The organism is Streptomyces sp. NPDC046977 (genome assembly GCF_040644455.1).
In the GTDB taxonomy this organism is placed as follows: domain Bacteria; phylum Actinomycetota; class Actinomycetes; order Streptomycetales; family Streptomycetaceae; genus Actinacidiphila.
In genome coordinates this window covers 57,013-114,683 of the sequence record NZ_JBEYWO010000006.1, presented here as the reverse complement: position 1 = coordinate 114,683, position 57,671 = coordinate 57,013, and the positions used below count along the sequence as shown (strand labels likewise).

At 73.0% G+C, this 57,671-nt stretch carries 45 protein-coding genes, 1 tRNA gene and 1 pseudogene (2 of these 47 only partly in view); 23 read left to right on the top strand and 24 right to left on the bottom strand.

Features of this window, described 5'->3' with window-relative positions; genetic code table 11:
- From ABZ883_RS11665 to ABZ883_RS11650, 4 genes are all read right to left on the bottom strand, one after another.
- Positions 1–374, bottom strand: partial view of a glycoside hydrolase N-terminal domain-containing protein gene (locus ABZ883_RS11665; RefSeq protein ID WP_360905341.1) — the 5' portion only. 2,050 nt of this gene lie to the left of the window's left edge; 374 of the gene's 2,424 nt are visible here — the first part of the coding sequence; the start codon lies at positions 372–374; its stop codon lies beyond the left edge, outside the window.
- A gap of 29 nt (positions 375–403) precedes the next feature.
- On the bottom strand, positions 404–1,330 hold the full coding sequence (locus ABZ883_RS11660; protein ID WP_360905339.1) for a carbohydrate ABC transporter permease: 927 nt from the start codon (positions 1,328–1,330) through the stop codon (positions 404–406).
- An 11-nt stretch (positions 1,331–1,341) separates the two neighbouring features.
- On the bottom strand, positions 1,342–2,388 hold the full coding sequence (locus ABZ883_RS11655; protein ID WP_360905337.1) for a sugar ABC transporter permease: 1,047 nt from the start codon (positions 2,386–2,388) through the stop codon (positions 1,342–1,344).
- A 98-nt stretch (positions 2,389–2,486) separates the two neighbouring features.
- Positions 2,487–4,556, bottom strand: a complete 2,070-nt coding sequence (locus ABZ883_RS11650; protein WP_360905335.1) for a CBM35 domain-containing protein — start codon at positions 4,554–4,556, stop codon at positions 2,487–2,489.
- Between the two features lie 499 nt (positions 4,557–5,055).
- On the opposite strand from ABZ883_RS11650, the gene ABZ883_RS11645 reads away from it, so the two are divergent.
- On the top strand, positions 5,056–6,210 hold the full coding sequence (locus tag ABZ883_RS11645; protein WP_360905333.1) for an ROK family transcriptional regulator: 1,155 nt from the start codon (positions 5,056–5,058) through the stop codon (positions 6,208–6,210).
- Between the two features lie 37 nt (positions 6,211–6,247).
- Positions 6,248–7,336, top strand: coding sequence for a mandelate racemase/muconate lactonizing enzyme family protein (locus ABZ883_RS11640; RefSeq protein ID WP_360905331.1), 1,089 nt, complete (start codon positions 6,248–6,250; stop codon positions 7,334–7,336).
- Here the strand turns inward: ABZ883_RS11640 and ABZ883_RS11635 are convergent.
- Both ABZ883_RS11635 and ABZ883_RS11630 read right to left on the bottom strand, forming a co-directional pair.
- Entirely contained in the window at positions 7,333–8,229 is an 897-nt protein-coding gene (locus ABZ883_RS11635) for a bifunctional helix-turn-helix transcriptional regulator/GNAT family N-acetyltransferase (protein ID WP_360905329.1), read from the bottom strand. The two genes, ABZ883_RS11640 and ABZ883_RS11635, sit on opposite strands and share 4 nt — an antisense overlap.
- A 63-nt stretch (positions 8,230–8,292) precedes the next feature.
- Positions 8,293–9,405 (bottom strand): SpoIIE family protein phosphatase, encoded by a 1,113-nt coding sequence (locus tag ABZ883_RS11630; protein WP_360905327.1) that lies wholly within the window; start codon positions 9,403–9,405, stop codon positions 8,293–8,295.
- 295 nt (positions 9,406–9,700) lie between these two features.
- On the opposite strand from ABZ883_RS11630, the gene ABZ883_RS11625 reads away from it, so the two are divergent.
- Both ABZ883_RS11625 and ABZ883_RS11620 read left to right on the top strand, forming a co-directional pair.
- A complete protein-coding gene (locus tag ABZ883_RS11625) occupies positions 9,701–10,381 on the top strand; it encodes an NAD(P)-binding domain-containing protein (protein ID WP_360905325.1) in 681 nt (226 codons plus the stop codon).
- 147 nt (positions 10,382–10,528) lie between these two features.
- On the top strand, positions 10,529–12,619 hold the full coding sequence (locus tag ABZ883_RS11620; RefSeq protein WP_360905323.1) for a PhoX family phosphatase: 2,091 nt from the start codon (positions 10,529–10,531) through the stop codon (positions 12,617–12,619).
- A 111-nt stretch (positions 12,620–12,730) separates the two neighbouring features.
- On the opposite strand, the gene ABZ883_RS11615 is transcribed toward ABZ883_RS11620, so the two are convergent.
- The gene (locus tag ABZ883_RS11615; RefSeq protein ID WP_360905321.1) at positions 12,731–13,525 is read right to left on the bottom strand and encodes an SGNH/GDSL hydrolase family protein; all 795 of its coding nucleotides are present in this window, start codon (positions 13,523–13,525) and stop codon (positions 12,731–12,733) included.
- 590 nt (positions 13,526–14,115) lie between these two features.
- On the opposite strand from ABZ883_RS11615, the gene ABZ883_RS11610 reads away from it, so the two are divergent.
- Positions 14,116–14,967: a GNAT family N-acetyltransferase gene (locus tag ABZ883_RS11610; RefSeq protein WP_360905318.1), complete on the top strand. Its 852-nt coding sequence runs from the start codon at positions 14,116–14,118 to the stop codon at positions 14,965–14,967.
- A 58-nt stretch (positions 14,968–15,025) separates the two neighbouring features.
- On the opposite strand, the gene ABZ883_RS11605 is transcribed toward ABZ883_RS11610, so the two are convergent.
- The gene (locus ABZ883_RS11605; RefSeq protein ID WP_360905316.1) at positions 15,026–17,383 is read right to left on the bottom strand and encodes an alpha-L-fucosidase; all 2,358 of its coding nucleotides are present in this window, start codon (positions 17,381–17,383) and stop codon (positions 15,026–15,028) included.
- Between the two features lie 209 nt (positions 17,384–17,592).
- Here ABZ883_RS11605 and ABZ883_RS11600 point away from each other — a divergent pair, with 209 nt between their 5' ends.
- On the top strand, positions 17,593–18,813 hold the full coding sequence (locus tag ABZ883_RS11600) for a threonine synthase (protein WP_360905314.1): 1,221 nt from the start codon (positions 17,593–17,595) through the stop codon (positions 18,811–18,813).
- Between the two features lie 39 nt (positions 18,814–18,852).
- Here the strand turns inward: ABZ883_RS11600 and ABZ883_RS11595 are convergent, their stop codons facing one another.
- The 6 genes from ABZ883_RS11595 to ABZ883_RS11570 form a co-directional block, all read right to left on the bottom strand.
- Complete coding sequence (locus tag ABZ883_RS11595; protein WP_360905312.1) at positions 18,853–20,310, bottom strand: aminotransferase class V-fold PLP-dependent enzyme; 1,458 nt, start codon at positions 20,308–20,310, stop codon at positions 18,853–18,855.
- A 330-nt stretch (positions 20,311–20,640) separates the two neighbouring features.
- On the bottom strand, positions 20,641–21,231 hold the full coding sequence (locus ABZ883_RS11590) for a TetR/AcrR family transcriptional regulator (protein ID WP_360905309.1): 591 nt from the start codon (positions 21,229–21,231) through the stop codon (positions 20,641–20,643).
- A gap of 279 nt (positions 21,232–21,510) precedes the next feature.
- Positions 21,511–22,329, bottom strand: a complete 819-nt coding sequence (locus ABZ883_RS11585; protein WP_360905307.1) for an SAM-dependent methyltransferase — start codon at positions 22,327–22,329, stop codon at positions 21,511–21,513.
- Between the two features lie 86 nt (positions 22,330–22,415).
- The gene (locus ABZ883_RS11580; protein ID WP_360905305.1) at positions 22,416–23,324 is read right to left on the bottom strand and encodes a helix-turn-helix transcriptional regulator; all 909 of its coding nucleotides are present in this window, start codon (positions 23,322–23,324) and stop codon (positions 22,416–22,418) included.
- Between the two features lie 110 nt (positions 23,325–23,434).
- Positions 23,435–24,100 carry a response regulator transcription factor gene (locus ABZ883_RS11575; RefSeq protein WP_360905303.1) on the bottom strand — a complete coding sequence of 222 codons (666 nt, stop codon included), beginning with the start codon at positions 24,098–24,100 and terminating at the stop codon, positions 23,435–23,437.
- On the bottom strand, positions 24,097–25,275 hold the full coding sequence (locus ABZ883_RS11570; RefSeq protein WP_360905301.1) for a histidine kinase: 1,179 nt from the start codon (positions 25,273–25,275) through the stop codon (positions 24,097–24,099). The genes ABZ883_RS11575 and ABZ883_RS11570 overlap by 4 nt, the downstream gene beginning before the upstream one ends.
- Positions 25,276–25,444: 169 nt before the next feature.
- Here ABZ883_RS11570 and ABZ883_RS11565 point away from each other — a divergent pair, with 169 nt between their 5' ends.
- Complete coding sequence (locus ABZ883_RS11565; protein WP_360905299.1) at positions 25,445–25,705, top strand: hypothetical protein; 261 nt, start codon at positions 25,445–25,447, stop codon at positions 25,703–25,705.
- Entirely contained in the window at positions 25,702–26,475 is a 774-nt protein-coding gene (locus ABZ883_RS11560; protein WP_360905297.1) for a polysaccharide deacetylase family protein, read from the top strand. Before ABZ883_RS11565 ends, ABZ883_RS11560 begins: the two co-directional genes overlap by 4 nt.
- Before the next feature lie 72 nt (positions 26,476–26,547).
- Here ABZ883_RS11560 and ABZ883_RS11555 read toward each other — a convergent pair whose 3' ends face one another.
- Positions 26,548–27,372, bottom strand: coding sequence for a helix-turn-helix transcriptional regulator (locus ABZ883_RS11555; RefSeq protein WP_360905295.1), 825 nt, complete (start codon positions 27,370–27,372; stop codon positions 26,548–26,550).
- 195 nt (positions 27,373–27,567) lie between these two features.
- On the opposite strand from ABZ883_RS11555, the gene ABZ883_RS11550 reads away from it, so the two are divergent.
- From ABZ883_RS11550 to ABZ883_RS11535, 4 genes are all read left to right on the top strand, one after another.
- On the top strand, positions 27,568–28,416 hold the full coding sequence (locus tag ABZ883_RS11550) for a DUF1684 domain-containing protein (protein ID WP_360905293.1): 849 nt from the start codon (positions 27,568–27,570) through the stop codon (positions 28,414–28,416).
- A gap of 75 nt (positions 28,417–28,491) precedes the next feature.
- On the top strand, positions 28,492–29,052 hold the full coding sequence (locus ABZ883_RS11545) for a GNAT family protein (RefSeq protein WP_360905291.1): 561 nt from the start codon (positions 28,492–28,494) through the stop codon (positions 29,050–29,052).
- Positions 29,052–29,543 (top strand): amino acid transporter, encoded by a 492-nt coding sequence (locus ABZ883_RS11540; RefSeq protein WP_360905612.1) that lies wholly within the window; start codon positions 29,052–29,054, stop codon positions 29,541–29,543. The genes ABZ883_RS11545 and ABZ883_RS11540 overlap by 1 nt, the downstream gene beginning before the upstream one ends.
- 327 nt (positions 29,544–29,870) lie before the next feature.
- Positions 29,871–30,338, top strand: coding sequence for a hypothetical protein (locus tag ABZ883_RS11535; protein WP_360905289.1), 468 nt, complete (start codon positions 29,871–29,873; stop codon positions 30,336–30,338).
- 24 nt (positions 30,339–30,362) lie between these two features.
- On the opposite strand, the gene ABZ883_RS11530 is transcribed toward ABZ883_RS11535, so the two are convergent.
- The 3 genes from ABZ883_RS11530 to ABZ883_RS11520 all read right to left on the bottom strand — a co-directional run bounded on the left by ABZ883_RS11530 (position 30,363) and on the right by ABZ883_RS11520 (position 36,587).
- Complete coding sequence (locus tag ABZ883_RS11530) at positions 30,363–31,718, bottom strand: mycothione reductase (RefSeq protein WP_360905287.1); 1,356 nt, start codon at positions 31,716–31,718, stop codon at positions 30,363–30,365.
- Positions 31,719–31,880: 162 nt separating this feature from the next.
- The gene (locus ABZ883_RS11525) at positions 31,881–34,877 is read right to left on the bottom strand and encodes a carboxypeptidase regulatory-like domain-containing protein (RefSeq protein ID WP_360905285.1); all 2,997 of its coding nucleotides are present in this window, start codon (positions 34,875–34,877) and stop codon (positions 31,881–31,883) included.
- A gap of 507 nt (positions 34,878–35,384) precedes the next feature.
- Positions 35,385–36,587 carry a cytochrome P450 gene (locus tag ABZ883_RS11520; RefSeq protein WP_360905283.1) on the bottom strand — a complete coding sequence of 401 codons (1,203 nt, stop codon included), beginning with the start codon at positions 36,585–36,587 and terminating at the stop codon, positions 35,385–35,387.
- A gap of 180 nt (positions 36,588–36,767) precedes the next feature.
- Between ABZ883_RS11520 and ABZ883_RS11515 the strand changes: the two genes are divergently transcribed.
- From ABZ883_RS11515 to ABZ883_RS11505, 3 genes and pseudogenes are all read left to right on the top strand, one after another.
- Positions 36,768–37,658 carry an alpha/beta hydrolase gene (locus ABZ883_RS11515; RefSeq protein WP_360905281.1) on the top strand — a complete coding sequence of 297 codons (891 nt, stop codon included), beginning with the start codon at positions 36,768–36,770 and terminating at the stop codon, positions 37,656–37,658.
- Between the two features lie 112 nt (positions 37,659–37,770).
- Positions 37,771–38,815, top strand: a pseudogene (gene mgrA, locus ABZ883_RS11510) (L-glyceraldehyde 3-phosphate reductase).
- Between the two features lie 263 nt (positions 38,816–39,078).
- Positions 39,079–39,816, top strand: a complete 738-nt coding sequence (locus ABZ883_RS11505) for a hypothetical protein (RefSeq protein WP_360905279.1) — start codon at positions 39,079–39,081, stop codon at positions 39,814–39,816.
- 1 nt (position 39,817) lies between these two features.
- Here the strand turns inward: ABZ883_RS11505 and ABZ883_RS11500 are convergent, their stop codons facing one another.
- Entirely contained in the window at positions 39,818–40,402 is a 585-nt protein-coding gene (locus tag ABZ883_RS11500) for a hypothetical protein (RefSeq protein WP_360905277.1), read from the bottom strand.
- Between the two features lie 71 nt (positions 40,403–40,473).
- Between ABZ883_RS11500 and ABZ883_RS11495 the strand changes: the two genes are divergently transcribed.
- The 6 genes from ABZ883_RS11495 to selB all read left to right on the top strand — a co-directional run bounded on the left by ABZ883_RS11495 (position 40,474) and on the right by selB (position 50,872).
- Positions 40,474–41,658 carry a cysteine desulfurase family protein gene (locus tag ABZ883_RS11495; protein WP_360905274.1) on the top strand — a complete coding sequence of 395 codons (1,185 nt, stop codon included), beginning with the start codon at positions 40,474–40,476 and terminating at the stop codon, positions 41,656–41,658.
- Positions 41,659–41,742: 84 nt separating this feature from the next.
- A complete protein-coding gene (fdh, locus tag ABZ883_RS11490; RefSeq protein ID WP_360905272.1) occupies positions 41,743–45,036 on the top strand; it encodes a formate dehydrogenase in 3,294 nt (1,097 codons plus the stop codon).
- A complete protein-coding gene (locus ABZ883_RS11485; protein WP_360905270.1) occupies positions 45,033–46,052 on the top strand; it encodes a 4Fe-4S dicluster domain-containing protein in 1,020 nt (339 codons plus the stop codon). The genes fdh and ABZ883_RS11485 overlap by 4 nt, the downstream gene beginning before the upstream one ends.
- A complete protein-coding gene (gene nrfD / locus ABZ883_RS11480) occupies positions 46,049–47,077 on the top strand; it encodes an NrfD/PsrC family molybdoenzyme membrane anchor subunit (protein ID WP_360905268.1) in 1,029 nt (342 codons plus the stop codon). The genes ABZ883_RS11485 and nrfD overlap by 4 nt, the downstream gene beginning before the upstream one ends.
- A gap of 652 nt (positions 47,078–47,729) precedes the next feature.
- Positions 47,730–49,067, top strand: a complete 1,338-nt coding sequence (gene selA / locus ABZ883_RS11475; protein ID WP_360905266.1) for an L-seryl-tRNA(Sec) selenium transferase — start codon at positions 47,730–47,732, stop codon at positions 49,065–49,067.
- Between the two features lie 2 nt (positions 49,068–49,069).
- On the top strand, positions 49,070–50,872 hold the full coding sequence (gene selB / locus ABZ883_RS11470) for a selenocysteine-specific translation elongation factor (RefSeq protein WP_360905263.1): 1,803 nt from the start codon (positions 49,070–49,072) through the stop codon (positions 50,870–50,872).
- A gap of 23 nt (positions 50,873–50,895) precedes the next feature.
- Here selB and ABZ883_RS11465 read toward each other — a convergent pair.
- Positions 50,896–50,988, bottom strand: a tRNA-Sec gene (locus tag ABZ883_RS11465).
- A 99-nt stretch (positions 50,989–51,087) separates the two neighbouring features.
- On the opposite strand from ABZ883_RS11465, the gene selD reads away from it, so the two are divergent.
- Complete coding sequence (gene selD, locus ABZ883_RS11460; RefSeq protein WP_360905261.1) at positions 51,088–52,119, top strand: selenide, water dikinase SelD; 1,032 nt, start codon at positions 51,088–51,090, stop codon at positions 52,117–52,119.
- Positions 52,120–52,133: 14 nt separating this feature from the next.
- On the opposite strand, the gene ABZ883_RS11455 is transcribed toward selD, so the two are convergent.
- The 3 genes from ABZ883_RS11455 to ABZ883_RS11445 all read right to left on the bottom strand — a co-directional run bounded on the left by ABZ883_RS11455 (position 52,134) and on the right by ABZ883_RS11445 (position 55,020).
- On the bottom strand, positions 52,134–52,502 hold the full coding sequence (locus ABZ883_RS11455) for a hypothetical protein (RefSeq protein WP_360905259.1): 369 nt from the start codon (positions 52,500–52,502) through the stop codon (positions 52,134–52,136).
- A gap of 148 nt (positions 52,503–52,650) precedes the next feature.
- Positions 52,651–53,847 (bottom strand): amidohydrolase family protein, encoded by a 1,197-nt coding sequence (locus ABZ883_RS11450; RefSeq protein WP_360905257.1) that lies wholly within the window; start codon positions 53,845–53,847, stop codon positions 52,651–52,653.
- 612 nt (positions 53,848–54,459) lie between these two features.
- Positions 54,460–55,020 carry a hypothetical protein gene (locus ABZ883_RS11445; protein ID WP_360905611.1) on the bottom strand — a complete coding sequence of 187 codons (561 nt, stop codon included), beginning with the start codon at positions 55,018–55,020 and terminating at the stop codon, positions 54,460–54,462.
- Between the two features lie 700 nt (positions 55,021–55,720).
- Here ABZ883_RS11445 and ABZ883_RS11440 point away from each other — a divergent pair.
- A complete protein-coding gene (locus ABZ883_RS11440; protein ID WP_360905255.1) occupies positions 55,721–57,361 on the top strand; it encodes a phosphodiester glycosidase family protein in 1,641 nt (546 codons plus the stop codon).
- A 53-nt stretch (positions 57,362–57,414) separates the two neighbouring features.
- Here the strand turns inward: ABZ883_RS11440 and ABZ883_RS11435 are convergent, their stop codons facing one another.
- A protein-coding gene (locus ABZ883_RS11435; protein WP_360905253.1) for a PaaI family thioesterase crosses the window boundary here: on the bottom strand, positions 57,415–57,671 show its 3' portion. The gene runs 238 nt beyond the window's last position; 257 of the gene's 495 nt are visible here — the last part of the coding sequence; the start codon falls outside the window, past its right edge — the gene reads right to left on this strand; its stop codon occupies positions 57,415–57,417.

Sequence of the window (57,671 nt, the reverse complement as noted above, 5' to 3'; positions counted from 1 at the left end):
GTCCGCCCCCGGTACGTGGCCCGCTCTCCCCCGGACACGGTCAGCCACAGGTCGGCCCAGGGCAGGTACTCCTGGCTGTACGGCCCCTCGAAGGCCATCAGCAGTTCCTCGGCGCGGTGCGGGTCCCCGGCGCGCAGGGCGGCGCGGACCTCGGCCAGCCGCTCCGGGCCGGCACCGGCCGCGACCACGTCGGCCAGGGCCTTCGCCGGTCCCGCGGGGGTGCCGGACCACACGGTGGAGTCGTTGATCTGGATGCGGGAGCGGTGCGCGCCGCCGAAGACCATCGCGCCGAGCCGGCCGTTGCCGACCGGGGCGGCCTCGTTCCAGGTACTCGCGGGCGCGGGCCAGCGGAGCAGGAGATCAGAGGTGTTCATGAGGGTGCCGTCCAGGTGCGCGTACGCGGTTACTTGAGGCCGGAGAAGCCGATGGAGTTGACGATCCGCTTGCCGAAGGCGACGAAGAGCAGCAGCATCGGCAGCGCCGCGATGAGGGCGGCGGCCATCAGCCCGGCCCAGTCCGGGGCGGCCTGCGGCGAGGACTGCTTGAACACGCCCAGGGCGAGGGTCAGCGGCTGCACGCTCGCGTCGTTGGTGACCAGCAGCGGCCACATGTAGTCGTTCCAGGCGTTGACGAACATCAGCAGCGACACGGTGGCGATCGGCGCCGCCGACATCGGCAGCACGATCCGCACCAGGATCCGCAGCGGTCCGGCGCCGTCGATGATGGCCGCCTCCTCGATCTCGCTGCTGAGGCCGAGCATGAACTGCCGCAGGAAGAACAGCGTGAAGGCCTGGAACAGCCCGCCGGGCAGGATGAGCCCCGCGAAGGTGTTGGTGAGGCCGAGATCCTTGATGAGGACGAAGTTCGGCAGCAGGGTGAAGACGCTCGGCACCATCAGCGCGCTGATGAGGATCGAGAACACCAGGTTCCGGCCGCGCCAGTGCAGCCGGGAGAACGCGTAGGCCGCGCAGGCGGAGAACAGCACGATGAGCGCGGTCTGCACGGAGGCGTAGATCAGGGAGTTGCGCAGGTAGAGCGCGATGTCCAGGGACGCGCCGGAGCCGCCCTGGGCCTGGGCCTCGGCGAGGGAGGCCAGCCCGAGCGCCCGCTTGAACGCGCCGAGGGTGAAGCCGACGGGCAGCGGCGAGGAGGGGTCGGTGGCCAGCTGGTAGTTGTTGGACAGCGCGGTGCGCAGGATCCAGTAGAAGGGGAAGACCGTGGCCAGGGAGACGATCCCGAGGTAGGTCCAGGCCAGGATCCGGCCGGGGCCGGCCTTGCGGGTGCGGGGGCGCCGTACGGACTTCGTGCGGGGCGCGAGGGCGAGCGTCATCAGGGCCTCCGTCAGCTCAGGTCGGATTCGTCGGCCCTGGCGAGCCGCAACTGGGTGAAGGTGACGGTGATGAGCAGGACGAACAGCGCCAGGGACATCGTCGCCGCGTAGCCGAAGTCGAACTGCCGGAAGGCCTTGTCGTAGATGTACATCTGGAGCACGTTCGAGGCGTTGGCCGGTCCGCCCTTGGTGGTGACCGCGACGATGTCGAAGACCTGGAAGGCGTTGATCACCGTCAGCACGACCACCATCACCAGGATCGGCCGCAGCAGCGGCACGGTCAGGCGCCGGAACATCTGGAACTCGCTCGCGCCGTCGACCCGGCCGGCCTCGTAGATGGTGGGCGGGATGGTCTGGAGTCCCGCGAAGATCAGCAGCGAGTAGTACCCCATCCACTTCCACACGCTGATCGCGGCGAGGGACGGGATGGCCCACGGGCCGCTGCCGAGGAAGAGGATCGAGTGGCCGATGACGTGGTCGAGCACGATGTTGATGACGCCGAGGTGCGGGTCGAGCATCCACTGCCACACCAGCGCGGCGATCACGTTGGAGATCAGGAACGGCATGAGGATCACGCCGCGCAGCGCCGAGGAACGGGTGACGCGGTGCAGGATCACCGCCGTCACCAGGGATATCAGCGTGCCGGCGACGACCGACAGCACGACGAAGTACACGGTGACGAGGAGCGAGTGCCAGAAGACGTCGTCGCCGAACATCTCGCGGAAGTTGGCCAGTCCGACCCAGTTCGGCGGGGTGAGGACGTGGAAGTCGGTGAAGCCGAGGTAGATGCCGCGGAGGGTCGGATAGGCGTAGAAGACCGCGAAGCCGAGGACCGAGGGCAGGATGAGCAGCAGGGCGACCGGCAGGTCCCTGCGCCGGGCCGCCACCGACCTGGTGGCGGCCGGGCGCTTGGTCCTGCCCGTGTTCTTCCCCTTGGTGATGGCGGGGTTCCCGCTGGATGAGGCGGCCGTGGTGGCCTCCGCGCCGGCTGCGCCGACTGCGCCGCCAGGCGGTGGTGTCACCGGCGTCGTGTGGTTGCCCTGCGATGTGACCACCACGGCACTCTCCTTCTCTTATCGGTCGAACACGTGGTTCTGTGGTGCTTCCGCCCAGCGGTTCAGCGGCTCAGCGGGTTCGGTGCGGGTTCCGCCGCGGGTCAGAGGGTGATGCGGTCGATGTCGGACACGTAGTCGGACGGGTTGCCGAAGCCGATCGTGTTGGCGCCGGCCTTGAGTTCGACGGGCACGGTGACGGTCCGCGGCCGGCCCCACTCGTTGTCGTTGCCGCCGGGCAGCGGGAGCTGGAACGCGGTCCCGTTGACGGTGACGACGACCGTGCGGCCCGAGGAGCCGTCGGTGTAGTCGAGCTTCATCAGGTAGGTGCCGTCCTTCGGCGCCGCGACGTTGTTGACCGCCACCGAGCCGTTGCCGCCGCCGAGGTTGCCGACCTTCTTGCCGCCGGAGCAGGCCGAGCAGTCGTTGACGCTCGCGTTGCCGGTGAGGGTGTTGCCGGACGCCTCGGCCTCGTACGCGACGGGTCCGCCGGCGGCCGGGGTGGTGACCGGGACGGCCTTGCCCGCCGCCGACTGGCGGCCGCGGGAGTCGTGGGCGACGACGGTGAACGCGTAGCCGGTGGCGGCCTGGAGGCCGGTCACGGTGGCGGAGGTGCCGGTCGCGGTCGCGACCTTGGTGCCGTTCGCGTAGACGTCGTAACCGGTGGTGGCGGTACCGGTGTTCACCGGCTGCCAGGCCAGCGAGACGCTGGTGGCGGTGGAGGCGGTGGCGTGCACGGCCAGCGGCACGCCCGGCTTGCCGGTGACGGCGTCGGGGGTGACGCGCAGCAGGCGCGAGCCGTGCGGCGGCAGGTTGTCGGTGAAGCCGCCGGCGCTCTTGCCGAGGTTCTTGTGGCTCCACAGGTCGCGGACCGCGGGCTTGCCGCTGATGCCCAGGTCGCTCCAGTCGGCGGTGACGTCGGCGTAGCCCTTGCCGAGGTTGAACAGCGCCACGGTGTAGCTGCCGTCGGCGTTGCGGGCGTACCAGACCTGCTCGGGGGTCTTCTGGCTGACGGGCCGGGCCGGGTTGCCGGCCTGGTCGACCGCGATGACCTCGTCGTTGGTGAGCAGCGACAGGCCGTAGGGGTCGAGGTGGGTGAGGTCGTCGCCGATGTACAGCGGGGCGCTCTCGATGGCCCACAGCGTCATGTGGCTCTGCCGCTCGACCTCGTTGAGGCCGTCCAGAGGACCGGCGCCGACGTCGAGGGAGTCGAGGTTGTTCCAGTGGCCGGGACCGGCGTCGTCGATCCACGGGACGACGTCGTTCCACCGCTGCTTGACGGAGTTGTTCCAGGTCACCAGGGTGTCGCAGTAGCACTCGACGTCGGTGTCGATGCGCCAGCCGTTGGAGTTCTGCTTCCAGACGTCGGCCTTGTCGTGGCTGAGCGACCAGGACAGGATGAACTGGATGGGGCGGCCGGTCTTCTCCAGCGCGCTGTGCCAGGCCTGGATGTCGGGCACGTTGTTGTGCGCCTCGTCGCCCTGGTTGGAGCCCGGGCCGACACCGTCGATCTTGAGGAAGTCCACGCCCCAGTCGGCGTACTCCTGCGCGATGGAGTCGATGTACTTGGTGGTGCACGGGCTGGCGAAGTTCAGCTGGTAGGACACGTTGTCCCAGCCGCTGGTCTTGCGCAGGTCGGGGTAGACGATGTCCTTGGTGGTGCAGCCCGGCGCGTCCAGGATGGGGCTCTTGCCGTCGTTGTACGCGTCGATGTAGAGGCCGACGGCCATGTAGATACCGAACTTCAGTCCCTTGGCGTGCAGTTTGTCGCCGAGGTACTTCATGCCGTGCGGGAACTTGACGGGGTCCGCGGCCGGGCGGGCGTACTCGTCGACCACGTTCTTCTGCGTGTTCGGGTTGACGTTCCAGCCGGCGTCCACATTGACGTACTCGTAGCCGTGCGACTTCAGCTTCGAGGCCAGGATGTCCGCCTGCTGGAGGACGTGCGACTCGGTGAGCCAGGAGCCGCCGTAGCCGGGGAAGTTGGTGGACTCCAGGCTCCAGCTGCTCCAGCCCATGTAGGGCTTGGCGGCGAGCACCGGGGCGGTCCTCGTTCCGGCGGTCTGCGCGACGGCCGTGGCGGGGGCGGTGGCCGGGGCGGCGACGGCCGGCACGACGAGGGGCGCCGCGAGGGCGCCCACCGCGAGGGCGGGGAGGAAGAAGGCCCTGCGCATGCCGCTGCGCGTCCGGGGCCTGAGCCGTCTCAGACGTGCGCGTACAGCTGAACGAGCCATGGGGGTACTCCATTTCGGCGCGACGGGGTACGGCAGGACGCGGCGGCGCGCGACCGGGGCCGGCGCTGGGGCGTCCGCTGGGGTATCGACGGTGGTGCGGTCGGGGCACGGCAGGGAGGCAGCCGTGCCCCGGAGCCTTCCTCGGCGGCGGTCGTCCCGGAACGCCACCGAGGCCGGAAGTGCTGCGACCGGGGCCCGATCGCACTCCTCCCCCATGAGGACTGTCTCGTCCGCACCGACGAGGAGTGCGGCGAATGTAGCCAGGGTTTCCTTCCAGCGTCAACATATTCGTGCGGAGAAATCCGATGTCTTGACCCGCCGGGACCGGCGATCAGCCGAACTTGCCGGGCAACTCCCCAGTAGGTCATGGAAAAGATGGGATCACTGAGGTGCGTCGCACCTCTTTCTTACTTTCCGTTGGAAAGGTATGGTCCCGGCCATGAGCCTCGCCGACCAGCCCCCCGCCGCTGTCCTGGTCTTCCAGACACTCCTCGCGTACGGCCCCCTCACCCGGGCCGAGATCGGACGGCGCACGGGGCTGTCGGGCGGGGCGGTCACCAAGGCCGCCACTCCCCTGCTGGCCGACGGCTGGATCACCGAACTCGGCCGGCCGTCCGGGGAGCGGGCCAACGGCCGCCCGCCGACGCTGATCGCCGTCCACGCCGAACGCGCCCGCTTCGTCGGCGTCAAGGTGACCGGCGACGAACTCATCGGCGTGGTCACCGACCTGACCGCCCAGCCGCTGGCCTCGCGGCGCGCGAGCCTCGACTCCCGCGACGTCGGCACCGTGGTGCTGGCGATCGCCCGGCTCATCACCCAGCTCCGCAGCGCCGCGGGAGCGGAGGAGGACGGTGCCATCCACAGCGTCGGGGTCACCATCTCCGGGGACGTGGACGGGCAGACCGGCATCGTGCACTTCTCCCCGTTCCTCAACTGGCGCCGCGTCCCGCTGGCGCAGCTCGTGGAGAGCGCCACCGGCATCCCCACGGTGATCGAGAACGACGTACGGGCCCTGACCGTCGCCGAGCAGTGGTTCGGCGCCGGTGTCGGGCTGTCGTCCTTCGCCCTGGTCACGGTCGGCGCCGGCATCGGCTGCGGGCTGTCCATCGGCGGCCGGGTCGTCTCGGGGGCGCACGGGGTGTCCGGCGAGGTCGGGCACCTGCCCGTGGGCGGCACCGACCGCACGTGCACCTGTGGCAACACCGGCTGCGTGGAGACCGTCGCCTCGACGCACGCCATCACCGAGCAGGCCCGCCGGGCCACCGGCAACCCCGCGCTGACCATGGAGGAGGCGGTCCGCCTCGCCCACGCGGACGACACCGCGGTCCGCGCCGTGTTCTCCCGCGCCGGGCAGGTGATGGGCCTGGCCATGGCGTCGGTCGCCAACCTCATCGGCCCGGAGCGCATCATCATCTCCGGTGAGGGCGTGGCCTCGTACGACCTGTTCGCCGACCAGCTCCGGCAGACCTTCGCCGCCCACGCGTTCGGCGCCGCCGCCGACTGCGCCATCGAGGTCCGCCCGCTGCCCTTCGAGGAATGGGCCCGCGGGGGTGCGGCGGTCGCCGCGCAACGGGTGTTCGCCCCCTCGAAGTGACCCCCTCCGCGAACCCGAAAGGCACGTGGCCGTCACCATGACCAGGATCAGACACGTCGAGTGCAGGATGGTCTTCCTCGAACCGGAGGTCCTGCGCACCGACGCCCTGCAGACCTTCGTCCGCCAGGAGACGATCCTGGTCTCCCTCACCACGGACGACGGCCTGACCGGCACCGGCTACGCCTACACCATCGGCACGGGCGGCAGTTCGGTGCTCGCCCTGCTCCGCGACCACCTGGCCGGACCGCTCATCGGCGCCGACGCCCGCAATGTCGAGGCGCTGTGGCAGCGGCTGCTGTCGGTCACCCGGGCCACCTCGGTCGGCGCGATCACCTCGCTCGCCCTGGCCGCCCTGGACACCGCCTTGTGGGACCTGCGCTGCCTGCGCGCCGGCGAACCCCTGTGGCGGCTCGCGGGCGGCGCGCACGAGCGGCTGCCGCTGTACGACACCGAGGGCGGCTGGCTCCACCTGACCCCGGACGAACTGGCGGGCGCCGCCCTGCGGGCCAAGGAGCGCGGGCTGCGCGGGGCCAAGGTCAAGGTCGGCAAGCCCACCGCCGGTGAGGACGCGGAACGACTGGCCGCGGTCCGCGCGGCCGTCGGGCCCGACTGGGTGCTGATGGTGGACGCCAACCAGTCGATGACGGGCGCCGAGGCCGTCCGCCGGGCCCGCGCGTACGAGCCGTACGACATCGCCTGGTTCGAGGAGCCCCTCCCAGCCGACGACCTGGCCGGCCATGTCCGCCTCGCGGCCTCGACGTCGATCCCCGTCGCCGTCGGCGAGTCCCTCTACAGCGTCGGCCGCTTCGCGGAGTACCTGTCAGCGGGCGCCGCGGGCATCGTCCAGGTCGACGTCGCCCGCGTCGGCGGCATCACCCCGTGGCTGAAGACCGCGCACACCGCCGAGGCGTTCAACGTCCAGGTCGCCCCGCACTTCCTGATGGAACTGCACGCCGGCCTGGCGTGCGCGGTGCCCGCGGGGAGGTGGGTCGAGCACATCCCGCAGCTCGACGCGATCACGCGCACGCCGCTGACCGTCGAGGACGGCTGCGTGGTGCCCTCCGAGACCCCCGGCATCGGCATCGACTGGGACCAGGACGCGATCGACGATCTGCGGGTGGCCTAAATCCCCTCCGGCAGGGTCCGCTCGAACCAGTGGTGCGCGTACGGCTCGGAGTTGAAGGCCTCGGTCTCGGTGAACCCCGCGGTCTCGTAGAGGCGCCTGGCCTCCCCGAGCGTGCGGTTGGTCTCCAGGCGCAGGGTGCGCATCCCCCGGGCGGCCGCCTCGTCCGCGAGGCGCTCCAGGATGCGGCGGCCGAGGCCGAGCCCGCGTACGTCCGGTGAGGTCCACATCCGCTTCACCTCGCCGATCCGCGTCCCCGCGCCCAGCTTGAGCGCCCCGCACCCGACCGGGGAGCCCTGCGCGCTCGCCACCAGGAACAGGCCGTCGGGCAGCGTCATCTCCTGGTCGCCGGCGGAGAGGGAGCGGGCGGGGTCGAACCCGGTCTCGAAGCGCCGTCCCAGTTCCTCGAAGTAGGAGCGCAGGCAGTAACGCGCGTCGGGGGTGCGCGGGTCCGTGATGTCGATCCGCACCTGCGAGGCCAGCAGCAGCCGTTCGACCTCCGCCATCGCCGCCACCAGGCGGCCGCGCTGGCCGTCGGTGAGCGGCACGAGGATCGACTCCGCCAGTTCGTCGGACGCGCGGTCCAGCAGCCCCCGCTCGGCGGCGCCGGCCCGGGTCAGACGGACCTTGCGCACGCGCCCGTCGTCCGCGTCCGGGTCCGTGGTCACCAGGCCGTCCGACTCCAGCCGCCGCAGTTGCCGGCTCAGGTACCCCGAGTCCAGACCCAGCCGCGAGCGGAGCACGCGGACCTCCGACCCGTCCGGCTCGACCTCCCACAGCAGCCGCGACAGCCCGAGCGACCGGTCCCGCGACAGGTACGCGTCGTTCAGGGCGCCGACCCGCTGTGTGACGGCGCGGTGGAACCTGCGCACGCCGTCGATCTGCCCTCGTTCCATTCTCTGACCGTAGTCAGAGAATTTCGGAACGGCAAGTGGTCTTCGCGGGCCGCCGCGGCACCGTCACAGGCGGACGACGACGAGGGCCGTGTCGTCGGTGAGGCCGCCGGGCGGGGCGAGGTCGGCGAGCAGGGCGTCGGCGAGAGCCTCGGGGTCGGCCGCGTCGTAGCGGGCGAGGGATCCCGCAAGGCGGGCCAGGCCGGTGTCGATGTCCTCGCGGCGCCGCTCGATCAGCCCGTCGGTGTAGAGGACGAGCACGGCTCCCTCGGTGAAGGGCACCGTGGCCTGGTGGCGCAGCACGTGCTCCGGCGAGGCGGCGAGCGGTGGGTCGGTGACGCTGTCCAGGAACTCGACGGCCCCGTCCGGCCGCCGGAGCGCGGGCGGCGGGTGACCGGCCTTGCTGTAGGTGATGGTGCGGGCGGACCAGTCGACGAACGTGCAGGCCGCGGTGGTGTTCTCGGCGCCGTCGATCGACCGGGCGTGCAGCCCGAGGACCTCCAGGGCCTTTGCGGGTCCGCCCAGGACCCGGGTGGCGGCGCAGAGCGCGCTCCGCAGCTCCCCCATGATCCCGGCCGCGGGCAGACCATGGCCGACGACGTCGCCCACGGACACCGCGATGGCGTCGCCCGGCCGGTCGACCACGTCGTACCAGTCACCGCACACGTTCAGCGCGTCCTCCGCGGGCAGGTAGCGCACCGCCACCGGGTGGCGGCCGGCCGGGCGCAGGCCGGGCAGCATCGCCTCCTGGAGGCTCAGCGCGACCTCACGGGCCCGGATGAACTCGGTGACCTCCTCCACCCGGTGCAGCAGGAGCACCACCCGCCCGTCGGGGCCGAGGACGGGGACGTTCACCACGCTGACGTAGCGCTCGTCCCGTGTCCCCGTCCGCCGGGGATCGCCCACGGCGTACCGCTGGAGCGCCATCGTCTCGCGCCGCCCGGTCGTGGCCACCCGGCGCAGTGACGCCTCGACGTTGCGCAGGACCCGTACGGCGAGCTCGTCCGGGAGGCCGCCGATGTCGTCGCACAGCGGCCGCCCGATGATCTCCGCACGGCTGTGGCCCCAGGTGCGCAGGAACTCCTCGTTCGCGTCCACGTAGACCAGTTGGGGGGAGAGCAGCGCCGCCGGCCCGGGGAAGGACCGGAACACCGCCGTGTAGTCGATCGGTTCCGTCACGTCCGTCCCGTCGCCGCACCGCCGCTGTGGCCTCACACGATAGGAGGGCCACCCGCCCCGGCGGCGGCGCTCCGGTGCTGAAACGGGGCAGGTCACACGGGTGGCCCCGGCCGGCGGCCCCGCGACCACGGCGCCGGGGAACCCGGGTCGGCCGGCCCCGTTCACCGTGCGCCGTTGCGGTCGCGCGCCCGGCGCCCGGGGCCGGGGCGCGCGTCGGAGCGGTGGAAGAAAGCCGCCGGAGCCGATCGTTGGACCAGGAACCGGCGCAGTGGACATCTCAGAACGAGGTCACACCATGGCAACTCTTGGACTCATCGGCAGCGGCTCGATCGGCGGCACTCTGGCGCGGCTCGCGGTGGATGCCGGGCTGGACGTGGTCCTCAGCAATTCCCGGGGGCCGGAGACGCTCGCGGACCTGGTGTCCGGGCTCGGCCCGCGGGCGCGCGCGGCGACGCCGGCGGAGGCGGCCGCCGCGGGCGACTGGGTCGTCGTCACCATCCCCGTCAAGGCCGTCGGCCAGGTCCCGGTGGCACCGCTGACCGGGAAGACGGTCATCGACACCGGCAACTACTACCCGCAGCGGGACGGCGAGATCGCCGAGCTGAAGGACGGCGGCAGCACGGACAGCCAACTGCTCCAGCAGCATCTGCCGGAGTCCCACGTGGTGAAGGCCTTCAACAACATCTTCTTCCGCCACCTGGCCGTGCTCGCCCGGCCGAAGGGCTCGCCGGACCGCACCGCGCTGCCCGTCGCGGGCGACGACCCGGCCGCCGTCGCGCACGCCGCCGAGCTGCTGGACCTGCTCGGGTACGACGCGCTCGCCTACGGCACCCTCGCCGACAGCTGGCGCTCTCAGCCGGGCACCCCGGTCTACGGCCCGCCCTACGGGGGCGGCGCCGCCGACTTCGCGCACGCGGAGGCCACCCCCGCCTCCGCCGACACCATCCGCGCGCTCCTGGACGCGGCCACCCGCTGACCCGGTCCCGATCCCGCGCGTTGACCCGTGTCACGGGTCAACGCGCGCCGGTTCATGCGTGGTTCATGTCGCCGCCACCACCCCGCAGGAGCGTCGCTTTACCTTTCCATGGGACTTCCATTACCCGGACAAGACCATGGAGGCATCGTGCGGCCCCACAGACTTCTTCCGCTGCTCACCCGGCACACGGCCGGCAGATCGGCCCTGACCTGCCAGTACAAGTGCGGCAACGCGTGTGCGCACGAGGCTCCCAACACCAGCGACAACCCCTACCTCGGCGATGTCGTGGCCGACGCGCTCTCGCGGCGCACGATGCTGCGCACCGGCGCCGTGGTGACACTGGCCGCCGCCGCGGGCGGCCTGGTCGTGGCGAACGGCGGCGACGTGGCCGCCGCCGTGCCCGAGGCACTGCGCGGCGGCTCGCACGGCGGTGTGGACCGCGAGGCGGCCAAGGGCCTGCGCTTCGTACCCGTCAAGCCGAACACCACCGATGCCGTGGTCGTCCCCGAGGGGTACGCGCAGAGCGTGGTCATCCGCTGGGGCGACCCGATCCTGCGCGGCGCCCCCGCGTTCGACCCGGCGCGCCAGACCGCCGCGGCGCAGGCGGCGCAGTTCGGCTACAACAACGACTTCCTGCACCTGTTCGAGCTGCCCGGCGAGCGCCACCGCCACGTGCTCGTCGCCAACCACGAGTACACCGACGAGATCCTGATGTTCGCCGGATACGACGCGGCCGCGCCGACCCGGCAGCAGGTCGAGATCGCCTGGGCCGCGCACGGCCTCAGCGTGGTGGTCGTCGAGGAGGACCGGCGCTCCGGCCGCCTGTACCCGGTCAGCCGGCACGAGCTGAACCGGCGCGTCCACACCACGACCCCGTTCCGCCTGACCGGTCCCGCCGCCGGCAGCCCGCTGCTGCGCACCAAGGCGGACCCCACCGGCACCAGGGTGCTCGGCACGCTCAACAACTGCGCGGGCGGTACGACCCCGTGGGGCACCGTGCTGTCCGGCGAGGAGAACTTCAACCAGTACTTCGCCAACGCGGCCTCCGTCACCGACCCCGTGACCGCGGCCCGGCTGCAGCGCTACGGCGTGACCGGCACGGCCAGCGAGCGCAAGTGGGAGCGGTACGACGACCGCTTCGACCTGGCCAAGGAGCCCAACGAGATCAACCGCTTCGGCTGGATCGTGGAGCTGGACCCCTTCGACCCGTACTCCACCCCGCGCAAGCACACCGCGCTCGGCCGCCTCAAGCACGAGGCCGCCCAGCCGCGCCTCACCGAGGACGGGCGTCCGGTCGTCTACATGGGCGACGACGAGCGCTTTGACTACATGTACAAGTTCGTGGCCGCCAAGCCGATGCGGCACGGCTCCGGACGCTCGGTCCGCGAGTACAACATGTCGCTGCTGGACGAGGGCACGCTGTACGTCGCCCGGCTCACCGGCGACAGCCCGGCCGCGGAGCTCGACGGCTCCGGCGCCCTCCCCGGCGACGGCGCGTTCGACGGCTCCGGGGAGTGGATCAAGCTCGCGAGCGGCACGACGTCGTTCGTCGAGGGCATGACCGCCGAGGAGGTGTACCTCTTCACCCGGCTCGCGGCGGACAAGGCCGGCGCGACGAAGATGGACCGCCCCGAGGACGTGGAGCCGAGCCCGCGCACCGGTCGCGTCTATGTCGCCCTGACCAACAACACCAACCGCGGCAGGGCCGGTTCCCCCGGTCCCGACGAGGCCAACCCCCGGAGCAACAACCGGCACGGACATGTGCTGGAGCTGGCGGAGTTCTTCGACGACCCGGCCGCCGACCGCTTCGCCTGGCGGCTCTTCCTCGTCGCCGGCGACCCCTCCGACCCGTCCACGTACTTCGCGGGCTTCCCCAAGGACCAGGTCAGCCCGATCTCCTGCCCCGACAACGTGGCCTTCGACCCGCACGGCAACCTGTGGATCTCGACCGACGGCGCGCCCGGCACCCTCGGCACCCATGACGCCCTCTACGGCGTCGCCGTGCAGGGCGACAAGCGGGGCCAGGTGCGGCAGTTCCTGAGTGTGCCCAAGGGCGCCGAGACCTGCGGCCCGATCATCCAGGAGCAGCGGGTCCTGGTCGCCGTGCAGCACCCGGGCGAGACGGACGGCTCCACCTACGGCAACCCCTCCTCGCGCTGGCCGGACGGCGGGAAGGGGATCCCCCGTCCTTCCGTGGTGGTGGCGTGGCGCAAGGACGGGCACGGCATCGGCACCTGACGGCCGGGGCCGGGGCCCGGCACCGGACGCGTGAGCGCCGGTGCGGCCGGGACCGTGCCCGCGGAAGGCCGCGGGCACGGTCCCGGCCGGGTGCCGGTGCGGGTGGGGGTGTCAGCTGATGGCATTCATGACGGGGTAGTAGCCGCTCGAGTGCCCGGTGGCGGTGGGGTGGTAGGACTCCCAGCTCGGCGAGATGACGAGGGAGTGCAGGTAGTCGTCGCCGGAGCAGAGCTCGTGGTTGTTGAAGGTGTTGCGGACGTCGCCGAAGACGAAGCCGTGGGCGGCCGCCCGGGCGGCGATGACGCTGTCGAGCACGTCAGCCGCCTCGTCGATCTTGCGGTGCTTGGTGTCGGAGAGGCCGACGCAGAAGACGTTGAGGGTGTAGACGCGCGGGTAGCCCAGGACGACGACCTTGGCGTTGGGGGCCTTGGCACGGATCGCGTTGTAGGTGGCGTCCAGGCGGGCCGGGAGGGTGTTACGCGCGTAGTTCTCCGCCGTGTTGACCCGGTTGACGCAGGTGGTGTCGGACCCGGTCACGCAGGTGGTCATGACGTCCGCGAAGCCGGCGTCGTTGCCGCCGATGGTGATCGAGACCAGTCCGGTGGAGGCGTTCAGCGGACCGAGCTGACTGTTGGTCACGTCCGTGGTCACCGCGCCGGAGCAGGAGGTGTCGGCGAACGAGGACGGGGCGTGGGCGTTCTTCCACAGGTACGGGTACGCGCTGAAACTCCGGTGGCAACTACCGCTGGCGCTGTCGTAGTTGCCCGCGCCGTTGCCCGAGGAGTACGAGTCCCCGAGCGCGACGTAGGCAGGTCCGGCGGCGTGTGCCGGACTCGACAGGAGCAGACCGAACACCATGGCCATGATCAAGGTGGCGAGGGCCGACAACGACTTCGTGGGTCTCACGGAACCTCCCTGGGCGGTGAACTGACTACCACTTAGTAGCGCCAGTTCCGGCACCTTGGGAAGTGTCCATGACAATAATTCTTCCCGCGTAGATCTCGCGTTCGCCGGACGCGGAGCGGGCGTTGGCCCTGGCGTCACGCTCCGGATCGGAGCCGTCGCGGGAGCGCGTCGCACCGCGTCACAACATGAGCCACGGGCAACGGAGTTGAGGGGTTCCGACGCGCCTGTGATGACACGTCGGCGGGGCACACCGTGTGCCGCACGCCGTGGCGGCGGGGAAGCGGGACGCGGGACCGGCACCGCGGCCACTCCCCGCAGCCGGGCCGCACCCCTCCCCCACCAGGGGAATCGGCCGCGTCCGGCATATTTCGCCCCGCGTGGACGCCGACCTGAGGAGTGGCCCCCCGGACCGGCGAGGCGGGCGGCGGCGTGTGACTCCGTGGGCGATGGTGGGAGGACGCGGCACACCGGAACCGGACGAGTGGCCCGGATCACAGAAGCGGTTTCGAACTTTCCGCCCGGCGGCAACGTCCTGCTGGTGTCCGTCGCCCCTTCCTGTACGACACAGACCCGAAAGAGCCGGTTGCCCCATGAACACCCTGGTCCCCCCGTCGGTCGCCGAGCAGTCCGAGGCCGAGGCGCTGTTCCGGTTCGAGACCGCCGCCCCCGAGCCGATCCGCACCGCCCTGGGCCTGAACGCCACCCGGATCGGCGGCGGAGTCGTGCTGTCGATGCGCAACGACCCCACCCGTTACTGGAGCAAGGCCCTGGGATTCGGCGTCACCGGTCCCGTCACCGCCGGGCTGATCCGCGAGGTCTGCGACTTCTACCGGGCGGAGGGCACCCCGCAGGCCGTCCTCCAGATCGCCCCCGCGTTCCTGCCCGAGGACTGGGAGGCCATCTGCGAGAGCGAGGGCATCACCGCGGGCTCGTCCTGGGTGAAGCTCGTCGCCGCGACGGAGGACGTCGTCGCCCGCGCCGATGCCCTGGAGCAGTCCCCTACCGGGATCACCGTGGCCCCGGTCGGGGCGGGCGACGCGGCGGAGTGGGGGTCGGTGCTGGTGCGCGCGTTCGGCATGCCCGAGGAGCACTACGCCCAGCTGTCCGCGTACTCGGCCGCACAGCCGGGGTGGCACCCGTTCGCCGCCTGGCTGGACGGGGAGATCGTCGGCACAGGCACGATGTACGCCGACGGCGACACGGCCCAGTTCTTCGCCGGCGGGGTCCTCCCGCACGCGCGCAACCGCGGTGGGCAGACCGCCCTCCTGGCCGCCCGCGCCCGGGCCGCGCGGGACCTCGGCTGCCGCTTCCTGGTGGCCGAGACCGGCGCGGAGACCCCCGGCACCCGCAACCCCTCGCTGCACAACATGGTCCGGCTCGGGTTCCGGGTCGCCTACGAACGCCGCAACTGGAACTGGCAGCCCCTGCCCGAGGCGGCCTGAGACCGCGACCGGCCACGCGCCTCCACAGGGGAGGGGCGCGCGGCCGGTCGCCGGGGGCTCAGTCCTGCCAGTCCACCTTGAAGACCCACACGTGCTCCCCGGCCCTGCGGGCGGCCTCGGGGACGTCGATCACCAGTGCCCCGTTCCGTACCGTCCAGTGCAGGGGCCGGTCGTGGCCGAGCATCGTCACCGTGTCGCCGGCCCGGACGGGCACCGGCGCCCCGACGGTGAGCCGGGCGCCCGGACGGACCATGCTGTGGATGTAGAAGGCCCGGTTCGGCCGGACGGTGAAGCGCAGGTCGTCGCCGAGCTCCGCCATGAGCGACCAGTACGTCGTGTCGTAGATCGCCTCGCCGTTGGTGCGCAGCCACCGGCCGGTCTCCCGCAGCCGCCGCTGCATGATCTCCGGGATGGTGCCGTCGGCGCGCGGGCCGATGTCCAGGAGGAAGTTGCCGTTCTTGGACACGATGTCGACGAGGCTGCGCACGACCTCCTCGGCGGTCATGTAGGCGTCGTCCGGGGTCGCCCGGTTCCAGCCGTAGCTGCGCGGGTCCAGGCCGCGACTGGCCTCCCACTTGGCGACGACGGTGCTGTCGTAGGTGGTGTACTCGGGCGTGGTGTAGTCGTGGAACCCGATGCCCGAGCGGTCGTTGACGGTCACGTCGACGGGCCGGTGCCGGTTCTTGGCGTGGTTGAAGTACTCGGCCAGCACATGGACGCTGTCGTTGGAGCCGCCGATGTCGCACCACAGCACATGCGGGTCGTAGCCGTGGATCAGCTCCAGCATCTGCGGGGCCTGGTAGTCCTTCACGAAGTCCTTGCCGGCCGTGTAGCCGGTGTACGGCACGGACTCCAGGGTGTACGGATTGCGCGGGGCGTGGCCCATCCAGGGGCTGTCCGGGTTGAACCACTCCGGCATCGAGAAGTACAGCCCGCGGCGGAGTTCCGGGGCGTACCGCCGTGAGGCGTCGAAGAGTTCCCCGACCAGGTCGCGGCGCGGGCCCAGCTTCACGGAATTGCGGTCGGACACCTTGCTGTCCCACAGGGCGAATCCCTCGTGGTGCTTGGAGGTGAGCACGTGGTACTGGGCGCCGGCGTCCCGGAAGAGTTCCACCCAGGCCCGGGGGTCGAACTTCTCGGCGGTGAACATCGGGATGAAGTCGTCGTAGGCGAAGTCCTCGCCGTAGGTGGCCCGGTGGTAGGCGTACACCGCGTCGCCGGGGTTCTGCATGCTGTTCCAGTACCACTCGGCGTACTGCTGTCCCACGGGCGACCAGGCGGGCACCGAGTAGACGCCCCAGTGGATGAAGATGCCGAACTTCGCGTCCTGGAACCAGTACGGCGCCTGGTGGCCGGAGAGCGAGGTCTCGGTGGGCTCGTAGTCGGCGGTCCCCAGGGTCAGGGCGGCGCCGGCCGCGGCGGCGCGGGCGCCGCGGCCGCGGACGGTGACGGTGCCGTCCTGCCGGGTGCCGGGCGCGGTCCCCGGGCGGTTGCGGATGCCGATGCGGACGCGGGCCTGTTCGCCGGGGCCGAGGCGCCGGATGCGGACGGGCTCGACGGTACGGGCGCCGGGGACGTCCACGGTCACGGACACCTCGTCGCGGGCGAGGACCGCGACGGTGCCGGCGTTCAGGACGGTGGCCTCCACGCTCTGCGCCCCGGAGGACTCCAGGATCGAGTGCGTGGAGTGCGCTTCCCGCACCAGCAGCGCCCGTCCCTCGGCCGGTGGCTGGAGGGAGAGGGCGAAGACGTGCAGGGCCGTGCGGCCCTCCTCGGCGGGCCCGATGTCGGGCAGGGAGACGGCGACGGCCTCGCGCCCCGGGTCGATCCACACCTCCGCGACCTGGATGCCGACGCTGTGCGCGTCGGTGCCGCCGCCGGGCGTGTACCGGTACGGCGCCGACAGGGGGCCACCGGTCGCGTACCAGTCGGCGCCGCCGAGCCCGGCGGTGGTCGTGGAGCCGTCGGCGTACTGCACGGTGGCCGTGCCGGAGGCGTTGCCGTAGCTGCCGGACGTCAGGAAGACCGCGGACAGGTAGCGGCCCCTGGGCAGGTCGATGCGCTGCCCCCGGGCGACCACGTTGTTGTACGTCCCCGCCCCGGCGGCCGGGAACAGGAAGGGGATGCCGCCCACCTCGATCCGGCCCGAGGGCAGTTCCTCGCCGGGGAAGGTGTAGCCGGAACCGTCGAAGTCGCCGCCGCCGGCGGCCGCGGTGTCGATCCCGTCGTTGTCGAAGAGCGCGTCGAGCGGAACGGGTACCGGATCCGGGACGGCGGCCCAGGGGCCCGTCGCCCGCTCCCCCGCGAGCCCTGCCGCGGGCTCGGCGGCGCCGGCCGGGCCGGCGAGCGGTACGGCGACCAGGGCGGCGGCACCGGCCGCGGCTCCCAGCACCTGGCGTCGTGGATAGATGGCCATGAACAGCCCCCCAAAGGCGACTCGATTCATCGGACGTCTGATGATTGAGCCGTAGCTGATTGACTGTCAACGGGGCCGACGTTCAAGGATGTTCCGCGATTGATCCGATGACAGCCCGACGGTCGTACGGTGGCGGTCCGGTGAGGAGAGCGTCCCGGCCCGGCCGGCGGGTGTTCCCACCGGCCGTCCTCCCGGGGTAGGAAGGGAGGATGACCTTGCCTTTCAGCACGCTCACGCATCTGGAGTGCGCGCGGTGCGGCCGCCGCCACGACGCCGACCGGGTGCAGAACCTCTGCGCCTGCGGCTCGCCGCTGCTGGCCCGCTACGACCTGGAGCGGCTGCGCGCCTCGCTCACCCCCGCGGACCTCGCGCAGCGGCCGCCCTCGCTGTGGCGCTACCACGAGCTGCTGCCCGTCCGCGCGCCGGAAAACGTTGTCAGCCTGGGCGAGGGCATGACCCCGATGGTGCCGCTGCCCCGCTACGGCGAGGCCATCGGCGTCCCGGGCCTGGTGATGAAGGACGAGGGACTGGTGCCCACCGGCAGCTTCAAGGCCCGCGGCGCGGCGGTCGGCGTGGCCAGGGCCCGCGAGCTGGGGGCGCGCGGCATCGCCATGCCCACCAACGGCAACGCCGGAGCGGCGTGGGCCGCCTATGCCGCCCGTGCCGGTCTGGACGCCCTGATCGCCATGCCCGTGGACGCCCCCGCCATCACCCGGGCCGAGTGCGCGGCCGCGGGCGCCGACCTGTACCTGGTGAACGGGCTGATCGGCGACGCCGGACGGCTCGTCGCGGAGAAGATCGCGGCCGACCCCGGCACGTGGATGGACGCGGCCACGCTCAAGGAGCCGTACCGCATCGAGGGCAAGAAGACGATGGGCCTGGAGATCGCCGAACAGCTCGGCTGGCGCGCGCCCGACGTCATCGTCTACCCGACCGGCGGCGGCGTCGGCCTCATCGGCATCCACAAGGCCCTGCTCGAACTGCGCGAGCTGGGCTGGCTCCAGGGCCCGCTGCCCCGGCTGGTCAGCGTCCAGTCCACCGGCTGCGCCCCCATCGTGCGCGCCTTCGAGAAGGGCGAGCGGACCAGCGAGCCCTGGCAGGACGCGCGTACGGTCGCGTTCGGCATCACCGTCCCCAAGGCGCTGGGCGACTTCATGGTGCTGGACGCCCTCTACGAGACCAAGGGCCAGGCCGTCGCCGTCACCGACGAGGAACTGCTCGCCGACCGCGACGCGTGCGCCGCCGCGGACGGCGCCCTCCTCTGCCCCGAGGGCGCGGCGACCCTGTCGGCGGTGCGCGTCCTGCGGGAACGGGGATGGCTGTCGGGCGACGAGGAGGTCGTGGTGCTCAACACCGGCGCCGCGGCCAAGTACCCGGAGGCGTTCCGGACCGATCCGCCGGTCCTGGAGCTCACCGACCGCATCCTGTAGCACGGGCGGGCGGCCGACCGGCGCACGCGGTGCGGGGCATCAGGACTCCGGCGTGGCTCCGTCGAAGGCCGCCTTCCCGGCCTCGGCCGTGACGAGGTCGAGCAGTTCGTCGATCCGGTCCCGGTGGGTGCGGTAGGAGACCACGCAGACGCGGACGGTCTGCCGCCCGTCGATCACGGTGCTCTGGAGCAGTACGCGGCGGCCGGCGTTGACCCCCTCCAGCAGGCGCCGGGTCGCACGGTCGGCCTGCTCGGCGGCGGCCCGCGTGGTGTCGTGCGGCCGGACCCGGAACACGACGGTGCTCAGCTCGGGCCGCAGCGGCAGCTCCAGGGCAGGTATCGCGGAGAGACGGTCGTGGACGTGCCGCGCCAGGTCCAGCTTCTCGTCCAGAGCGGCCCGGAAGGCGGCGACGCCGTGCAGGTGCAAGGGGAGCCAGAGCCGCAACCCGCGCACCTCGTGGCTGAGTTCGACTCCCATGTCGGCGTAGTCGGGCAGGCCGTCGTAGGAGCCGACGTCCTGCAGATAGGTGCCGGTGCCCGAGAAGGCGGCCCGCAACGTCCGCGGATCGCGGACGACGAGGGCGCCGGTCCCGAAGGGCAGGAACAGCGCCTTGTGCGGGTCGAGGGTGACCGAGTCGGCGCGTTCCAGGCCGGTGAGGGCGGCCCGTCCGCGCTCGGTGAGCCGGAAGAATCCGCCGTAGGCGGCGTCGGCGTGGAACCACAGGCCCTCCCGCCGCGCCAGGTCGGCGATCGCGGCCAAGGGATCGATCGTCCCGGTGTCGGTGGTGCCGGCCGACCCGACGACGAGGAAGGGGCGCCGTCCGGCCGCGCGGTCGGCGCGCACCATCGCTTCCGTCGCCGGCACATCCATGCCGAGCCGCCCGTCGCAGGGCACACTGCGGATGTTGCGCGCCTTGATGCCCGCGAGCAGGGCGGCCTTCGCGACCGAGTGGTGCGCGTGGGGGGTCGTGTAGACGGTTCCTTCGCCGATGTCCTCGCCGAGCCTGTCGTGGCGGGCGGCGACCAGCGCCGAGAAGTTGGCCATGGAGCCGCCGGTGGTCAGCAGGCCGCCGCTGCCCTCGGGCAGTCCGCACACGTCGCGTGCCATCCACTGCACGGTGCTCTCCTCGAGCGCGGCCAAGGCGGGAGCGGCGACGGCGAGACTGCCGTAGCGGTTGGTGGCGCGAGCCCAGAACTCCCCGAGTGCGGAGCTGTACAGCCCCCCGCCGGGGACGGCGGCGAGGAAGCCGGGTCCCGTGGTCTCCACAGCGCACGCCGTCGCCTCGTCGAGCCGGTCCAGCAGCGGTTTGAGCTCTCCGCCCGTCTCCGGGGGCGGCGCGAGGAACGCCCGCACGAGATCGGCCGTCTCCTCGGGCGTGGACACGTTGTCCACGGGCCGGTCCGGGATCCCGGCCACGAACTGCGCGATCCGCGCGGCCACCAGGCCGCCCATCTCGGCCACGTCGGCCGCGTCGGTCTCCAGCGGGTTGTGACTCATGCCGTCCCCAATCGTGCAGGCGCGCCGGGATGCCGGTGGGAGGCAGCACGGACCGGCCGATCCGCAGCGTCGATGTGGTGCGTCGCCCGCCGGTGAGGCACACGTCCGGCCGGGATCACCCCACCGGGCCGGGCCCACGTCGTCGTGCGGCCCTGGCAACGCCCCGGCACATACCGTGCCGGAAGGTACGACCGCCCGCCGTTCGGGAGCGGGCGGCATCGGCCGCGGCCGGAAGCGGCCCGGGAAGTGCCGCACGAGCGATCCGGCACACCGTACAACAGCCGCCCATCGGGCGGAAGCGTTGATTCCGGAACGCGGTCCGCCGCGCGCCTACGGGCGGGGCAGCAGTGCCATCGCGGTGTCGGCGACGGCGTGGAGCGACTCGGGGCCGCTGCCGCCCTTGCCGAGGGCCTCGATGCCGCGAATGACGGCGAGGAGGAGGCCGGCGAGGCGGGCGGGGTCGGCGGCGGGGTCGATGTCGCCCGCGCGCTGGGCGGCCGCGACGCAGGTGGTGAAGAGTTCCTCCAGCGCGGCGAAGGTACGCCGGGCGATCGCCTGGACCTCGGGGTCGCGGCCGGAGAGCTCGGCCGCGCCGTTGGCGAGCAGGCAGCCGCGCAGGTCCACGTCGGAGGCGGTGGCCGCGGCGACGTCCCGCACCTGCCCGCCCAGGCGCTCCAGCGCGCCCTCGTCGGGGCCTTCGAGGCGGTCGCCGATGGCCCTGACGAGCCCGTCGCAGTAGTCGCGGAACGCGCGCAGGAACAGCTGGTGCTTGTCGCCGAAGGCTCCGTAGAGGCTGCCCTTGCCGAGTCCGGTGTCGCGCAGGATGTCGTCGACGCTGGTGGCCGCGTAGCCGGTCGACCAGAACCGGTCCCTGACGGCGCGCAGTACCTGGTCCTCGTCAAAGCTCCGGGGTCGTGCCATGCGCCCACCGTATCCGTTCTTGACTGCCCCGTCCACAATCGGGTGCGTTCTGGACACCACCGTCCGGCACCGATCCCGCCCGGGGCGTGTCCGCAGACGCGGTCCTCGTGCGCTCGACCGGAGCCGCAGCGACACCTCGGCGGCTTCATGCCGGCCGACGGCGCGCCGGCCGTCCTGCGCGGCCCGACGGTCCGGCCGAGAGCAACAGGAGGACCCAGGCGCGGTAGGCGCCTGCGCCTGCGCCGGGCGGGCCGCCCGGTGCCGGTCCGCCGCCGCGGGCTACGGCTTGCGGGCCATCCCGGCGGCGATCAGGTGCTCCCAGACCGTCAGCTCCCGTTCCGCCTGGCCGATCTGCGAGGCGTCGGCCGCCTCGGGCCGCCACAGGGACGCGGGGACGATCCCGGGCTCCAGGATCTCCAGCCCCTCCAGCAGGCCCTCGATCTCCTTGTCGGTGCGCCACCGGCCGCGCCCGAAGGTCTGCTGGAGGACCCGCTCGGCCTCCACGGTCTGCGGGTTGTTGCCCGACCGGAAGTGGCTGACGAAGAAGTAGCTCCCGGACGGCACCTGCTCGCGCCAGTAGGCGACGATGCCCGCCGGGTCCTCGTCGTCGTTCACATGGTGCAGGATCGCGCTGAAGATGACGGCCACCGGGCGGCTGAAGTCGATCAGTTCCAGGGTGTCCGCGTGCCCCCGGATGCCCTCGGGCTCCCGCACGTCCGCCTGGATCACCCGGGTGTCGTCGTTGTCCTCCAGCAGGGCCCGGCCGTGGGCCAGCACGATCGGGTCGCTGTCCACGTACACCACACGGGAGCCCGGCGCGTGCCGCTGGGCGACCTGGTGGACGTTGTCCGCCGTCGGCAGACCGCTGCCCAGGTCGAGGAACTGCCGCACATCGGTGGTGGTCGCGATCTCCCGGACCGCGCGGACCAGGGCGGCGCGATTGGCGAAGGCGATCGCCACCGAACCGGGCAGGTCCCGCTTGAAGACATCCCCGATCTCCCGGTCGACGGCGTAGTTGTCCTTGCCGTCGAGCAGGTAGTCGTACACACGCGCGATGCTGGGTTTCGTCTGGTCGACCCAGGAATCCTGATCCGTCATGCCGGCCATCCTTCTCCACACCGCCGTCGACCAACCACCCTCGTGCGCAAGGATAGTGTGCCGATCCGGCAGCGAGCCGCCGCCCCTCAGCCGAGCCGGTCGATCAAGGACGCCAGCAACCGGGCCGAGTTGCGCGGCGGTTCGGCCTCCGCCGCCAGCCGGTCCATGACCGTCAGGTAGTGCTCCACGTCCTCCTGCTTGTCCAGGTAGAGGGCGCTGGTCAGCTGCTCCAGGTAGACGATGTCGGGCAGCGCGGGTTCGGAGAAGCGCAGGATGGTCACCGGCCCACCCGCCGCGGCCAGGCCGCCGACGTCGAACGGCGCGATCTGCAGCGTCACATGGGGCAGTGTGGCGGCCTCCATGAGGTACTCCAGCTGACCGCGCATCACCTCGACGCCGCCGAGCGGCCGGCGCAGGCACGCCTCGTCCAGCACGACCCACAGGCGGGGCGCGCCCGGCCTGGTCAGCAGCTTCTGACGGGTCATCCGCATGGCCACGCGGCGCCCGACCTCGCCCTCCGTCGCACGGGGGTGGCCGAGCCGCGTGACCGCCCGCGCGTACGCGCCGGTCTGCAGCAGTCCCGGCACGAACTGCACCTCGTACGTCCGGATGGTGTGCGCGGCCTCCTCCAGGCCGATGTGCGTCTCGAACCAGCCGGGCAGCACATCGGCGTACTGGTGCCACCAGCCGGGGGTGTTGGCCCGGCGGGCCAGGCCGAGCAGCTCACCGCGCTCCCGCTCGTCCGCCACGCCGTACAGGGTGAGCAGGTCCGCGACGTCGCGCTCCTTGAAGCCCACCCGGCCCAGCTCCAGGCGGCTGATCTTCGCGTGCGAGGCGCGGATGGCGTCCCCCGCGGCCTCCCGGCTGATACCGCGGTCCTCGCGCAGCCGGCGCAACTGCGTACCGAGCACGATGCGCAGCACGGTCGGGCCGCCCTGGGGCGTGTCGGTCCAGGAACGGGCCGCGGACTCACCGCCCGGCCCAGCAGCGCTCATCTCGACTCCCCTGAACGACTCTTCGGGGCCCAGTCTCCCACTGCCGGACCGGCGTTCGCAGTCCCACCGCGCAGAACGGCGGAACGGACGGAAAGGCCGCGCCCGTCCGGTCAGACCAGCCCCGCGCGGTAGACCAGCAGGGCGATCTGGACCCGGTTGTTCAGGTCGAGCTTGGTCAGGATGTGGGAGACGTGCGACTTGACCGTCGGCAGGCTCATGAAGCACGAGGCGGCGATCTCGGCGTTGGTCATGCCCTGGGCGACGGCGAGGGCGACCTCCCGCTCGCGGTCCCCGAGCAGCCGCAACAGCCCTTCCGCCCGGGCCTGTTCGGTACGGTCCGCGGGGGCGCCCGGCGCGGTGCCGGTGACGGCGTCGATGAGCTGCTTGACGGCGTCGGGCGACAGGACCGGCTCCCCCGCCATCACGTTGCGCACCGCCGCCACGATCTGCGCCGGGGGTGTGTGCTTGAGGACGTAGCCGGCCGCCCCGGCCCGCAGCGCGCCGAGGATGTAGCCGTCGGTGGTGAAGGTGGTGAGGATCAGCACCTCGGGCGCCCGCGGCAGCCGCCGCAGCGCGGCGGTGGCGGCGAGCCCGTCCACGCGGGGCATGCGGATGTCCATCAGGACCAGGTCGGGATGGTGGGCCTCGGCCAGCGGCAGGACGTCGGCCCCGTCCTCGGCCTCGCCGACCACGTCGATGTCGTCCGCGGCGGACAGCATCAGGCGCAGGCCGGAGCGGACGAGCGGGTCGTCGTCGACGATGAGCAGGCGGGTCATCTTGTCCATGGCAGCCAGACGTCGAGTCGGAAGTCGGTCGCGGTGTGGCGGTGGCTCATGCGCCCGCCGGCCAGGCGCACGCGTTCGTTCATGCCGATGAGGCCCTGCCCCGAGCCGGGCCCGCGCGTCGCGGGCTCCCGCTGCACGGGGTTGGCGACGCCGACGGTCAGCCCGGAGCGCCGGCCCCCGGTGAGGGTGAGGCTGACGGGGGTGCGCGGGGCGTGCTTGCGGTGGTTGGTGAGGGCTTCCTGCAGTACGCGGTAGGCGGTACGGCTGGTGGCCGGGTCCATCGTGGCCGGATCCTCCAGTTCCTGGTGCGTCTCCACGGTGGCGCCGGTCGCGCGTGCCTCCTCGATCAGCCGCGGCAGGTCGCCCAGCGACGGCTGCGGGGGCTCGGCGTGCGGACTGACCGTGGGGGCGCGCAGGACCCGCAGCACGTCCTGGAGGTCCTCCAGCGCCTGGCTCGCGCTCTGCCGGATCACGCCCGCGGCCTCGGCGACCTGCGCGGGCGCGGCGCCCGGATGGAACTCCAGGGCGCCCGCGTGCATGCTCAGCAGCGTCAGCCGGTGCGCCAGGACGTCGTGCATCTCCCGCGCGATCTCCTCACGGGCCTGCTGCCGGGCCCGGTCGGCACGCAGCGCGGCCTCGCGTTCGGCGCGCGACTCCCGCTCCCGCACGCCTCCGACCCACAGTCCCCAGCCCACGGTGCCCCCGACGAACGCGACCCCGGCCACCGCCGTGGCCGCGGTCAGGGGGCTGAGGACGGCCGTCACGAACGGCCGCGCGAGAACCGGCAGCAGCGCGAAGCCGGTGACCGCGGCCGTGACCCGGCCCGGCCGGCCGGCGGCGACGGTGAACAGGGCCACCAGCAGCGGCACGCCGGTCGGCCACGCGACGGCCAGGACGACGAGCGCCAGGGCGATGACCACCGGAGAACGCCTGCGCCAGTAAAGCGCCGCGCACCCCAGCAGCGGCACGGTCATGCCCCGTGCGTCCAGCCCCCAGGCAGGTGGCAGGAGCCACGACAGCGCGGCGGGCGAGGACAGCAGGGGGTGGACGGGCAGACCCCCCGTGTCGGCCCGCACCACGAGCGCGGTCAGCGCCGCCGCCGAGGCCACCACGAGGGCATCGGCGAGACGCGGCCGCTCGCGCCACTGCTGCCGGAGGTCGATCACGCTGGCCACCGTAAGGGCGCCCCGCCCGCCCGCCAACTCGTGACGGGGCGCGCGGTGAATTCCTGTACCAAAGGATGAAGGCGCCCTGTCGCGGTGGTTCTTTCGGCTGCGCGCACTACCTCCGCATGGCCGAATTCCCCGCGCCCCGCAATTCCGTAGTGTCGGGGCCATGAACCTCCGGACATTCTCCAAGAACCTTTCCAGGACCGGCATCGCGGCCATTGCGGCCGCCTTCGCGGGAGTCGTCGTCACGCTCTACGCGGCGGTGCACATCGTCGAGCGGATCTGGGCCCACGCGACCCTGGCGCTCGTGCAGATCCCGGGCCTCGGCGCGGTCGTCGTGCTCGCGGCGGGCGTGGCCCTGCTCCTGGCCGGCGCGGCCCTCGTCCGCCGAGGGGGCCGGCGCGCGGACGCGGACCTGGGCTCGTGACACTGCGCCACCGACGCGGCGTCCGCGCCGCCCTCGCCCTGGTCGCCGTGGCCGCGGCGGCATCGACGGCCGCGTGCGGAACACTCCATGGGGTGACCTCGCCGCGCGACGAGCGGGAGCACGCCGCGGCGGAGCGGCCCGGGGACCCGCGGCCTGCCGTCGACTGCGCCACCGACAAGTGCGTCGCGCTCACCTTCGACGGCGGGCCCAGCAGACCGACCCCGGCGCTGCTCGACATCCTGAAGGAGAAGCACGTCCACGCCACTTTCTTCGTCCAGGGAAAGGGGCACACGGACACCTATCCGCAAACGGTGTTGCGCATGGCCCGCGAGGGCCACGAGATCGGCAACCACACCTGGTCGCACAAGAATCTCACCACATTGGACGAGAAAGGAATCACCGCCGAAATCGCCCCTGTGCAGCGGGATGTGCGGGCGATCACCGGGCACACGCCGACAGTGATGCGTCCTCCCCAGGGCCGCACCGACGACGCCGTGTCCGGCGTCATGAAGCGGCTGGGTCTGGCACAGGTGCTGTGGAGCGCGACCGCGAGCGACTTCGCCACCAGGGACACCGACACGATCGTCCAGCGCATCCTGGAGCAGACCCACCGCGACGGGATCATCCTCCTCCACGAGAGCTACGGGGGAACGGTCCCCGCCGTGCCCACGATCATCGACACCCTCCAAAAGCGGGGCTACACCCTGGTCACCTTCTCGCAGCTCCTCGCCCCGGCCGTCCCGCGGCCCGGCGTGGTCTACCGTCCGTGAACCGTGCGCCCCCGGACGCCGGTGCTGCCGTTCGCGGCGGCACCCCGGCGTGCGGGGGCGCCGGCACAGCCGTCAGGTCGGACCGCCGGCCAGCCGCCGCAACCGCTCCTCGCTCGGGCTGCCGGGTTCCGCGGTGAAGACGGTCAGGATCTGCGACTGGTCGAGGTCGGCCAGGCTCTCGCCGTGCAGCCGGAGGGGGCCCACCTCGGGGTGGTTGATCGTCTTGGGAGCGCAGTACGGTCCGAGCACGGGGCGTTCGCGCCACAGCGCGGCGAACTCGGGACTGGCGTCGAGCAGCGCGTCCACCAGGACGCGGACGCGGGGGTCGGAGCCGCCCGCGGTGTGCGCCGCCAGGAGCTGGGCGGTCAGGGTCCGGCCGTGCCGCGCGTGCTCGTCGGCGGGAAGGGGCAGCCGCGTCCCGGGGTCGGTGAACCAGCGGTACGCCAGGGAGCGCGCGAGGCCCGTCCAGCGGGTCTGGTCCCCGAGCAGCAGGCGGGCTGGCCGGTTCTGCGCGAGGGTCTCGCCGAGGTGGTTGACGATCTGCGCGGGCGTGTCGCCCAGGCGGTCCAGGATCCGCCGGATCCCCGGATTGACGCCGTCCGCCTCCGGCTCGCGGCGCGGCGGGACGTAGCCGGCGAGCCGGAACAGGTGGTCGCGTTCGTCAGGGGACAGCCGCAGCCCCTCGGCGATCCCGGCGAGGATGCGCTCGGAGGGGCGGGGTCCCCGCTGCTGCTCGATCCGGCTGTAGTAGTCGGTCGACACATGGCTGAGGACGGCGACCTCCTCGCGGCGCAGCCCCTCGGCACGCCGCCGCCGGGTGCGGGGAAGACCCACGTCCTCGGGCTGGAGCGCCTCCCGGCGGCTGCGCAGGAACCCGGCCAGCTCACCTCGTCGCACCGCCGGCCCTTCCCTCGTCCTTCGCTCCACGCAGGTGCACCGCGTCCATCGCGCGCACCTGTGACCGCTGCAACCCCCGGCGGGCGCGGCGCTATTCCGGCCGCCGGGAATTCCCGTCGTTCCGGGGATGACGCGCCGGGCCGGCGGGGTTGTAGGAGGGTGGGACAGCTCACATCGCCGGGCGAAGGAGTGGACATGACCGTTCAGGACAGCCACCGGGCGGAGTCGCGGGAGGCCGTCGACGCGGCCGCCTTCACCGAGGAGTGGGAACGCTGGCACGCCGCCAAGGAGGACACACTCGCCGGGCCGCACGGCTTCCTGGCGATCACCAGTCTGCGCTGGCTCGGCCCTGAGCCCGAGCGCTTCGACGACGCCCCCGGAAGCTGGTCGGCCGCCGGCGACCGCGTGGTGGTCGAGCTCGCCGAGGGCGAGGAGCTGACCGTCGAAGGTACGGCGGTGCACGGCCGGTACGACTTCGGGGTGATCGGCGAGCGGGACAGCGTGTACGCGGGCCACGGCGACGCGGTGATCGAGGTCGCCAGGCGCGGCGGGCACAACATCGTGCGCCCCCGTCACCCCGGCAACACCCTGCGCACCGCTTTCGCCGGCACGCCCGCTTACGCCCCGGACCCCCGCTGGGCCCGCGAGGGCCGCTTCGTGCCGTTCGACACCCCGCGTGCCGTGACCGTGGGCGCCGTCACCGAGGGGCTGGAGCATGTCTACGACTCCCCCGGCCAGGTGGAATTCGCCTGGGACGGGACGACGTACCGGCTCACCGTGTTCAACGGCGTCCGCCCCGGCAGCCTGATGGCGCTCTTCACCGACGCCACCTCCGGCGTGACCACCTACGCCGCCAACCGCTCGCTCCAGATCGACGCACCCGGCCCCGACGGCCGGGTCCGCCTCGACTTCAACCGCGCGGCCAACCTGCCCTGCGCCTACACCGACCTCGCCACCTGCCCCCTCCCGCCCGCCGGGAACCGCCTCCCGATGGCCGTCGAGGCGGGGGAGAAGATCCCCTTCGAACGCGGCGGCCAGGGCTGACCCGCCGGCCCCCACCGGCGCCCGCGCGCCGGAAATCGCTGGACGCGCCGCGGTCCGGTCGGCGAACATCCGCCTGTGGCCGATGACTTCGACGACCGCGGACCGCGGCGGGTCCGCTGTGCGGAACTGTCCGGCGCGGCGATGGCGGCCCTGCTCGACGGGGACCTGTCCAAAGCCGGCGCGCTGACGGGCGTGCCGCTGACCGCGTACTTCCTGACCGACCGGGCGCGGTGGCTGTGGCGGTACCGGCTCGGTCAGATGGCCGCAGATCCGGGCCGTGCGCGGTGGATGGTGCGGCAGGTCCTCGTGGGGGACGGGGGCCTGGCCGTCGGGCACGCGGGCTTCCACGGGCCTCCCGACGGGACGGGCACGGTCGAGATCGGGTACTCCGTCGCTCCCGCCTTCCGTCGCAGGGGGTACGCCCGCTCCGCCGTGGCCGAACTGCTGCGCAGGGCGGCGGCGGAGCCCTCGGTCCTGACCGTGCGGGCGGCTGTCGCCCCGGACAACCGGGCGTCCCTGGCCACGATCGCGGGCTTCGGGTTCGCCGAGGTGGGCGAGCAGTGGGACGAGGAGGACGGCCGTGAGCTCCTCTTCGAGGTCCCGGCCCGCCCGGCCCGTAAGGGGGGCACCGCATGATGACCGCGTCCGACGTCCTGTCCGTGCTCGCCCTGCTGCGGCGGGCGCACACCGAGGTGTGGATCGGCGGCGGCTGGGGCATCGACGCCCTCGTCGGTGAGCAGACCCGGCCGCACCGCGATCTGGACCTGATGCACCGTGCCGAGCAGGAGCCGACCGTCGCCGCCGCGCTGGCGGACGCGGGCTTCGCCGAGACGCTGGACTGGCGGCCCGTACGGTTCGTCGTGACGGACCCGGGCGGGCGGGAGCTCGATCTGCATCCCCTGTCCTTCGCGGCGGACGGCTCCGCCGTGCAGGCTTCCCCGGACGCGGACCACCCGTTCCTGTATCCCGCGTCCTGCTTCACCACCGGCGTGATCGAGGGCACGGTCGTCCCCTGTCTCTCCGCGGCACAGCAGGTCCACTTCCACCAGGGCTACGAGCCGGCCGACCGCGACCGACACGACATGGCCCAACTCCGCCGCGTGTTCGGCATCGCGACCCACTTCTGAGACCCGGCGGAGCCACGGCCGTTGGCACTCACGTTCAAAAGTGTCAAACAGTGTTATGGAGATTCGGTGTGCACCTGACGCTTCCGGGACACCGGAAGCGCCCAACCCATCGGATATACGCTGATCAATCCGGACGAATGCTCCCTGCGCCCTGCTCCCACACCCTGGACACGCGCCGCTGAGCGTCAACACTGTCTGCTACGTTCCCCATGACTCGACAGCGAGGCCGGGCACGGCGGGTGCGTGAGCCATCCGCACGGCTCCCCCGTGCCCCGCCCTCCCGGCGACCTGAACGACCGTTCCACAGCACGACCTTGGGAGCCACACGTGCGGAAAGCACTCCTGCCCGCCGTACTTGCCGCCGCCGTACTCGTCACCGCCGCCGCGCTGGGCGCCGCCGCCCACTCGCACGGGTCCGGATCGGACAGCCGGGCGGACGACGCGGAGGACGGCCTGCGCGTCGGTGCCGTCTGCTCGTCCGACTTCGCCTTCGCCACCGAGGTCTCGTGCGGGCTGACGCACTTCGGGGACGTCCGCAGGCACTGCTCCGCCCCGGGCACCACCGACTGCCCCCTGACCCGTTCCGTCACGCTGAAGAACGTGGGGCGGACGCCGGTGCGACTCGTGGCCGTCAGCGGATCGGCGCCCGGCGAGCGCCACGAGACCGTCTCCCGCACGCTGCCCGCCGGGGCGTGGGAGGTGCTGGGACCGCGGGACGGGGACTCCTTTCTCTTCGACATCGTCCTGCGCTCGGACGGCGGCCGGGCGGCGGTCGGCGTCACGGGCGTCTCCTGACGCCGCGCGAGGCGTCACAGCCCGTCAGAGGTCCAGCAGCGCCTGCTCGACGGCCTCGGTGAGCGCGGGGTGGATGTAGAGCACGTCCCGGGCGACCTGGTCGACGGTCTGCCCCAGGGACATGCCCTGGATCAGGGGCTGGATGAGCGTCGCGGCCTGGGGCCCGATGATGTGGGCGCCCAGCAGCGTGCGGTCGGCCCGGTTCGCCAGGACCTTCACAAAACTGGTGGTGTCCTCCAGCGCCCAGCCGTACGCGGTCTGCGCGTAGTCGCGGACGCTGACGAGGTAGTCGATGCCGCGGCGGCGCGCTTCCTGCTCGGTCATGCCGACGCCCGCGATCTGCGGATGGGTGAAGACCGCGTGCGGCACGGCGGAGGTGCCCAGGGTGCGGATGTCGTCGGGGTGGAGCAGGTTGTGGCTCACCAGGCGCACCTCGGCGTTGGCCCGGTGCTTGAGCTGGAAGTGGTTCGCGACGTCGCCGAGCGCCCACACGCCCGGCACCGAGGCGCGGCAGGCGGCGTCGGTCGCGATGTGGCCGTCGGAGTCCAGTTCCAGACCGCCCGCCGCGGCGTCCAGCCGGTCGGTGTTGGGCCGGCGGCCGACGCACAGCAGCATCGCCTCGGCCTCGACGACCTGTTCGCCCTGCGGCCCCCGCACGGTGACCGCGACGCCGTCGCCCCGTCGCGCCACCGAGGTGACCTCCGTGTCCAGCAGGACCCGGTGCCGCCGCGAGGCGAGTTCGGTGAACCGCGCCGACACCTGCTCGTCCTCGGCCATCAGCAGCCGCGGCCGGTGCTGCACGATCGTCACCTCCGCCCCGAACGCGTCGAGGACGTGGCCGAACTCGGCGGCGATGAACCCTCCGCCGATGACGACCAGGGACGCGGGCACCTCGTCGATCCGCATGATGGTGTCCGAGGTGTGGTACGGCACGGTGTCGAGCCCCGGAATGTCGGGGATCACCGGCCGCGACCCGACCGCCACGACGATCGTCTCCGCGCCGATCCGCTCGGAGCCGACCTGCAGCACCTTCGGCGCGACGAAGCGGGCCGCGTCGGTGTACACGTCGACGCCGCTCTCACGGCGGTACCGCACCGCGTCCTGGTGGAGCGGGTCGATCCGCCCGAACACCCGGTCGCGCACGGCCCGCCACCGCACGGGATCCACCGTCGCGTGGACGCCGAGCCGTGCGGCCTCCCGCGCCTCCACCACCGCGTCGGCGGTGACGACCAGCATCTTGCTGGGAATGCAGCCCCGGTTGAGGCACGTCCCGCCGAACCGGCCGGGGTCGACGGCCGCGGAGCGCAGATGGGCGGTTTCGTCGCCGAACAGCATGTTGCCGCTGCCCATACCCAGAACCACGAGATCGTACTGCCGCACGTCCGTCCGCCTTCCGTCCCTGCCGAGTCCGTTTCCTCCCGATTCTGACCCCTCCGGCCGCGACGGCGCAGCGGGCCACACCGCTCCCGGACACGGTGTCCCCGGCCGGACCGCGGCGCACGCCGCGGTCCGGCCGGGGACGGCCGAGGGAATGACGGGCGATCAGGCGCCGTGGCCGTGGGCCGCGGTGACGTGCAGGGTCACCGGGACCCGGCTGACGGCGTAGGGGGTGTCGCCGGTGAGCGCGAGCTCCGTGCGGTAGTCGCCGGGCCCCGTGACGTCGGGGGACGCGGAGTCCAGGACGAGGGTGACGGTGGTGCGCCGGCCCGGTTCCAGCGTCACCTGGGAGACGCCCGGCGTCAGCCAGCCGGTACCGGACGGCTGGGCCAGACGGACGGTCACCGCCCCGGTGCCGGTGTTGGTGAGGCGCATCCGGACGGAGGTGCGCCGTCCCTGGGCGACGGTGCCGCTGATCGTGTCCGGGGTCGCCGTGACCCGTCCGGCGCCGAGGGCGAGGTCCGTACGGGTCACCCGGTCGGCGCGCACCGTGGCCCGCTCCGTGGCGGCGGAGTAGCCGGACGCCGTCGCGCCGAGGGTGTGGCTGCCGGTGCCCGCGGCGAACAGGGTGTAGAAGCCGTCGCCGACGGCCGGGTCGTCGGGGGTCGCGGTGGCGGTGGCGGTGGTCCCCGGGTTCTTCAGGTCGGTGACGGTGGCACCGACCAGGCCCGCCCGGGTGTTGGCGTCGCGGACGGTGCCGACGGTCAGGCCGCCGGGGGTGGGCAGGAGGGTGCGGGTGGCGATGTAGACGTCGTCGATCGCCCAGTGGTAGCCCCAGTTGGCGACGAAGCGGAAGCGCACCTGGACGGCCTTGTGCCCGGCGAAGGCGCCGAGCCCCACGTGCAGGGTGCGGTTCTGCACGCTGTCGCTGCTCTGCGGCGAGGCCCAGGCGCTGGTCCAGGTGGCGCCGCCGTCGGTGGTGACGTCCACGCTCATCTGCTGGTTGTTCGGGTTGTACCCGTACTCGGTCCTGAAGGAGAGCTCCGCCGACTGCCCCGCGGAGAAGTCCAGGACGGGGCTGATGAGTTGGCTGTCCTGGTGCGGGCCGATCGGTCCGTTGTCGCTCTCGGCGACGGCGAAGGCGCCGCTGCCGCCGGTGAGGTTGCCCCGCTGGATCGGGTCGTCGAACTCCCAGCCGCTGTCGGTGCCGGGGGCGTTCACGACGGTCCAGCCCTGCGGCGCGCCGGTGGTGGAGTCGAACGTCTCGGTGCGGCCGGCGCGTTCGAGGGTGTAGCCGACGGCGGTCGCCGCGTCGGGGTCGGCGGTCAACGCGAAGTCGGCGGTGACCTTTCGCTTGCCGACCTCGACCCGGCCGCCTCCGGGCCGGTAGCCGGGCAGGCTGCTGGTGACCTCGAGGGTGTACTCGGCGCCCTGGGGCAGGTCGAGCCGGTACGCACCGGTCTCCGGGTCGGTCCACACCGGGGCCTCGGGCGAACCGGCGACCGCGACCTGGGCGTAGAGCGGCCAGCCGTGTCCTGAGCCGTCGGTGACCTTGCCGCGCACGTGCTCGCGCGGGATCGGGGCGAGCGCGACGTCGCGCGTCAGGGACTGGCCGTCGGCGACGGTGAACGTGGCCGGGGCGGCGGCGGTGTAGCCGAAGGCCTTCACCGTCAGGTCCTTCACGGTCCCGGCGGGCAGGTCGAGGGTGTACGCGCCCTGGGCGTCGGTCGTGGCGACGTCCAGTCCGGAGCCGACGGTCGCGTGGGCGACCGGCTCGCCGGTGGCGGAGTCCTTCACGGTGCCGGACAGGGTGCCGTGCGGGCCGCTGCGGAAGGCGGCCAGGCCCGCGGGCGTGCCGAGGCCCGTGGGGCCGTCGTATCCGGGGCCGCCAGTGCACAAGTAGGCGGCGTCACAGGTGCCGTTGGATCCGGTGGTGACGTCGTTGAGCCCGGCGCCGCCGGCCGCGTAGGGGTAGGCGTTGGGGTACGTGCCGGGCCGCGGGGGGCCGGCGAGCGCGTAGAGGGCGGCGATCACCGGGGTCGCGGCGCTGGTGCCGCCGTAGCGCTGCCAGCCGGTGCCGTGGACACCGTACGACAGGTACACGGCAACGTTGTCGGCCACGGCCGAGACGTCCGCGACGCTCCGCCCGGTGCAGCCGGCGTCCTCCTGGAAGGCGGGCTTGGCCTGGTTCCGCGCGCAGCCGGAGCCGGGTCCGTAGTTGTCCCGGGCCCAGACCGTCTCGGACCAGCCGCGGGCGGTGCCTGGGTCGGCGGTGAGGGTGGTGCCGCCGACGGCGGTCACGGTCGGCAGGGTCGAGGGGAAGGAGACCCCGTACTTGTTGTCGCCGCTCGCCGCCACGACGGCGACGCCCGGGTGGTCGTAGGAGGCACCGTAGGTCGCGAGGTCAGTGCTGAAGTCACCCAGCCGGCCGTAGGAGTTGGAGACGTACTTCGCGCCGAGCGCCACGGCCTCGTCCACGCCTGCCGCAAGGTTCTCCAGGCCGTCGTTGTCGGTCTCCACGAGCAGGATGCGGGCGCCCGGGGCCGCCGCGGACACCATGTCCAGGTCGAGCGCGATCTCCCCCACCCACGCCTCACTCGGCTGCGGGTAGGAAGTGCCGCCGCGCTGGTCGACCTTGCGGAAGCAGCCGTTGGCGGTGGTGCACGGCGGCAGGCCGTACTGGGCGCGGTAGACGGCGAGGTCCGCCTCGGCGTTGGGGTTGTCGTAGGCGTCGACGATCGCGATCGTCTGCCCCGCGCCGCCGTCGGCGGGCAGGCTGTAGGCGCTCTGGATGTCCTTCGGGCCGAAGCCGGCGGGGGTCGCGGAGGCGCTGAGGCGCAGGAGCGGCGGCTGGCCGGTGGCGCGCAGCGCGTAGCAGGCGGCGCGGCCCTCGGCGGGGGTGTCGCAGACGGGTTCGAGGCCGGGCGTCGTACGGGGCGCAGTGGCGGGCGTTGTACCGGGGGCGGTGGCGCGCGCCTGCGCCGAGGGCGCGGAGTGGGCGGCGGCCTGGCCGGTCGCGCGGGCGACAGGTTCGGTCGGCCGGGCCTGCGCGTTGGGCTGGAGGCCCAGCAGCGCCAGGGCCGCGACGCCCAGGACGGCCGCCCCGCGGCCGAGTACGCGGAAGGCCGGTGAGGCACTTCTCGCGGAGGGGGATATCGACACAGTCCACCAATCCGGACAGGGCCCCGAATTCGGGGCCGGTGAGGGCGGATTCAGGGGTCCGCCGACGCACCATTACCGGACCTGCATTGACCGTGTGTCAATACCTTCTTTGTTGCCGTCACATGTCGGCGCCACTTCGGTGCGCATGATGCGGGCCAGGAGTAAAAAGGTTCAAAAAAGAGCCGGTTCACCGTGCGGCAGGAAAGCCTGCACGACTCACGGCACGAAGAGGAAAGAGCAGGTGAACAGGCACGTCCTCGTGGCGAATCCGCTTCAGCCGCCATGAAGACGGGCAGATCGCCCGCCGGTTCGCACGCGCCGGCTGCGACATTCCTGGAGCCCGGACTTCCCACTTGTGCAGACGCGCATTCCCGCTCCGGCCCCGGCTTGCCTCAGGACCCGCCGCGGACGAGAATCCGGTCTCGAAGGAAAGGGAACCGCACAACCGTGCACCGGCCATTCGGAATTGCGGCGACGTGCCGGAATTCCGCGCAGCGGGAGGTCGCGTCAGAGCCGGACGGGCACCCGCGTCATCGCGTGGAAGACGATGGTGGGCAGCGGTTCCAGCGCATCGGCGGGCTCGGCGAGTTCCAGGCCGGGGAAGCGTGTGAAGAGCGCGGGCAGGGCGACCGCCGCCTCCAGCCGGGCCAGCGCTTCCCCGATGCAGCCGTGCACTCCGTGGCCGAACGCCACGTGCTCCTTGTCCCGCCGGTCCGCGTCGAACGTCGCCGCCGTCTCCCCGTGCAGCCGCGCGTCGCGCCCGCCGGCCCCGAAGCCCACGAGGATCGCCTCCCCGCGGCGGATGACGACGCCCTCCCCGAGGTCGATGTCCTCCAGCGCGTACCGCAGCGGCATGTGCTGCACCGGTGCGTCCGCCCGCAGCGTCTCCTCGACGACCGCGGACCACGGAGTCATGCCCTCCTTGACGGCGAGCCGCTGTCGCGTGTGCCGGAGGACGTTGACGACGGCGTTGCCGATGAGACCGGTGGTGGACGGCACCCCGCCGGCGATGGTGACGACCAGGGCCGGCAGGCGTTCCTCGTCCGTCATGTCCGCGGCCCGCACGAGCGTCGTGGCCAGGTCGTCCCCGGGGTCGTCCCGTTTGGCCGCGAGCAGCGCGGCCAGGAAGCCCATGGCCTCATCCATGCCGGCGGCGGCCGCTACCGGGTCGGCGGGGGGCTCCAGCAGACTGCCGATGGCCCGCCGCGCCCGCTCCGCGCTCTCCTCCGGGACGCCCAGGACGTCGCACACGGTCCCGGCCGCGACGACCTCCGCGTAGCCGCGGCGCAGGTCGACCACCGTGCCCGAGCCGGGCGTCCCCAGCGCGTCGAGCGCGGCGTCCACGCGATCGCGCAGCCGCTCCCCCAAGGCCTCCAGGCGCGGTGCCGTGAACGCGTCCTCCATGACGGTGCGCAACCGACGGTGATCGGTGCCGTACGCGTTGAGCACCGTGGGCGCGAGCAGGAACGGCGCGAGCGGCCAGTCCCCCTCGACCGTGGCCAGCGCGGGCCAGTGGCGCCGGGCGTCACGGGACACGCGGTCGTCCTCCGTGAGCCGTTTGACGAGGTCGTACCGGGTGACGGACCACGCCGTCACGCCGCCCGAAAGATCGACCCGCACGGCCGGGCCCAGGCTCCTGAGCCTGGCGTTGTCCTCCAGGAGCCGGCGCCCGGTGGGGTCGAAGCGGAAAACCTCCGGATGAGTCGCCATGGCCGATCGCGCTCCGTGCTTGCCGTACGGCGCCGCGGCGCCGATGCCGTCCCGTCTCATCCCATCGTTCGGGGTGAGCCCGCTCCCCGCACGGCGAGCGGCCGCGGGACACCGCTGCCGCCACCACTTCAGGTGGTTACCCTGGAAGGGATGTGATCCGCGCGACGCGCGAGGTGCCCCATGAACGTCGAAGGCAGCAACACCCCGGTCCCGGGCGGCCGCGAGGGCGAGATCGTCACGGACGACGGAGTGCGCCTGCGCTATCAGGAGGCCGGCGCCGGGAACCCCGGGCACCCGCTCGTCCTCGTCCCCGGGTTCGGGCAGACCGCCGCCGGGTTCGCCGCGCAGATCGACGGCCTCGGCCGCCACCGCCGCGTGATCGCCCTGGACCAGCGGGGCCACGGCCGCTCCGAGCGCCCGGCCCACGGCTACCGCGCCTCCCGGCTCGCCATGGACCTGCACCAGGTGCTCGAAGCCCTCGACCTGCGCGACGCGACCCTGCTCGGCCACTCCCTGGGCTGCTCGGTCCTCTGGTGCCACTGGGACCTCTTCGGTTCCGATCGGACCGGCCGGCTGGTCCTGGTCGACCAGTCGCCCGTCATGTCGTCCGAATTCGCCGGTGCCGGGCAGGAGGCGCCACCCGCCGCCGTGTTCACCCGGGACATGACCCTGGGCTTCGCCGCCGGGCTGCGCGGCGGTCCCGATGCCGTCGACGCCGTCGTGCGCGCCGTCGTCGCCATGCTGCACAGCCCGTCCCTCGGCGAGGACGAGGTGCGGTGGCTCGTGGAGCAGACCCGGCTGCTGCCGCCGCGCCACGCGGCGGACCTCCTTCTGGACCACTACGCCAACGACTGGAGGGACGTCCTGCCCCGCATCACCGTCCCGGCCCTCGTCGTCGGCGGCGAGCTCAGCTTCCTGCCGCCCGGCACGACCGAGTGGGTCGCCTCCCTGATCCCCGGGGCACGGGCACGGGTGTTCTCCGCGGACGAGGCGGGCAGCCACCTGATGTTCCGGGAGAACCCCGCGCTCTTCAACCGCGTCGTCGCCGACTTCCTGGACAGCACCGGATGATTGAGAAGCCACAGCGCTCAATCCAAGAGACGGCGACTGTTGGACTTCCGAATCACGGCGCAGCAGGCTGGCCCCCGCAGCACGCCACCCCCCTACGTCGCGGAGATGTCCCATGCCCCACGTCGCCAACCCCGACCGCTACGACGGCACGATGCGGTACCGCCGCACCGGACGCTCGGGACTCGACCTGCCCCTGCTCTCCCTGGGGTACTGGCACAACTTCGGCGACGACAAGCCCTTCGAGCGGCAGCGCGAGATCGCCCTGCGCGCGTTCGACCTCGGCATCACCCACCACGACCTGGCGAACAACTACGGGCCGCCCTACGGCGCGGCCGAGCTCACCTTCGGGCGCATCATGAGGAACGACCTCGCGCCCTACCGCGACGAGATGGTGATCTCCACCAAGGCCGGCTGGGACATGTGGCCCGGCCCCTACGGCCAGGGCGGCGGCTCCCGGAAGTACCTGCTCGCCTCGCTGGACCAGTCCCTGGAGCGCATGGGCCTGGAGTACGTCGACATCTTCTACTCCCACCGCCTCGACGCCACCACGCCGCTCGAGGAGACGATGGGCGCCCTCGACACCGCGGTCCGCCAGGGCAAGGCCCTCTACGTGGGCATCTCCTCCTACGACGCCGAGCGCACGAGCGAGGCCGCCGCCGTCCTGCGGGACCTCGGCACCCCGCTGCTGATCCACCAGCCGTCGTACTCCCTGCTCAACCGCTGGATCGAGACCGAGGGCCTGCTGGAGACCGCGCACGCCGAGGGCGTCGGCGTCATCGGTTTCACCGCTCGCGCAGGGCCTTCTGACGGACCGTTACCTCGACGGCGTGCCCGCGGACTCCCGCGCCGCGCACGGCTCGACGTTCGACGCCGCCTGGCTCTCCGAGGACATGCTGCGACGGCTGCGCGGCCTCGCCGGCATCGCCCGCGACCGCGGCCAGTCGCTGGCCCAGATGGCACTGGCCTGGGCCCTGCGCGACGAGCGCGTCACCTCGCTCGTGATCGGCGCGTCCCGGGTCGAGCAGGTGGAGCAGAACGTCGCCGCCCTGGGCAACCTCCACTTCAGCGCCGAGGAACTGGCCCGGATCGACGAATTCTCCTTCGACGCGAGCGGTGTCGACCTCTGGCACGACGCCCGCAACGGCGCCCTCGACTGAGGGACGGCCGCTGGGCCGCGTCGTCGAGTGAGCGCTCAGCCAGCGCTGCGGGTGCCTCCACCGCCCGAAGGGCGGGTCCCACGTCCCCCAGCGGACCTGAGGGCGCGTCGCAGGACGGAACGGCCGCTGACGACGCCGACTCGAATCGCGTCGATGCGTTGATCTCCCGGGCGGCGGCCCCGCGCCGCCGCGGACGGTACCGGCGGCCCGGCAGGGCGGGCCGCCGGCAGCCATGCCCGGCCACCACTCCGCGGAGATCACCGATGTCCCGTCAGCTCCCGCTCACCTACGCGGCGTTCACCGAACTCGCGCTCGCCGACCCGGCCGTCGTCGGTCTCGTCCTCAAGGGCTCACAGGCCCACGAGGGCATGACCACGGCGTACTCCGACCACGACCTGTACGTCGTCCTCGCCGACGGCGCGGCGACGGACCTCACCCGCTTCACGGGCCACCGCACCCCCGGACTGGACCTCGTCGTCGTCACCCTGACCGCGTTCCGCGCGGCCGGGATGCCCGGCTTCGAGCGCTACGCCCTCGCCCGCGCACGCGTCGTGCTCGACCGGCTCGACGGGGGCATCGCCCGCATCGTCGCCGCCAAGGCGCGCCTCGGCGCCGGCGAGGCGTTCCGCGACTCCGGCCGATGGCTGGACGCCTACGCCAACTCCCTCTACCGGTCGGTGAAGAACGACCGGGACGGCCATGGCCTCGCCGCCCGCCTCGACGCCGCCGAGAGCATCGGCTTCCTGCTGGAACTGCTCTTCGCCCTCGACCGCCGCCCCCGTCCGTACCACAAGTACCTGGAGTGGGAGCTCGCCCGGTACCCCCTGCCCGGCTGGGACTCCGCCGCGCTGCTGGCCGCGGTCGACACCGTCGCGCGCACCGGCGACGTGCCCACGCAGCGCCGCCTGTTCGCCCGCGTCGAGCCGGCGGCCCGGCACGCCGGGCACGGCGCAGTGCTGGACGCGTGGGGCGAGGACCTCTTGCTGATGCGACCGCGGTGACTTACGTGGGCCAGTCGTACCCGAGGGCGAAGTCGACGACGACGGCGAAGGTCAGGTACATGAGCCAGCAGGCGGTCAGGATGCGGAACAGCCCCATCGCCCGCTCGGCGACGGGGACGCCGACGGACATGACGAGTTTGGCGGCGTAGACGAGGAACAGGCCGATGAAGACGATCCCGACGGGCCAGTCCTTCACGGCGAAGAACACCGTCGCGCCCAGGGCCGACAGCACCATGTAGGCCACCGAGACGCCGGCGTTCACGCGCGGGTCATTGCCCCGGTAGCGGTCCCAGCCCAGGGCGAACCAGTGGATGCCGTACGCGGAGAAGGCGACCGCCGCCATGTAGAGGGACGGCGCCTTGAAGACCTCGAACCAGGTGAGCCCGATGAAGAGGATCGCGCCGGCCACCAGCTGGCAGAAGCCCGGGAGCCAGATGCCCCAGGTGCCCAGCGCGCGGTCGACGCGCTCGTCGCGTCGGGGCCAGCCGAACAACTCCTGCGGGCCCCAGATCAGGTAACCGGTGCCCAGGCCGAAGAAGCCGAGGGCGAGCGGCGGGTACGCCGAAACGGGAAATATGACATCCATGAATCGCTCATTCCCGACACATGGTAAATAATGCCCCCTTATCGGACATCGAAGAAAGGTGCGGGCCGACCGTGAACGTGCCGACCCACCCGGGCCTCGACAGCGGCCCGGTGTACCTGGACTACAACGCCACGACACCGGTCGACCCGCGGGTCGCGGCGGCGGCACGACCCTGGCTGGAGCGCTGGTTCGGCAATCCGTCCAGCGGACACATGGCCGCGGAGCGGCCGAGGGCGGCCCTCGCGCGCGCCCGCGAGCAGGTCGCCGCGCTGATCGGGGCCGGAGCCGACGAGATCGTGCTCACCGGCTCCGGTTCCGAGGCGGACACGCTCGCGCTGCGCGGCGCCGTGCTGGCGGCCCCGGCCGGCCGGTCACGGGTGATCACGCAGGTCACCGAGCATCCGGCCGTGCTGGAGACCTGCCGCGCGCTGGAGCGGCTGCACGGGGCCGAGGTCGTCCGCCTGCCGGTGGACGGCGAGGGGCGGGTGGACCCCGCCCGCCTGGCCGCCGTACTCGACGACCGGACCGCCGTGGTCTCCGTCATGGCCGCCAACAACGAGACCGGCACCCTCCAGCCCGTCGCCGAGCTGGCCCGGCTGGCCCGGGCGCACGGCGCGCTCTTCCACTGCGACGCCGCCCAGGCCGCCGGCAAGGTCCCGCTGGACGTGCGGGAGCTCGGCGTGGACCTGCTGACCGTCGTGGGCCACAAGATGTACGCCCCGAAGGGTGTCGCGGCCCTGTACGTACGCCGGGGGGTCGGTCTGGAACCCCTGGTCCACGGCGGCGGCCAGGAGGGCGGGCTCCGGGCGGGCACCGAGAACGTGGCCTTCGCCGTCGCCCTGGGGACCGCCGCGGAACTCGCCGCCGCGGAACTCGCCGACGGCGGCGTACGGCGCACCGCCGCGCTGCGCGACCGGCTGCAGGACGGCCTCTCCGAGGCGCTCCCCGGACGCATCCGCCTCAACGGCTCCGCCCGGCACCGCCTGCCCGGCACCCTCAACGTCAGCATCGACGGGACGGCCGCCCACGAGCTGCTCGCCGCGGTGCCGCTGGTGGCCGCCTCCACCGGCTCGGCCTGCCACAGCGGTGCCCGCACCCCCTCCCCCGTTCTGCGGGCCATGGGCCTGGACGACACCCGCGCCCTGGCCGCCGTGCGTCTGTCGGTCGGCCGCTGGACGAACCCGGCCGACATCGACCGGGCCACCGCCCTCCTCACCACCGCGGTCCGCGACGCGGGAGCGCCCTTCCGCACCTGACACCGGCCTGGCCCGGACTTGCGAGCGGCCTCCCGGCCGGTAGCGTCGGGAGGACGCAGGGCCACCGCACGGAGGAGCAGGCGGATGGGCTGGAAACGGTTGATCGAGGCCTGGCCGGTGTACCGGCAGCTGACGGGGACGGACCCGCTGGGACGCGGCATGGCGACCCGGTCGAAGCGTTCGGCCGGACTCGGGTCGCGCACCGAGAGCGCCGACCGGGTGGTCGACTCGGTGTGCCCGTACTGCGCGGTCGGCTGCGCGCAGCGCGTCTTCGTCAAGGACGAGCAGGTCATCCAGATCGAGGGCAATCCGGACAGCCCGATCTCCCGCGGCCGGCTGTGCCCGAAGGGCTCGGCCAGCAAGCAGCTCGTGACCGGCCCGCACCGTGAGCAGAAGGTGCTCTACCGGCCGCCGTACGGCACCGCGTGGCAGGAGCTGGACCTGGACGCGGCCATGGACATGATCACCGACCGGGTCCTGGACGCCCGGCGCCGCGGCTGGCAGGAGACCGACGAGCAGGGCAGGAGGCTGCGCCGGACCATGGGCCTGGCGAGCCTCGGCGGCGCCACGCTGGACAACGAGGAGAACTACCTCATCAAGAAGTTGTTCACCGCCATGGGGGCCCTGCAGATCGAGAACCAGGCGCGTATTTGACACTCCGCCACGGTTCCCGGTCTGGGAGCCTCGCTCGGGCGCGGCGGCGCCACCGACTACCTTCAGGACCTGGTCAACACCGACTGCATCATCATCATGGGCTCGAACATGGCCGAGGCCCATCCGGTCGGCTTCCAGTGGGTGACCGAGGCCAAGGCGCGCGGCGCCCGGGTCATCCACATCGACCCGCGGTTCACCCGGACCAGCGCGCACGCCGACCAGCACGTCACGGTGCGCGCCGGCACGGACATCGCGTTCCTCGGCGCCGTGGTCAACCACATCCTCACCAACAACCTGGAGTTCCGGGAGTACGTGCAGGCGTACACCAACGCGCCGTTCCTGCTGAACGAGCGCTACCAGGACACCGAGGACCTGGACGGGCTGTTCAGCGGCTACGACCCGCACACCGCCGCGTACGACGCGTCGAGCTGGTCGTACGCGAGCGTGCGGACGGAGGAGCGGCCGGGCTGCCACGCGAAGGAGACCTCCGAGCCCTACCAGCACGGCGCCAAGGGCCCGTTCGTCGACCCGCCCCCCGGCGAGATCGAGTCCGACCCCACCCTGGAGCATCCGCGGTGCGTGTTCCAGGTGCTCAAGCGGCACTTCTCCCGCTACACCCCGGAGATGGTGGAGCGGGTCTGCGGGGTACCGCGGGACCTGTTCCTGGAGGTGTGCCGGGCCTGGACGGAGAACTCGGGCCGGGAGCGGACCACCGCGCTGGTGTACAGCGTGGGTTGGACCCAGCACTCCGTCGGCGCCCAGTTCATCCGGGCGGGGGCGATCGTCCAGCTCCTGCTGGGCAACATCGGCCGTCCCGGGGCCGGGATCTACGCGCTGCGCGGTCACGCGAGCATCCAGGGCTCGACGGACGTGCCCACCCTGTTCAACCTGCTGCCCGGCTACCTGCCGATGCCCGACGTGGCGCACGAGAACCTGGCCGACTACCTGGACGGCGTCCGCGGCCGGCAGCAGAAGGGGTTCTGGGGCGATGCCGACGCCTACATGGTCTCGCTGCTGAAGGAGTACTGGGGCGACGCGGCGACGGCGGAGAACGACTACTGCTTCGACTACATGCCACGCGTCAACGGGGACCACGGCACCTATCGCACGGTCATGGACATGGTCGACGGGAACAAGGTCTTCGGCTACTTCCTGCTCGGCCAGAACCCCGCGGTCGGCTCGGCCCACGGCCGTCTGCAGCGCCTCGGGATGGCGAACCTGGACTGGCTCGTCGTCCGCGACATCACCATGATCGAGAGCGCCACCTTCTGGAAGGACGCCCCGGAGATCGAGACCGGTGAGATCGTCACCGACCAGTGCCGCACCGAGGTGTTCTTCTTCCCCGCCGCGTCGCACGTGGAGAAGGCCGGCACCTTCACCCAGACCCAGCGGATGCTCCAGTGGCGCGACCAGGCCGTGGCCCCGTCCGGGGACCAGCGCTCCGAACTGTGGTTCTTCTACCAGCTCGGCCTGCGGCTGAAGCAGCGGCTGGCCGGTTCGACCGACGAGCGCGACCGCCCGATCCTGGATCTGGCCTGGGACTACGAGACCGAGGGCGACGAGGCGTCCCCGTCGGACGTGCTGCGCCACATCAACGGCATCGACCTGCGCACCGGCCGCACGGTCGACAGCTACCTGGACCTCAGGGCGGACGGCAGTACGGCGTGCGGCTGCTGGATCTACAGCGGGGTGTACGCCGGGGAGACCAACCAGGCCCGGCGCCGCACACCGCACACGCAGACCGGACCGTACGACCCGGAGTGGGGCTGGACCTGGCCGCTCAACCGCCGCGTCCTGTACAACCGCGCCTCGGCCGACCCGCAGGGGCGGCCCTGGAGCGAGCGGAAGAAGCTCGTGTGGTGGGACGAGGAGGCCGGTGAGTGGACCGGCAACGACACGCCCGACTTCGAGAAGCACAAACCGCCGGACTACCGGCCCCCCGAGGGGGCGTCGGGCCCCGAGGCGCTCGGCGGCAGCGACGCGTTCATCATGATGCGCGACGGGAAGGCCTGGCTGTTCGCCCCGGCGGGGCTGGCGGACGGTCCGCTCCCCACCCACTACGAGCCTCACGAGTCGCCGATGCGCAACCTGCTCCACGGCCAGCAGGGCAATCCGGTGCGGAAGGTGTACGGGCGGCCGGACAACCCGTCCAACCCGGCACCCCCCGAGGCGCACAGCGCGGTGTTCCCCTTCGTGTTCACCGCGGCGCGGCTGACCGAGCACCACACCGCGGGCGCCATGAGCCGGCAACTGCCCTATCTGGCCGAGCTCCAGCCGGAGCTGTTCGTGGAGGTGTCGCCGGAACTCGCGGCCGAACGCGGCCTGCGGCACCTTGACTGGGCGCACGTGATCACCAGCAGGACCGCCGTCGACGCCCGTGTGGTCGTCACCGACCGGATGGCGCCGCTGCGCCTGGACGGGCGCGTCGTCCACCAGGTCTGGATGCCCTACCACTGGGGCTCGACCGGGCTCACCAAGGGCGACGTGGTCAACGACCTGATCGGCGTGGTGTGCGACCCGAACGTGTTCATCCAGGAGAGCAAGGTGCTGACCTGCGACGTGCGGCCCGGGCGCCGGCCGCGCGGTCCCGCCCTGCTCGACTACGTCGCCGACTACCGCCGCCGGGCCGGCATCACCACGGAGACCGGCACCCGCATAGCGACAACGGGCGGCCACGCCCAGCGGGCCCACACCGAACCGGATCCGCCCAAGGAGCCGTCATGACCCACGAGCAGAGCCTGTTCGGACCGCTCGCGGACCCCGCGGGGGACGCGGGCCATCGCGACCACCCGCCCCGGGTGGGCTTCTTCACCGACACCTCCGTGTGCATCGGCTGCAAGGCCTGCGAGGTGGCGTGCAAGGAGTGGAACGCGGTCCCCGAGGACGGCATCGACCTGCTGGGCATGTCGTTCGACAACACCGGCATGCTGGGCGCCAGTTCGTGGCGGCACGTCGCGTTCATCGAGCAGCAGCGCCCGCTGGGGCAGCAGGACGCGGGTCTGTCCGGACTCCCCGTGGGCCCCAGCAGCGTCGACGGCACGACAGAGGTGGTGGCCGACGCCCTGGAGGTCGCCAAGCGCGGCGGCGGCGACCTGGGCACCGCGCCGGTGGACCTGGGGTTCCCCTCCTTCGACCTGCCCGGCGCCGCAGCCGGCGCCGAGAACCGCACCCAGTTCCGGTGGCTGATGTCCTCCGACGTGTGCAAGCACTGCACGCACGCCGGATGCCTGGACGTGTGCCCCACCGGGGCGCTGTTCCGCACCGAGTTCGGAACCGTCGTGGTGCAGCCCGACATCTGCAACGGCTGCGGCTACTGCGTGTCCGGCTGCCCCTACGGCGTCATCGACCGGCGGCCGGACGACGGACGCGCCTGGAAGTGCACCATGTGCTACGACCGGCTGCGCGACGGCATGGAACCGGCCTGCGCCAAGGCCTGCCCGACGGACTCCATCCAGTTCGGCCCGCTGGACGAGCTGCGCGAACGCGCCGACCGGCGCCTGGCGGCACTCCACGAGGCCGGGGTGGCCGAGGCCCAGTTGTACGGCCGCGATCCCGACGACGGCGTGGGCGGCGACGGCGCGTTCTTCCTGCTGCTGGACGACCCGGAGGTCTACGGGTTCCCGCCGGACCCGATCGTGCCCACGCGCGACCTGGTGTCGACGTGGAAGACCGTGGGCGTGGCCGCCTCGGCGATGCTGGTCGCCTCGGCCGCCGTCTTTCTGCGCGGGGGGCGGCGATGAGCGCCGAGGGGACGGCCCCGGGCGAGGAGCACCGCCCCCGCGGCCGGGGCCGCGACCACGACGGCAGCCGCGAGCAGCCCATGGTGCCGCGCGCCGACTTCCGCTCCTACTACGGGCGGCCGGTGCTGAAGCCGCCGGTGTGGGAATGGAAGATCCCGGCGTACCTCTTCACCGGCGGGCTGTCGGCCGGCGCCGCCCTGATGGGCGCGGGCGCCGATCTGACGGGACGCCCCGAACTGCGCCGGGCGAGCCGCATCGGCGGCTTCGGCGCACTGCTCGTGAGCATGTACCTGCTGATCGCGGACCTCGGGCGGCCCGAGCGCTTCCACCACATGCTGCGCGTGGCGAAACCCACCTCCCCCATGTCGGTGGGCACCTGGGTCCTCGTCGCCTACGGTCCCGGCAGCGCGCTCGCGGCCACGGCCGAGGTCCTGCCCGCTTCCGTGTGTGCGACCCTGCCGGGCCGGCTGCTGCGGGCGGCGGCGCGGCCTGCCGGGCTGTCCGCGGCCCTCTTCGCCCCCGGGGTCGCCTCGTACACGGCGGCACTGCTCTCCCAGACGGCGGTACCCGCCTGGCACGGTGCCCGCCGGGAACTGCCGTTCGTGTTCACCGGCTCCGCCGCGGCGAGCGGCGGCGGCCTCGGCATGCTGACGGCGCCGGTGGCCGAGGCGGGACCCGCCCGGCGCATCGCCGTGATCGGCGCGGCGGCCGAGATCGTCGCGTCCCGGCTGATCGACCGGCGGCCGGGCTTCGTGACGCAGGCGTACACCACCGGCCATCCGCACCACCTTCGCAGGGCGTCCGAGTACCTCACCCTGGGCGGCGCGCTCACCGCGCTCACCCTCGCCCGCCGCAGCCGCGTCGCGGCCGCCGTGGGCGGACTGGCGCTGCTCGCCGGCAGCGCGCTGCAGCGCTTCGGCACCTTCGAGGCGGGCGTGACGTCCACGAAGGACCCCGCCTACGTGGTCGAGCCGCAGCGCGAGCGGCTCGACGCCAGGGCCGAAGGCGGCCGCACTGGGACCTGACGGTTCCGGGCCGTCGGCGGGCGACTTCGGCCTGCGCGGCGGGACCGCCCGGCAAACACGGTCCCGGGTCGGCGGCCTCCTGACGGGCCGTCCCGAGTGAGTGAAGCGGTCGATGCCCGCGGGGTAGTCGACGGTGAACTCCCGAGTGGCCGGATCCGGGATGTCGACGCCGTTGCTCCGCATGCACCGCGCGTATTTCGTGCCCGTCGCCTCACTCCGGTCCTTGAAGGTCGGGGCGGCGGGTCTTGCTCCTGGCCACCGTCGACGGGCGTCGGCCCGGCGTCAGTGAGGGCTTCACGCTCGGAGAGGCTGCCCGCTTCATGCGGTCGCTCGGCGCGGCGTGCGTGGCCCGGAACCGTCAGGTCCCGGTGCGGCCACCACCGGCACGGGAGCGACAGCGGCCGACACGGCCCGGCCGCCTCCGCCGTGCAACCGCGAGCGGCGCCGCTGAGCTGAGGCGCGCGGGCCGCGCACGGGCCCTCGCTGAGGACGGCGCCCCGCCGCGGAGGCCGCCGAGGCCGACGGGACAGGCGCTCCCGGCATCGCGGACGGGCCCCTCCGCACAGAGGGAACCGGTGTGGCGCGGGCACCCCTGGCCAGGACCCCCGTAATCTGACGGAGCTTCAGGGGGGCCCGAGCGAAGGTGCACCAGATGGACCGCGAGCACGCCTCCGCCGCGCCGCCCGACGAGCGGCGCCGACTGCCGCGCACCGACGCGCTGTTGGCGGACCCCCGGCTCGTCTCGGCGGCGGAGCGGCTGGGACGGGGTCTGGTGAAGGACGTGGTCGCGCGGGTGCAGGAGCGGGCGCGGGCGGGCGAGGTGCCCGTCGCCGACGTCGCCGAGCACGCCGTGGCAGCGCTGCCGGCCACCGCCGCGGGACTGCGGCCGGTCCTCAACGCCACCGGGGTGTTGCTGCACACCAACCTCGGCCGGGCCCCGCTGTCGGCCGCCGCCCGCGAGGCCGTCTTGGCCGCGGCCGGGACCACGGACGTGGAACTGGACCTGGCCACCGGCGGGCGCTCCCGGCGGGGACGGTCCGCGCTGGAGGCCCTGCTGCGGCACGTGCCGGAGGCGGAGGCCGCCCATGTGGTCAACAACGGCGCGGCAGCGCTCGCGCTGGCCGCGACCGCGCTCGCCCAGGGCCGGGAGATCGTCGTCAGCCGCGGCGAACTCGTGGAGATCGGCGACGGCTTCCGCCTGCCCGACCTGCTGGTCTCCACCGGCGCCCGGCTGCGGGAGGTCGGCACCACCAACCGCACCACGCCGGAGGACTACGCGGCGGCCCTCGGGCCGGACACCGGCTTCGTGCTCAAGGTGCACCCGTCCAACTTCCGCGTCACGGGCTTCACACGCGAGGCCGGGGTCACCGAACTGGCCCGGCTCGGCGTGCCCGTGGTCGCCGACATCGGCTCCGGCCTCCTCGCGCCGGAACCGGCGCTGCCCGACGAGCCCGACGCCGCGACCTGGCTGCGCGCGGGGGCGTCCCTCGTCACCGCGAGCGGCGACAAACTGCTCGGCGGCCCGCAGTGCGGGCTGCTGCTCGGCCGAGCCGGCCTGGTCGAACGGATGGCCCGTCACCCGCTGGCCCGCGCGCTGCGGGTGGACAAGCTCACCCTCGCCGCGCTGGAAGCGACGGTCCGCGGACCCGCGACCCCGACCCGTACGGCGCTGCACGCCGACCCCGCGCGGCTGCGGGAGCGCGCCGAACGGCTGGCGGAGCAGTTGCGTGCGCAGGGCCTCGACAGCAGGGCCGTCGGCACGCGGGCGGTGGTCGGCGGCGGAGGGGCGCCGGGGGTCACGCTGCCCAGCGCCGCCGTGTCCCTGCCCGCCGCCTACGCGGCCCGGCTGCGGCGGGCCGACCCCGCCGTGCTGGCCCGGGTCGAGGACGGCAGGTGCCTGCTGGACCTGCGGGCGCTGCCGGAGGACGCCGACGGGGTGCTGGCGGCCGTCGTGCGCCGTTCCGGCCCCGGGCCGGACGGGGAGTCCTGAGGATGCGCGTCGTCGCCACCGCCGGCCATGTCGACCACGGCAAGTCCGCACTGCTGCGGGCCCTGACCGGGATGGAGCCCGACCGCTGGGCGGAGGAGCGGCGGCGCGGCATGACCCTGGACCTCGGGTTCGTGTGGACGCGGCTGCCGGACGCCGGGGACATCGCCTTCGTCGACGTGCCCGGCCACGAGCGCCTGGTGGGCAACATGCTGGCCGGGGTCGGGCCGGTGCCCGCCGTCGTCTTCGTCGTCGCCGCCGACCAGGGGTGGCAGCCGCAGTCGGAGGAGCACTTGGCGGTGCTGGACGCCCTCGGGGTGCGGCACGGTGTCCTCGCCGTCTCCCGCTGCGACCTCGCGGACCCCGGCACGACACGGAAGCAGGCCCTGGCCAGGATCGCGGAGTCCTCGCTCGGCGACGTGGACTGCGTGGCCGTGAGCAGCGTGACCGGCCAGGGCCTCGACGAGCTGCGGGCGGCGCTGGCCCGGCTGGCCCACGCACTGCCCGCCCCAGACCGTACCGCCGACGTCCGGCTGTGGGTCGACCGGGCGTTCACGGTGCGGGGCCGGGGCACCGTGGTCACGGGCACGCTCGGGGCGGGCGCCGTGCGGGTCGGCGACCACCTCCACCAGGCGCGGAGCGGAAAACCCGTACGGGTGCGCGGACTTGAGTCCCTCAAGGAGCCGCGGGAGGAGGTCGGGGCGGTCGCGCGGGTCGCGGTCAACGTGACCGGTCCCGGGTCCGCCGACCTGCGCCGGGGCGACGCACTGCTGACCCCGGACCGCTGGCTGACGACCGATCAGGTGGACGTGGCACTGCGCGGCGACTCCGCTCGGGAGCTGCCCCGCGAGCTGACCCTGCACGCGGGGTCCGCGGCGGTCCCGGTGACGGTCCGTCCGCTGGGCGACGACACGGCACGCCTGCGGCTGGCCGCGCCGCTGCCGCTGCGCGTCGCCGACGTCGCGCTGCTGCGCGATCCGGGGCGGCATCGCGTGGCCGCGGGGATCACCGTCCTCGACGTACGGCCGCCCCGCCTGACCCGCCGGGGAGCGGCGGCGGCGCGGGCGGCCGACCTGCGGTGCGCGTCCGGGCCCGCCGACGGGGCGGCCGAACTGCGCCGCCGGGGACTGGTGCGCCGCCAGGAACTGCTGGCCATGGGCGTGCTCCCGCCGTCCGAAGCCGTGGCCGGGGACTGGCTCGCGGACCCGGCCCACTGGGCGGACCTGCGCGAGCGGCTGCGCCGGGCCGTCGACGACCACGCCGAGCGCCACCCCCTGGAACCGGGCATGCCGCTGGAGGCGGCCCGTCAGGTGCTCGGCCTGCCGGACCGCTCCCTGGTCGAGGCGCTGCTGACGTCCGAGCCCGGGCTGCGCCACAGCGACGGGCGACTGTACGGCGGCCAGGGCCGACCTGCGCTCCCGCCCCCTGTGGCCGCTGCCGTGGACGCGGTCCGCGCCGATCTGGCCCGTACGCCGTTCCGCGCCCCCGAGGCCGACCGGCTGGCGGAGCTCGGGCTGACCCCGAAACTGCTGGCGGCCGCCGAGGCGGCGGGGGCGCTGCTGCGGATCGGCGAGGGCATCGTGCTGCTGCCGGGCGCCGACGCGCGGGCCGCGGACATCCTGGCGCGGCTGGAGCAGCCGTTCAGCGCGAGCGAGGCGCGCCGCGCCCTCGACACCACGCGGCGGGTCGCGATCCCGCTGCTGGAACACCTCGACCGGCACGGCCGCACGGTGCGGCTCGAAGGGGCGCTTCGGCGCTGCCGCGCGGCGGGCCCGACGCCGGACCAGGACGGGGCGGACGCGGGATGAGCCCTCCGGGTGCGACGTGCCGGCGGAGACGGACGGGAATCGAACCCGCCTGCCCGAGTTGCTCGGACACCTCGGTTTTGAAGACCGGGAGGGCCACCAGGCACCTGTACGTCTCCCTGCGGCGCCGTTCCGGCCACGCGCCCATCCGAACCCGCGGCCCCCGGGCCTGTCAACGCGCCACACGGCGCACCCTGCCACGAAAGGAACGACGCACCATGACGGAGACCGACGTCCGCCGGACCGGCGTGCGGCTGACCCAGTACGCCCACGGCGGCGGCTGCGCCTGCAAGATCCCGCCCGGCGAGCTGGAGGAGATCGTGGCCGGGCTGGCCTCCCGGGCGGGGACGGACGGCGGCACCGCGGCCGGCCTGCTCGTGGGGCTCGACAGCGGCGACGACGCCGCCGTCGTCCGCCTGCCGAACGGTCCCGGCGCGCCCGCGGTGGTCGCCACCGCGGACTTCTTCACGCCGGTCGTCGACGACGCCTACGACTGGGGGCGCATCGCCGCCGCCAACGCGCTGTCCGACGTCTACGCGATGGGCGGCACGCCCCTCGTGGCCGTCAACCTCCTGTGCTGGCCACGTGAGGTGCTGCCCTTCGACCTGGCCGCGGAGGTGCTCCGGGGCGGTGCGGACGTCGCCGCACAGGCGGGCTGCCTCGTGGCCGGCGGGCACAGCGTCGACGACCCGGAACCCAAGTACGGCATGGCGGTGACCGGCACCGCCGACCCGTCCCGTCTGCTGCGCAACGACGCCGGGCGGCCCGGCATGCCGCTGTCGCTCACCAAGCCGCTGGGGCTGGGCGTGCTCAACAACCGCCACAAGGCGACCGGGGAGGTCTTCCCGCAGGCGGTGGAGACGATGGTGACGCTCAACCGGGATGCGGCTCAGGCCGCGCTGGCGGCGGGCGCGGTCTGCGCGACCGACGTCACCGGCTTCGGCCTCCTCGGGCACCTGTACAAACTCGCCCGGGCCTCCGGTGTGACGGCGGTGCTCGACCCCTCCGCCGTCCCGTTCCTCGACGGCGCGTGGGAGGCGGCCCGTGCCGGCCACGTCAGCGGCGGCACGCGCCGCAACCTCGACTGGGTCGCCCCCCGTACCGACTTCGGCGCCACCGACGAACTCACCCGGCTCCTCCTCGCCGACGCCCAGACCTCCGGCGGACTCCTGATCGCCGGCGAAGTACCGGGCGCCCCCATCGTCGGAGAACTGGTACCGGCAGGCCCGAACCGCCTGGTCGTCCGCTGAGGCGGGTCAGAAGGTCAGTGGTCGAGCACCCGGTAGCTGAGGGCGGGGAAAGCGAAGGCGGCCGTGTGGAGGCTGCCGAGGACGAAGACGGTGTCGCCGCTGCTGCCCGGGGTGCCGGGACGGCAGCCGGGGTTGAAGTAGACGGCGATGTCGGTGCCGGACAGGTTCTGCGCGGAGAGCGCGGGACTCGGGAGGGCCTGGCAGGCGGTGCCGCCGAGGTCCGCGGTCATCGCGGACCCGCTCCGGCCGGCGCCGGTGTAGAAGACGGCGTCCGGGGAGGTCGCCGCTCCGGCGGGCTGCACGGAGCCGGCGAAGGCCAGCAGCGCGGTACCGAGGAGGCCCGCGGCGACACCGGTGAGCGGGCGTGTCCTGGAACTGGTCATGCGATCCGCCTTGTGTCCGTGGGGGGGTGGGCTGTCACAGCGATGGTGTGACACTGCTGTCGCACCGTCACAACATCGCCGATTATTGCCCGTTCAACCATGCGGACGACAGGTCAGATCAAGCCGTCCGGGCGGGGACACCGCGCCGTCAGCGGATCCGGACGCCCGCGCGGAAGACCGCGTGCACGTCGTGGAGGGCGCCGAGGTCCCGCAGCGGATCGCCGGCGACCGCCAGGAAATCGGCGTCGGCGCCCGCCTGGATCCGGCCCTTCCTGCCCTCGACCCCGCACGCCGCGGCGGCCTCACTGGTGATGGCCTTCAGCGACTCCAGGGGCGTCATCCCGAGTTCCACGAGTTCGCCGGCGCTGTACGGCAGCACGTTGTGCGGTTTGTGGGGCGCCACGCCGCCGCCGGAGGTGACGACCACGCGCGCGCCCAGCCGCACCAGGGAACCCGACGCCGCCCGGATGCCGTCGGCGCGCAGCGCGAGGCCGTCGAAACCGGTCCTGACGGGCTCGCCCCGCCGGCCCAGGGGCAGGCCGACGAAGGTGCCGCTGCCCGCGATGCGGGCCATGAGTTCCAGGTCGCGGGTGACGCCCCACTCCTCCCAGAAGCTCACGTACCCCAGGATGTCCACGCCCGCGGCCAGCGCGTCCCGTATGGAGGTCGTCGCGTGCGCGTGCGCCGCGACGGGCAGGCCGAGGCGGTGCGCCTCCTCGACGACGGTGCGCAGTTCGGTCACCGAGAACTGCGGGAGATGGGCCCGCGAACCGTACGTCATGGCCCCGCCGCTGGCGAGGATCCCCACCACGGCGCAGCCGCGGGCGTGCCGCTCCCGCACCGCCTCGATCAGGGCGGCCTCGCCCGAGACGGCTCCGCCGAGGAAGTGGCACTGACCGCCGGGCGTGGTGATCGGCGGCCCGGACGCCAGGATCTCGGGGCCGAGGTGCGGCGCCCGCAGGGTCTCGTCCGCGAGCGTCAGGGACAGGAAGTTCCGGTCGCCCAGGTCCCGGGCGGTCGTGATGCCGGCGAGCAGCGCCTCGTGGGCCGCCGCGCGCATGCGCGTCAGCACCTGGTCGTCGTCCTCGGCCACGAGCGAGGCGACCGGGTGCGTGCTCGCGTCGAACGACAGGTGGAGACCGGACTCGACGAGCCCCGGCAGAAGGCAGACGTCGGCGCCCAGGTCGATCACATGGGTGTCCTGCGGCACCGAGCCGGTGCGGTCCACGGCGACGATCCTGCCGCGCCGGACGTGCACCGTCACGGGGCCCGACACGGAGAAGCCGTCGAACATCGCCTCGGCCCGTACGGCGTGGCAGTCCGGCAGGACCTGGTGACGCGGCACCCGGTCCCTTCCCGTCGGCCGGGACCTGCCTCTTACGTCTCCTCGCACCACCATGTCGCGCTCCCTACCGCAGGGCACATCCGTGCCCCGCCCCCGTTGACACTGCCGCCGCCCGCGGGGACCTGTGGCGCCCGCGGACACGAGGCCCGCGCCGCCGACCACGACGCCCGGGGCCGTGCTCCGGACGTTCCGGCTCCGGCCGCGCGCCCTCGGTCGCCCCCGGCCGGCCGGTTCTCCACCGTCGGCCAGTGAGACGATGTCCAACCCTATACACGCTTCAGTGACACTCAAAGCGCTGAACGCGAGGCACACACCTTCACTCGTTCTGCACACCGTGTGCGGCCGGCGGAGACGTTCCCAGGAATGCCGGGGCCGGGACGGCGCCCTTCACAGCGCCATGGAGGGCAGGTGCAAGCCGCTGTTCAACGCCCGAGAGGGGCGTGTACACCGAGAGTTCCCCGCGGACGTGACAGGGCGGCCGCGGCGCCCGGTCCGCCGGAACCACGTTGTACGATCACATGACGACAACAGCACTCCGGCAGTGTGTTCACCTACGACAGGGGGAGGACCGCAGGGGCGACCACGTTCACCGCACCGGGACGCACGGGACGGTCAGGTGGCGGCACGGTACAGGCCGCGGCCGGCACGTTGCGCGCGGGACGCGCCGACCAGCCGGTCGAGGGTGCTGCGCACGGCGTTGATGCTGCCCGCGTTCGCGTCCCGGCCGAGGGCGGCGGCGACGTCGCGGGCGCGGACCTCGGCGCCGTCGGTGGTCGCCAGGTACTCCAGGATCTGCTCGGTGAGCCTGCCGTAGCCCGGCTGCGCGGTCGCGTGGGTGTCGTCGTCGCCCTCCGTGCCCGGTTCGCCGGGTTCCGCCTCCGGCGCGACCTTGACCGCCTCGGCGGCGGACTTCGGCGTGAGGTCGGTGTAGCGGCCGACGAGGGACGACGGGGCGGCGGACCTGGGGCGCCCGATCGTGGCGGTGTCGGGGACGGCCGACGGCATGAGCTTGCGGAGGGCGTCCAGTGCCTTGTGCACGGAGCAGAGGTGCGCCGCGACGGCGGCCAACTCGCGTTCGAGTCCCTGCTTCTGGGCCTCGAGCCGCTCCGCCTCGTCCCTGAGGGCCGCTGCCGTGGCCTCAATGTCCCGGGGGGTGTGCGTCATTGAGTCCAGGTGTCCTCTCGTCCTCGACCGGTCGGCAGCTTCCAATATGGCACGTTCCGGCGTTCCCGATATCCGTCGTGGCGGGTAAAGCCACAACGGATGAACACCCGCACGCCGGATGACAGATTAGTACGCCGAAGTGTGAGGTGATCACAACAGATCGTCCCGGATCCGTTGCCCGAGAAATCGTTACCATCGGCTCGATGTGACGCATCTCGCAAGCGCGTCCCGCGACACGGCGGGACACCGACATCGCAGGTGGGCTGCCCGCACGGCGGACACGCCCGCACCGCGCCCCGGCTCCCCCCGCCTTCCCGTCGCATCGCAATGCGCCGGCGTCCCCGGATCCGGCCGATCCGCTTCCTCTCTTTTTGTTGGGCGATGTCGTTCACATACGCGTTCCAGAGGATCGTTGCCGCCCACAAATGAACGCGCGCGACAGAATGCACACGGCTGTCGTGAAGGCCCGGACACGCTCCCGGAAGGCACGGTGGAAGCGGGCCCCGCGGCCCTCACCGCGGCACACCGGCGCGACTGACGAACCGTCACTTCGCAGCGGGCGCGGCGGACAGCCGTCTGCGCTTGTCACCGAGGTTTCTCCCACGGGCCCTTGGCGGTTGACGTGCGCGTCTCCGCACGGGGCTGGGATGACGTTCGATCGCGGCGCCCGGAGTTCCGGCGCCGTGGAGGACCGTACGTCAGGAGAGGCATGTCCGTCACAGCCGAGAAGACGCGCCGCGCAACGGGCCGGGTACGGCACGGAGCCTGGGGAGGGGCCGCCCTGGGCGCCGCCCTCGCCCTGGTGGCGCTGGTCCCGCCCGCGACGGCCGGGGCGTCGTCCAACGCGTCCCAGGTGTCCGCCCCGCACAGGATCGCGTGGACCACGCAGAACGTGGCCCCCGGCGTCCAGGTCCGCACCGGGGTGCTCGACGACGCCGACGCCGCCGGGGTGTGGACGGTCACCGTGCAGGCGCCCGCCGTCAACCGCCTCACCGGTGCCGCCACGTGGGCCCCGCTCGGGGACCGCACCTGGGCCGACACCACCGCGGCGCGCCTGCGCGACGCCGGTTTCGAGCCCCGCCTGGAGCGCGTGGCGTGGGACGACTACTCCGACACCCCGCACGGCACGATGGGCTGGCAGGTCAGGGTCGGCCGGTTCGCCACCCAGGCCGCGGCGGGCACCACCAACTCCGGGATGACCGGCGCCGGTTTCCGCACGTCCGTCGAGTGGACCGGCTACGACGGCCGGCAGGCCGCCGACGGGGAGCGCATCCACGTCGCCGTCCTCGACCCGTCCCGGCTGCGCGGGACGATCGAGGTCAGCGACGGCGGCAACGCGGCGGACCGGGAGAAGACCTCCACGGTGGCCGGCCGGCTCGGTTCGCTGATCGGCGTCAACGGCGGCTTCTTCATCACCTCGGACGCCGACGGCGTCCAGGGCACGATGGCGGGCCTGTCCGCCGTGCACGGCGAGCTGGAGTCCATGGCCGTCGGTTCGCGCGCCGCGCTGATCCTCGGTGACGGGGGCCGGCGGCCGCGCATCGCCGACCTGTCGACCACCGTGACGGTGCGCTCCGGCAGCGCCTCGTACGCGGTGCAGGGCATCAACCGCGTCCCGGGCAAGCTCCGCAACTGCGGCCGTCCGGGCGCGGTTCCCACCGAGCAGCCGCGGCACGACACCACCTGCACGCTGGCGGACGACCTGGTGAAGTTCACCCCGGCCTTCCGGGCCGCGCTTCCCACGGGCGCGGGCACCCAGGTGGTCCTGGACAAGCGGGGCGTCGTCGTCTCCGCCGGTGCGCGCGGCGGTTCGGTGCCGGAGGACGGCTCGGTCCTCCAGGGCACCGGCGCGGCGGCGGACTGGCTGAACGGCCACGCGGCGACCGGCCGGCGGCTGTCGCTGAGCGAGGTCGTCCGGGACTCCTCCGGGCGGCAGGTCCGGCTCGGCCCCGACGACAGCATCGTGAGCGCGGCGCCGACCCTGGTGCAGAACGGGCGCGTCCACATCGACGCCGCGACCGAGGGCACGCTCGACCCGCGCGACCTGTCCTTCGGTTTCGCCTGGTCCAACGTCCGCCAGCCGCGCACCCTCGCGGGGATCGACCGGCACGGACGACTGCTCCTGGTCACCGTCGACGGGCGCCAGCCCGGCGTCAGTGAGGGCTTCACGCTGGGCGAGGCCGCCCGCTTCATGCGGTCGCTCGGCGCGGTCCAGGCCCTCAACCTCGACGGCGGCGGCTCCTCGGCGATGACGGTCAAGGGCGCCCTCGTCAACGTCACCTCCGACGCGACGGGTGAGCGCGCGGTCGGCGACACGATCCAGGTGCTCCCGGAGACGGGCCGGCACTGACCTCCGAAGGGTCCCCGGGGCGGCGTCCGCAAGGGCGCCGCCCCGCTGTGCCGTCAGCGCGACTGCACCGGGAAGAGCATGCAGCTGCTGGTCGCGTGCGCGAGCAACCGGTCCTGGGCGTCGAACAGTTCGGCCTGGGCGAGGGCGGTGCGGCGGCCCTGGTTGAGAACGCCGCCGACGGCGCGCACCTTGCCGGTGTCCACGCTCATCGGGCGCAGGAACTTCAGGTTCAGGTCGAGCGAGGTGTATCCCGTGCCGGCGGGCAGGACGGACTGCACGGCGCAGCCCGCGGCCGAGTCCAGGAGCGTGG

Excerpts from the sequence above, each read along its gene's own strand:
- ABZ883_RS11650 (WP_360905335.1), bottom strand. The coding sequence starts at position 4,556 with ATGCGCAGGGCCTTCTTCCTCCCCGCCCTCGCGGTGGGCGCCCTCGCG.
- ABZ883_RS11605 (WP_360905316.1), bottom strand. The coding sequence starts at position 17,383 with ATGGCCATCTATCCACGACGCCAGGTGCTGGGAGCCGCGGCCGGTGCC.
- ABZ883_RS11520 (WP_360905283.1), bottom strand. The coding sequence starts at position 36,587 with ATGGCGACTCATCCGGAGGTTTTCCGCTTCGACCCCACCGGGCGCCGG.
- ABZ883_RS11550 (WP_360905293.1), top strand. The coding sequence starts at position 27,568 with ATGACCGTTCAGGACAGCCACCGGGCGGAGTCGCGGGAGGCCGTCGAC.
- ABZ883_RS11505 (WP_360905279.1), top strand. The coding sequence starts at position 39,079 with ATGTCCCGTCAGCTCCCGCTCACCTACGCGGCGTTCACCGAACTCGCG.
- ABZ883_RS11600 (WP_360905314.1), top strand. The coding sequence starts at position 17,593 with ATGACCTTGCCTTTCAGCACGCTCACGCATCTGGAGTGCGCGCGGTGC.
- selA (WP_360905266.1), top strand. The coding sequence starts at position 47,730 with ATGGACCGCGAGCACGCCTCCGCCGCGCCGCCCGACGAGCGGCGCCGA.
- ABZ883_RS11635 (WP_360905329.1), bottom strand. The coding sequence starts at position 8,229 with ATGGAACGAGGGCAGATCGACGGCGTGCGCAGGTTCCACCGCGCCGTC.
- ABZ883_RS11565 (WP_360905299.1), top strand. The coding sequence starts at position 25,445 with ATGAACCTCCGGACATTCTCCAAGAACCTTTCCAGGACCGGCATCGCG.
- ABZ883_RS11585 (WP_360905307.1), bottom strand. The coding sequence starts at position 22,329 with ATGACGGATCAGGATTCCTGGGTCGACCAGACGAAACCCAGCATCGCG.
- ABZ883_RS11640 (WP_360905331.1), top strand. The coding sequence starts at position 6,248 with ATGACCAGGATCAGACACGTCGAGTGCAGGATGGTCTTCCTCGAACCG.
- ABZ883_RS11625 (WP_360905325.1), top strand. The coding sequence starts at position 9,701 with ATGGCAACTCTTGGACTCATCGGCAGCGGCTCGATCGGCGGCACTCTG.
- ABZ883_RS11485 (WP_360905270.1), top strand. The coding sequence starts at position 45,033 with ATGACCCACGAGCAGAGCCTGTTCGGACCGCTCGCGGACCCCGCGGGG.
- nrfD (WP_360905268.1), top strand. The coding sequence starts at position 46,049 with ATGAGCGCCGAGGGGACGGCCCCGGGCGAGGAGCACCGCCCCCGCGGC.
- ABZ883_RS11575 (WP_360905303.1), bottom strand. The coding sequence starts at position 24,100 with ATGACCCGCCTGCTCATCGTCGACGACGACCCGCTCGTCCGCTCCGGC.
- ABZ883_RS11595 (WP_360905312.1), bottom strand. The coding sequence starts at position 20,310 with ATGAGTCACAACCCGCTGGAGACCGACGCGGCCGACGTGGCCGAGATG.
- ABZ883_RS11580 (WP_360905305.1), bottom strand. The coding sequence starts at position 23,324 with ATGAGCGCTGCTGGGCCGGGCGGTGAGTCCGCGGCCCGTTCCTGGACC.
- ABZ883_RS11500 (WP_360905277.1), bottom strand. The coding sequence starts at position 40,402 with ATGGATGTCATATTTCCCGTTTCGGCGTACCCGCCGCTCGCCCTCGGC.
- selB (WP_360905263.1), top strand. The coding sequence starts at position 49,070 with ATGCGCGTCGTCGCCACCGCCGGCCATGTCGACCACGGCAAGTCCGCA.
- ABZ883_RS11645 (WP_360905333.1), top strand. The coding sequence starts at position 5,056 with ATGAGCCTCGCCGACCAGCCCCCCGCCGCTGTCCTGGTCTTCCAGACA.
- ABZ883_RS11610 (WP_360905318.1), top strand. The coding sequence starts at position 14,116 with ATGAACACCCTGGTCCCCCCGTCGGTCGCCGAGCAGTCCGAGGCCGAG.
- ABZ883_RS11540 (WP_360905612.1), top strand. The coding sequence starts at position 29,052 with ATGACCGCGTCCGACGTCCTGTCCGTGCTCGCCCTGCTGCGGCGGGCG.
- selD (WP_360905261.1), top strand. The coding sequence starts at position 51,088 with ATGACGGAGACCGACGTCCGCCGGACCGGCGTGCGGCTGACCCAGTAC.
- ABZ883_RS11440 (WP_360905255.1), top strand. The coding sequence starts at position 55,721 with ATGTCCGTCACAGCCGAGAAGACGCGCCGCGCAACGGGCCGGGTACGG.
- ABZ883_RS11455 (WP_360905259.1), bottom strand. The coding sequence starts at position 52,502 with ATGACCAGTTCCAGGACACGCCCGCTCACCGGTGTCGCCGCGGGCCTC.
- ABZ883_RS11590 (WP_360905309.1), bottom strand. The coding sequence starts at position 21,231 with ATGGCACGACCCCGGAGCTTTGACGAGGACCAGGTACTGCGCGCCGTC.
- ABZ883_RS11515 (WP_360905281.1), top strand. The coding sequence starts at position 36,768 with ATGAACGTCGAAGGCAGCAACACCCCGGTCCCGGGCGGCCGCGAGGGC.
- ABZ883_RS11660 (WP_360905339.1), bottom strand. The coding sequence starts at position 1,330 with ATGACGCTCGCCCTCGCGCCCCGCACGAAGTCCGTACGGCGCCCCCGC.